The sequence below is a fragment of the Limosilactobacillus ingluviei str. Autruche 4 genome (genome assembly GCF_000312405.1).
GTDB classification, from domain to species: Bacteria; Bacillota; Bacilli; order Lactobacillales; family Lactobacillaceae; genus Limosilactobacillus; species Limosilactobacillus ingluviei.
Genome location: NZ_HE997173.1, coordinates 786,495 through 841,931 on the forward strand (window position 1 = coordinate 786,495; position 55,437 = coordinate 841,931).

Sequence of the window (55,437 nt, forward strand, 5' to 3'; positions counted from 1 at the left end):
GTTGCGCGGCCTGCTTGCGCACTTCCGTCAGTTGCTGGCCCAACTGCGTCAATTCACTGATGGTCGCTTGCAAACGAGCCTCTTGATCACTGTCGGAATCGGCCACTTGCTCCATTTCATCTAATTCCGCTTTAATTTGTTCGTAGTAAGCCAGCACATCTGGCAAGCGGTCACCGTACTTGTGCTCTAAATCCCCAATCAGCGTCAACCGATTTTCGATTTGTTCCAGGCGCCCCTGATCAAATTCTAACCCATCCAACGCCCGGCTAGCGGAGTCAGCAGCATCTTGCAGTGAGTAGTAGGCATCCGCTAACCCCTGGGCGAGATCTTTAAAGGCTGGGTCAAAGGCACTGATCGCTTCGACGTCATTCATCATTTCGGCGACCTGATCTAACACGGGGGCCCCATCCTCCCCATTCAAGCGGGCCGTGACCATCGCCAAGGCATTGTTAATCTGCTGGAAATGCACCAGCCGGTCCCGTTCCGCTTCCAAACTGGCTTCTTCATCGGGTTTGAGGGCCGCCGCTTCAATTTCTTCAACTTGGTACCGCAACATATCCAACCGTTGCGCCCATTGCTGTTCATTTTCTTTTTTGCGCTCCACGGCCGCCTTTAGTTGCTGATACTCCGCATAGGCGGTTTGGTACGCGCTTAACAATGGTTTAACCGGGGCCCCGGCAAACTGGTCGAGCATGGTTAAATGATTTTCGGGTTGCATTAAGAGCTGATGTTCATTTTGGCCTTGAATGTCAACCAGGCCCGCCCCAATCGCTTTGAGGATCGTGGTATTTACCAAGGTCCCGTTTATCCGGATCGTATTGCGCCCGCTTTGGTGAATTTCACGGGAAATAATCAGGGTCCCATCGGCATGGTCAATGCCATATTCATCCAAGCGCGCCAATGCCTGGGGGTTTTCCGGGACCGTAAATTGCCCTTGCAGGGTCAGTTTATCCGCGCCCCGGCGAATAAAATCAGTTGAGCCGCGGCTCCCGGCCAACAACCCCACCGCATCAATGATAATTGACTTGCCGGCCCCGGTTTCCCCCGTTAAGACCGTCATCTGGTCATCAAAGGCCAAGGTCAAATGATTAATAATCGCTAAGTTATCAATCGTCAGCTCTTGTAACATTGCTCTACCTCATTTGTTCCAACGTTGCCGCAAATTGATCCGCCGCTGTGGCTGATTGGCAAACCACCAACACCGTCATATCATCGCCAATCGCCGTAAAGACTTCCGGGAATTCCAACCGGTTAATTAGCATTGCCACCACCGGGCCATGTCCCGGGTGCATCGTCAAGGACAAGAACCGGTCGGACTTTTTTAAGACCTGTAAATAGGTCTGAATTGCCTTTTGCAGTTGGGCATCTTCATTTTCCGACTTCTTGGTTGGCATACTGTAACGATACCCACCGTCCGCCGTTGGCACCTTGATTAACTTTAACTCCTTAATATCGCGTGAAATGGTCGCCTGGGTAACGGTAATCCCGACTTCCCCCAACAAAGTCACCAAATCTTCTTGGCGTTCTACCGCGTGCTGTTCAATAATTTGCTTAATTTCCGCTTGCCGGTTAGTTTTCTTCATTTCAACACTCGCTCCTCTAATCGCTCGGCTTCCCCTACCGAATTTATTTTTTGGCGTTCAGCTCCGTCTGGGCGGCCGCCACTACCGCTGCAATATCAATCGTGGGCGCCACGTGGGCTTGAGCTGGCCCCACCAAGGCCAACTGGGCTAAAAATTCGATGTTGCCCTGGCCACCTTTAATCGGCGAAAAGTCCAGCTGTTCAACGGCAAAACCCGCTGCCGTAGCAAAAGCAAAGACGTGCTCAATTACTTCCTGGTGAACGGCCGGGTCCTTAATGATCCCATGCTTGCCCACCTTTTCTTTGCCCGCTTCAAACTGCGGTTTAATCAAGGCGACGACTTTGCCGGCGGGCTTTAAAATTTCCGCGAGCGGCGGCAAAATCAAACTCAAGGAGATAAAGGAAACGTCAATTGAAGCAAACTCTGGTTGGCCCCGGTGAAAATCCGCTAGTTTGGAGTAACGGAAATTCGTTTGCTCCATGACCTCGACCCGGGGATCATCGCGCAGTTGCCAGACCAATTGGTTCGTCCCCACGTCTAAGGCATAGCTTAACTTGGCCCCATTTTGCAACATCACATCGGTAAAGCCACCCGTCGAAGAGCCAATGTCTAAGACGGTTAAACCAGCCACCGAAAGCCCAAAGACTTGCAGCGCCTTTGCCAGTTTTAACCCCCCACGACTTACATACGGCATTTTCTTGCCCTTTAGGTGCAAAGTCGTGGTGACCGGAATTTTTTGACCCGCCTTATCCAAGCGTTCATTATTTTGTCCCAAGACTTCCCCGGCCATGACCGCCCGCTTGGCTTGTTCGCGGGAATCAAATAACCCTTGTTTTACCAGTAATACATCAACGCGCTCTTTTTCCATCCCTTACCTCTCAAAATAAGCTAAAAATTCATCTAAAATCTGTGGTTGCACCGCTAATTGGGCCCCGAGGGCGTCCCGCGCCTGCCGCGCCGTGGTCAGGGCTTGGGCTAAGGCCGCTTGGGCCCCGGCCAAGCCTAACAGACCCGGGTAGGTATTTTTGTGCGCGGCCGCATCCCGGTGAACTTCCTTGCCAACTTCCGCACTGGTTGCGGTCACATCCAACAAATCATCCTGGATTTGAAAGGCCAATCCATAGACCTTACCGAAGGCGAACAGGTCGCCAATTACCTGCGGGGTGGCTTGGGCAATCATCCCACCGGCCACGACCGCGTAAGCCAGTAAAGCCCCGGTCTTTTGGGCGTGAACCGTTTGTAACTGGCCCAAGGTCAGCTCTTCTTTTTCGCCCTCAATGTCCTTCGCTTGCCCCGCCACCATGCCAGCTGGTCCCGCGGCCCGCGCCAAACTCTTCACCAGTTGCACCTGCGTGGTCAGGGGCAGATCGTTTTCCGTCAACCAAGTAAAGGCCAACGTTAACAAACCATCCCCAGCTAAGGTCGCCATCCCAGCCCCAAATTTTTTGTGGTTCGTCGGCAATCCCCGCCGTAAATCATCGTTATCCATTGCCGGCAAATCATCATGGATCAAAGAATAAGTGTGTAATAATTCAACGGCACACGCGGCCTTGACCACCGCGGGGGTTAATTCCTGGCCCAACAGTTCAGCCACCCCCAAAGTCAGGGCGGGCCGCAACCGTTTGCCACCCGCCAGCAGGGAGTAGGCCATCGCCGCTTGCAATTGGGGTTGATCAACATCGGCCGCCAAATGCGCCGCTAAGTAGTCATTGATCAGGGTTTGTAATTCTGAAAGCTTATGCACAGTTTTCCTCCCTTAATCCGTTTCAGGCCGGGCAAACTCAGACCGGTAACCCTGGTTTTGCACGCCATTGTTGCTTAAATCGTCACCAGCTTGTTCGGCGGCTTGCATATTCCCATTTTCGTCCACTAATTGGGCTAACGTTGCTTGCGCGTGATCCAACTGCGTTTGCATCGCTTGCGCCAATTGCATCCCCGTCTGAAATTCCTTAATGGAATCGTCCAAACTTAATTGACCGTTCTGGAGGTGGCCCACAATCGTTTGTAATTGGGCCATTTGTTCTTCAAAAGTTGCATCTGCCTGTTTAGTTGCCATTTTCTGTTTCCTTTCGAACTTCTTCGACCGTTACCGTTGCTTGCCCATCGTAAAAATGCAATTCCAACTGATCACCCGGCGCCAAATTCTGCGCACTGACCACTTGCGCAGCCTTCGTAACGTAGCTGTACCCCCGGTGCAAGACCTTCAAGGGACTGAGGGCATCCAACTGGCCGGCGGCTTGGGCCAGTGCTTGTTGCGCGCTTTGCAGCCGCGCGTGCATCGCTTGGCGCAGGGCGGTTTGCTGGTGCGTTAACTCTAGCTGGTTGCGCTTTAAATTATTCTGTGGTGATACCAACTGAAGCTGGTTGAGCAGCCTGGTCAATTGCTGTTGCGCCCGTTGCAAGCGTTGGGCCTGGGCTTGCTGCAAGGCGGTTTGGGCGTCATCTAATTGCTGATTGGGGCGTTCCAACAGCCGTGCGGGCTGCGCCAACGGTGAGGTCTGCCTTAACGTTGTCAGTGCTTGCGTGGCCATTTGTAATTTGGTCTGCACACTCCAAACCAAACTGGCTTGCTGATTTTTTAACTCCGCTTTGACATCCGTCAATAACCAGGCTGACGCTTGCACCGCTGCCGCAGTTGGCGTCGCTGCGCGCTGATCAGCGGCCAAGTCGGCAATCGTCGTATCCGTTTCATGCCCCACGGATGAAATCACCGGAATTTGCGATTCCGCAATTGCGCGGCCAACTACTTCTTCATTAAACGCCCAGAGATCCCCCCGCGAGCCCCCACCACGGGCAACAATCAGGGTATCATAATCGCCATCCGCGTTGGCCCGCGCAATTTGGCGCGCAATCATTGGGGCCGCGTCGTCCCCTTGGACCTTCGTGGCATAAAAAACCAACTGGATCAAGGGATTGCGCCGGCGAAAGGTGGTGATCAAATCGTGCTTGACGGCCGCATCATTACTGGTTACGATCGCCACACGCCGGGGAAACGGCCGCACCGGCCGTTTCGGGCGCTCAAACAAGCCTTCCTGACTTAATTTTTGGTACATTTGCTCAAAGGCCACCTGCAAGCTCCCCACCCCGACCGGTTCGAGGTGATCCACGTAAAACTGGTACTCCCCGCGGTTGGGGTAAACGGCGACCCGGCCCCGAACCAAGACCTTCATTCCGTTTTCTAATTGGACATGAACCTTCGCAAACGCACTTTGAAACATGACGGCCTTGATCTTAAACTGATCCTTGGCAGCCAACGTTTCATCATCGTCTTTGAGGGCAAAGTACTGGTGGCGACTGGAGGGACGATAATCCGTTAATTCCCCCACCAACCACAAATGCCGGCTGTTCAAGTAGGGATCCGCCTCAAACTTCCGGTTAATGTAGCGGGTCAATTGGCCCACGGTTAATGGTTGATCCTTAGGCATTGGCCTGACTCCATTCCGCTAAATCGACCGTTTGGGTCATCAAACTGGCAATCGTCATCGGACCGACGCCACCCGGAACAGGGGTGATGGCTTGGGCGAGGGGTTCAACGGCCGCAAAGTCCACGTCGCCAACCAAATGGCCATCCGCCAAGCGGTTGATCCCGACATCAATCACGACGGCGCCGGGTTTAACCATCGCGGCCGTTACCAGTTGTGGTTGCCCCGCGGCGACGACTAACAGATCCGCCGTTTTCATTAAGGCCGCCGCTTCCTTGGTCCGGCGACCAATCATCGTTACTGTCGCATTACGGTTCACCAACAAGGCTTGCAAGGGCCGCCCGACTAAAATACTGCGTCCCACAATCACGGCCCGCGCGCCAGCGTATTCAAAATTCAACGCATCGAGCATCGTAATAATCCCCCGCGGGGTGCAGGCCACCGGATAATGCCCTGGCAAATGATTGTACAGCTTCCCCACATTCAAGGGATGAAAACCATCCACGTCCTTAGCCGGGTCGATCATGGCAACTAACGCTTGTTCATCCAAATGCGCCGGCAATGGCGATTGAACCAGGATGGAATGAATCCGCTCATCGTGGTTATAAGCATCAATAACGGCGGCTACTTCGGCTTGTTGCGCCGTGGCCGGTAAGGTGGTTTGTACCGAAAAAATCCCCAATTCACGCGCTTTTCGTTGCTTACTGCGTACATAAACCTGGCTGGCGGGATCGTCTCCCACCAAAATTACGGCTAAACCGGGAGTGAGCCCGCTTGCGCGCAAGGCGGCGACCCGCCGCGCCGTTTTATCATTTTCCAGCTGGGCAAGCCGTTTGCCATCAATTAAAGTTGCCATGTGTCCAATCCCCTTTCGCTAGCAAAAAGACGAGGTCTGCGTACTCTTCGCAAAAACCTCGTCACTAAACGCAATTTGTTAATCCTGGGGCATTTCCTTTTCCAAACTGCCCAGGACCCCATTGATAAACTTCCGCGACGGTTCATCACTGAAGTCCTTGGCTAATTGCAAGGCTTCATTGATCACAACTGCCGCTGGAACCGTTGAATTGTAGCGCAGTTCAAAGGTTGCTAACCGTAAAATTACCAGGTTGGGCCGGGCCAGCCGGGCCAGGCTCCACCCCGCTGCCAAGTGGGCTTCAATCAGCGCATCCAATTCCGCTTGGTGAGCCAGAACCCCCTCGACTAATTCGCTTAAAAAAGCGGGGGCACTTTCGCCTTCTTTCAAGGGCAAGACTTCTTGGTACAATTCACTCTTCTCTGCATCCGGGGTAGTTGCTAAAGCAAACAAGGCTTGAAAGGCTGCCACCCGAATCCGGTGCCGACTAAAACTCACTACTCTTCACCATTACTTTCTTCTTGTTCAAATAAGTTATCAGGGTCAAAGGCTTGGGCTTCCTTTTCCGTGATGATGCCTTGCACGTGGACATTGACTTCAGTTACGGTCAGGTCGGTCATCAGTGCAATCTGTTGCTTCACCCGGTCTTGAATCTGAGCCGCCACCTTGGGTACCGCGGCCCCGTAGGTTAAGTAAACGGCCACGTCCAAGGTCAATTGATCGTCTTTGACGGTCACTTTGACCCCCCGCCGGTGGTCCGAACGCCCTAACAATTCGCCAACGTTATTGGCAAAGGAGCCGTGCATCCGGGCAACGCCTTCAATTTGGCTGGCGGCAATCCCAGCGATGAATTCCAAGACACGGGGCGCAATTTGAATTTCGCCCAGGGCCTGGTCGTTCGCATTCAAGATAATGGTTGAATCTTCTGCCATGCTTAAATCCTCCATTTATTATCAATTCACTTTCCGTGAACGGCGAAGCTTTTGGAACAGCCAGAAGTTCGCACTATATCTATTTTATTGTGCACTAGATCCCACTAAAAATCAACTCATGCTTCGCTATTTGAGCACCAGCAATTCCGTGGGGGCATGGGTCAGCACTTCATGGCCACCATGCGTTACTAAGACGTCATCTTCAATCCGGACCCCAAACAAGCCCGGTAAATAAATGCCGGGTTCAACGGTAATGACTTGATTGTGCTTTAAGCGCACCTGCGTGGTTGCTGGACCATAGCTGGCCGGTAATTCATGCACCGTTAAGCCAATCCCGTGGCCCATGCCATGCTGAAATTCATCACCGTAACCCGCCGCTTCAATCAACTGCCGCCCGGCAGCATCCAGGGCGGCCCCGTTGACCCCCGCCGCGATTTTTTCAATCACTGCTTGGCGGGCTTGGTTTACCAATTCATAGACCGTTTTAAATTCAAAATCGGGTTCCCCCACGGCCACCGTCCGGGTCAAATCCGCGGTATAACCATCAACCCAATAGCCAAAATCAAGCGTCACCACATCCCCAGCGGCAATTTTGCGCGGCGAGACGGTCGCATGGGGTTTGGCCGCATTCAGCCCCGAAGCCACAATCGGCGGAAAGGAGGCGGCCGTGGCCCCATGTTCTTTCATCCAAAAGTCCAACCGGTTCGCCACCGCTTGTTCACTCAACCCGGGTTGCAAGATCCCAAGCAAATATTCGAAGGCCTGATCGTGCAGTTGCGCGGCCGCCCGTAGCTTGGCGACTTCATGACTGTCCTTTTCGGCCCGCGCTTGTTCAATCAGGCCCCGGCACGGCACCAAATCCGCCGTCATTAATTCATCCAACTGGTCGTAGACTTCATAACTCAGACTGGTTTCAAAGCCCAGGACCATTAAGTCCTGTTTTTCCAAAAGTTCATTAATGCTGCCGTAATAATCGCGGGTAATCAAGCCGGTCACTTCCGTCGTCGCAAACTCCCGCAGTGCTTGCGCATAGCGATCATCAGTCACTAAGATGGCCTGGGTCGCCGTAATCAGTAAGGCGCCATCCCCCGCCGTTAACGAAAAGCCGGTCAAATAAAAGATATTCGTCGCATCGGTAACTAACAAGGCGTCGAGGTACAGGGTCGGTAATTGTTGTTGTAAACGTTCAATTCGTGTCATATTTCCTCTCACTAAGCAACGATGAAAGCGGCCGCCCACGCTTTGGGGCCACCGCTTCTTGTTTCCGATATTAGGGGCGGGCGGTTATTTGCCTTCGACTTCTTCGTCGGTTTGCAAGACGGCCATGAAAGCCCTCTGAGGAATTTCGACCTTGCCGACGGCCTTCATCCGCTTCTTGCCCCGTTTTTGTTTGTCTAACAGCTTGGCCCGCCGGTCCGGGTCCCCCGTGTGGATCCGGGCCGTAACGTCCTTACGGTAAGCCTTGATCGTCGTCCGGGCAATAATCTTGGACCCAATTGCCGCTTGAATTGGAATTTCAAAGTTTTGCCGCGGAATAATCTTCTTTAACTTGGCCGCAATTTCACGGCCCCGTTCGGCCGCAAAGTCGCGGTGGGTAATGAAGCTCAAGGCATCGACCCGGTCCCCATTCAACAGAATATCGATTTTGACCAGGTCACTTTCCCGGTAATCATCCACTTCGTAATCCAGGGAGGCATACCCGTGGGTACTGGACTTCAATTTGTCAAAGAAATCATAGATAATTTCGGCCAGCGGAATATGGTAAATTACGTTGACCCGGGTATCACTCAGGTATTCCATCGTGTCAAATTGGCCCCGCTTGCGTTGGCACAATTCCATCACCGCCCCCACGTAATCATTGGGCACCATGATTGAGGCTTTGACATAGGGTTCTTTAATGTCCTTAATCGCTGACACATCGGGCATTTCCGCGGGGTTTTCCACCGCCTTGGTGGTCTGATCATGCAGGTCAACGTGGTAGGTTACCGAAGGCGCCGTCGTAATCAAATCCAAATCAAATTCCCGCTCCAGCCGTTCTTGGACCACATCCATGTGCAGTAAGCCCAAAAAGCCGCACCGGAACCCAAAGCCCAAGGCCTGCGAAGATTCGGGTTCAAAGGTCAGGGCCGCATCGTTTAATTGTAATTTTTCCAGGGCTTCCCGCAAGTCATTAAACTTGGCGTTATCCGTCGGGTACAGCCCGGCATAAACCATGGGCGTCATCTGGCGGTAACCAGCCAAAGCGTCACTGGTCGGCTGGGCGGCTGACGTCACGGTATCCCCAACTTGGGTGTCTTTAATGTCTTTAATCGCGGCCGTAATGTAACCGACGTCCCCTGCCATCAAGACATCCCGCGCCAGGGGCTTAGGGGAGTTGATCCCCACTTCCGCCACTTCGTATTCAGCCCCGCTGTTCATTAATTTGATCCGATCCCCCTTCTTAACGGTCCCTTCAAAGACCCGGATCGATAAGACCACCCCGCGGTAGTCATCATACTTCGAATCAAAAATCAAGGCCTTCAGCGGCGCGGCCAAATCACCCGTCGGCGCCGGAACGTCATGGACAATTTTTTCTAAGACTTCGGCGACCCCGACCCCGGTCTTCGCACTAATATCAACGGCTTCATCCGTTTCCAACCCGATTTCATCTTCAATTTGTTGCCGCGTCCCCGCCGGATCAGCGGAAGGCAAGTCTACCTTATTGATAATCGGCAAAATTGCCAGGTCATTATCAAGGGCCAAATATACATTGGCCAGGGTCTGGGCTTCGACCCCTTGTGTTGAGTCCACCACTAACAGGGCCCCCTCACAAGCGGCTAACGAACGTGATACCTCATACGAGAAGTCGACGTGCCCGGGGGTGTCAATCAAGTGGAAAATATAATCCTGGCCATCTTTGGCATGGTAAGTTAACGCCACCGCGTTTAACTTGATCGTAATCCCCCGTTCCCGCTCTAATGGCATGTCATCCAGGATCTGATTTTTCATTTCCCGTTTACTGATCGTATCCGTCATTTCCAAAATCCGGTCTGCTAAGGTCGATTTCCCATGATCAATGTGGGCGACAATCGAAAAATTGCGGATCCGTTTTTGGCGTTCCTTCATTGCTGCTAAATCCATTTCACCAGGCTCACTTTCTTATCGCATTTTCTAACTATTTAGTATACCAAAATTTAACGGACAAAGAAAAAGGGACCGGTTAAGTCCAGTCCCCAATTCAAGTTTAGTCATCAAAGGCATCGCGCAGCTTATCAAAGAAACCGCCTTTGTAACCCTTCACGTCTTCACCAGAAGCCGCCGCGAAGGCCAACAAGGCTTCTTTTTGCCGCTTGTTGAGGTTTTGCGGTGTCTTAACGTGGACGGTAACGTGTTCATCACCGACCCCTTTACCGTTGACAAATGGCACCCCTTTCCCCCGCAAGCGGAAGTTGGTTTCGGATTCCGTCCCGGCCGGAATCTTTAAATCAACATCACCGTGGACGGTCTTAACCTTGATCTTGTCACCAAGGGCCGCTTGGGTAAACGAAATGTCTTGGTCGACATAAATTGTCGTGCCATCCCGCCGGAAGTCCCGACTTGGCGTCACCCGAAAGACAATGTATAAGTCCCCGTACGGGCCACCGTTTTGGCCAACTTCCCCTTGGCCTTGCAAGCGCATTTGTTGGCCATCGTCAACCCCGGCTGGCACCTTCACCTTTAATTCATGCCGTTCACTCACGTGGCCTGCGCCATGACACTTGGTACATTGGTCCCCCGGTTGGACTTCCTGACCGGTCCCATGACAAGTCGGACAAACTTCTTGGGATTGCATCATCCCCATCATCGTTTGCCGTTGATGTAAGATGTAGCCTTGGCCGCCACATTGGTGACAAGTGACCGGACTTTTGCCCGGCTTGGCCCCAGTTCCGTGACAAACGTCGCATTGGGCATCGCGATTGTACTTGATCGTCGTTGCCTTCCCCTTGATCGCGTCCATAAATTCCAGGGTCATCGTGTATTGCAGATCACGTCCTTGTTGTGGCGCCCGCGGATCGCGCCGCCGGCCACCGCCAAAGAGGTCCCCAAAGAGATCAGAAAAATCACCAAACCCTTGCGCACCGCCAAAGCCTTGCCCAAAGCCCTGTCCGCCAAAGCCCCCTTGGGGGCCAGCGGAGCCAAACTGGTCATATTGGGACCGCTTTTGGGCATCACTCAGCGTTTCGTAAGCTTCATTAATGTCTTTAAACTTTTGTTCCGCCCCTGGTTCATGATTGACATCCGGGTGGTACTTCGCCGCTAATTTACGGTAGGCGCGCTTAATTTCAGCGTCCGAAGCATCCTTTTTGACGCCCAAAATGTCGTAGTAATCTTTCTCTGCCATGCTTTTTCCCCTTCAACTTTGCTGTGATCAATTCCGCTGGTCCTCGCACCACAACTTGATAACTCACAAAAGAGGTTGGGTAGCTACTCAACCTCTTTTACCTAGCCGGTCACCAGCTTACTTTTGGTCTGGGTTGACTTCTTCAAAATCACCATCAACCGTCTTGCCATCGTTGTTGCCTTGCCCATTGTCATTGCCAGAAGTTGGGTTGCCTTGCCCCGCTGCCCCGTTTTGTTCTTGGGCTTGTTGGTAAAGCTTAACCGTCAAGTCTTGGATAATCTTGTTTAATTCATCCTTCTTGGCCTTCATGGCTTCAATGTCGTTGGCATCCTTGGCCTTTTGTAATTCTTCCTTGGCGTCCTTGGCCTTTTGAATTTCGTCAGCGGAAACCTTGCCGTCCAATTCCTTTAAGGTCTTGTCGGTTTGGAAGAGCAGTTGATCCGTTTCGTTGCGAACATCGGCTTCTTCCTTCTTCTTCTTGTCGGCTTCGGCGTTGGCTTCGGCATCCTTCTTCATCCGTTCGATTTCTTCGTCGGATAAGCCGGAGTTGGACTTAATCGTAATGTTTTGCTTCTTGTGAGTCCCTTGGTCTTCGGCCGAAACATTTACAATCCCGTTCTTGTCGATATCAAAGGTCACCTTGATTTGTGGCACCCCACGTGGTGCAGGCGGAATATCCGTCAATTGGAAGTTCCCCAGCGTCTTGTTGTCCGCTGCCATCGGCCGTTCCCCTTGCAGAACATGGATATCAACGGCTGGTTGGTTATCAGCGGCCGTGGAGAAGATTTGACTCTTGGAAGTTGGAATCGTGGTGTTGCGGTCAATCAACTTCGTGAAGACCCCACCCATGGTTTCAATCCCCAGGGACAGTGGCGTAACGTCCAGCAGAACCACGTCTTTAACGTCCCCGGTCAGGACCCCACCTTGAACGGCAGCCCCTAAGGCCACGGCTTCGTCTGGGTTGATGGAGTGGTTTGGTTCCTTGCCCGTCAATTCCTTTACCATTTCTTGTACGGCTGGAATCCGCGTTGAACCACCGTTTAAGATCACTTCATCGATGTCAGCGAAGGTCAAGTCCGCATCCTTCATCGCGTTGAGGACTGGTTGCTTGGTCCGTTCCACCAGATCATTCGTCAGTTGGTTGAATTGGGCCCGGGTCAACGTCTTTTCCAAGTGCAGGGGGCCATTTTCACCAGACGTGATAAATGGCAGGCTGATTTGCGCTTCTTGTACCCCGGACAGATCCTTCTTTGCCTTTTCAGCGGCATCCTTCAGCCGTTGCAAGGCCATCTTGTCTTGGGACAGGTCAATCCCGTTTTCAGCCTTAAATTCAGCGACCAGCCAATCCATGATCTTTTGGTCAAAGTCGTCCCCACCAAGGTGCGTGTCCCCGTTCGTGGACAAGACTTGGAAGACCCCGTCCCCTAATTCAAGGATGGAAACGTCAAACGTCCCCCCACCAAGGTCGTAAACCAGGATCTTTTCATCTTTTTCTTGCTTGTCTAAGCCGTAAGCCAACGATGAAGCAGTTGGTTCGTTAATGATCCGCTTCACGTCCAAACCAGCAATCTTCCCGGCATCCTTCGTTGCTTGCCGTTGAGCATCGTTAAAGTAGGCTGGCACCGTGATGACAGCTTGCGTAACCGTGTCGCCAATGTAGTCTTCGGCATACTTCTTCAGGTATTGCAAAATCATCGCTGAAATTTCTTGCGGCGTGTATTGCTTCCCTTCGATGTCAACCGTGTAGCCGGCTTCACCCATGTGGCTCTTGATCGACTTAATCGTGTTCGGGTTGGTAATTGCTTGGCGCTTGGCCACTTCCCCAACTTGAACTTCCCCGTTCTTAAAGGAAACTACGGACGGGGTCGTCCGGCCCCCTTCAGGGTTGGTAATAATCTTTGGTTCGTTACCTTCCATTACGGCAACGGCAGAATTGGTCGTCCCGAGGTCAATCCCGATAATCTTGTTACTTGCCATTTTCTTACCTTCTTTTTTCTAAAATTATTGTGCAACAATCACCATGGCGGGCCGGAGTACCCGGTCCTTTAACACGTAGCCCGCTTGCAGGACTTGGACTACCGTGTCCGGTGTTTGACCATCCGCAACCGGTACTGTTTGAACCGCTTGGGAGGTTTGGGGATCAAACGGCTTGTTGAGCGCGTCGATTTCTGTTACCCCATGGTCCTGCAAAGCTTTTTCCAGGTGATCGTGAACCATTTGAATGCCCTTTTTCAATTGCTGACCGCTTTCGTCGGTCACTTCAATTTCCAAAGCCCGCTTCAAATTATCTAAGACCGGCAAAATCCCCTTAGCGAGGTCTTGCCCATCGTATTTTAACAGTCCTTCGCGTTCCTTGGCAAAACGCTTGGTCATGTTTTGAATTTCAGCTTGGGCCCGCAAGTACTGGTCGTCTTTTTCCGCGACTTGCGCTTGTAAGTCTGCCACTTGCTTGGCCAAGTCCGTTTGTTGCTCTTCTGCGGATGCGGCTTGCGCTTCGGTCGTTGCTTCCTCGGCTTGCGCCGCAGTCTCTGCTGCTTGAGCGGCGGATTGTTGTGCCGCTTGCTTTTCTTCTGCCATCTAACCCCTCCTAGGAATCATAGTAATGATGATAGTAGTTTAACAACCGTTTTGCAAGTTCATGGCGAAAGGCATCCACCAACCCAATCGTGCGGGCATATGACATTTGCGCCGGCCCTAAGACGGCAATGATGCCTTCCCCATATTGATCAACCTGATACTTCGCCGTGATCAGCGCATAGTCATCTAACAACTTATCCTTGGCGATTTCCGAACCAATCTTGACGGTTACCTCATCACCCGCGGTATCCAGATCAATCATTGACGACAAACGCTCACTTTGGTCCAGCAATTCATAAATCGCCTTCATCGCTTTGCCATCCTTATGCTCGTCCATTCCCAAGAGATTAAACCGGCCGCCAACGTAAAAGCGCTCGCCGGCAGCCCGGTTCACCACCGTATCAAAGATCCGCAAGAACCCTTCTGGCTGTGCCAAATACTGGGTCAGCTGCACCGGAATGTCTTGATTGAGGCGCTTGACCACTTCAGTCAGTGGCAAGCCCACCAACTGATCATTAATCAAGCGGATCACTGCTTCCAACGCTTCTGGATCAACGCGTTTGGGAATCGTAAAGGATTGGCTTTCAACTTCGCCACTATCCGTCACTAAAATCCCCAAGACGCGGGAATTCCCCAGGTCCACCAATCGAAACCCACTCAACCGCACATTTTGCTGTTCGGGCTTCAGAGTAAACGCGGTATAGGACGTCAAGTTGGATAAAATCTCTGCCGAATGGGAAACAATTTCATCAATCTTTTGGAATTCCGTCCCCAAGGAATTGTGAATCATTGCCGAATCCGTTGCGGAAATCGTCGCTGGATCCAAGAGGTGATCAACATAATAGCGATACCCCTGCTTGGAGGGCACCCGTCCCGAAGAAGAATGTTCCTTTTTCACCAGCCCTTCATGTTCGAGGACCACCATTTCATTACGAATCGTCGCCGAACTGACTTTAAAAGGCAATACCTCCGCCAAAAGCTTGGAGCCGACCGGTTGACCAGTGACGGTGAACTGACGTACAATCGCCTGGAGGATCAACTCTTGCCGTTGTGTTAGCATCTCATCACTTCCTTTTAGCACTCTTGGTTGCTAAGTGCTAAACACAATTAATAATATACCAACCTCACCGGTAAAAGTCAACAAAAGTCAAAGTATTTGGAGAAATTTTATGTCACAAGAAAAAGCGCGCTATATCAAGCCCCAAAGTGCCGTCGAGGCCATGGAGCTGATTCAAAAGCTCTTTAATCAATACCGTAATGCCCCCCTCACCCAAGAATTACTGACCTACCACCTGAATTTACTGACCCGGCTGCAAACCGACATCAAAACCGCCGCCGAACAAGCCGGCGATCCCAAACTGTTGACGGGCTTGCAAACGATGACGGCAGCGATGCAATCGTGGTCGGGGATTCGCTTTAGCGGGCGGCCCTTTCCCGGGAAGTTGCGCCACTTTAAATTAGACACCGATTCCCACCCGCACTTTAAAACCCAAGTGCACAAGATCAAAGGGACTGCCAGCCACCGTAGTAAGCGGCATTAATAGACTATAAACGCCCAGCCTTCACCACCATGAAAGCTGGGCGTTTGGTTTAAGCGGGTTTCACAATCGTCCAGGTGGCTTCGCCTTGGCGATTGACTAGTTGCAAGCGCAATGGCAAAGCCGCTTGCTGGGCAATACTCAGCGCTTGGGGATGGATTACCTGCGCCCCGGCCGAATGCGCCAATTGTTGATAGGTCAAAGTCGTCGTTAACGTCGGCCCCGTGACTTGCTTTAACCGCAGTGACTTCGCCGGACTCACATCGACAAAAAAATCCAACCGTTGGGCCCCAAAAGCTGCCGCTAAGACCGCCGCCGTAATGTCCGAGCCGCCCACTTCCAGGGTTGTTAATTGTCCCGCCGCATTTTGGCCTTGAAAACCGGCCACCACGACGACCTGCGCAGCGGCGGCAAAGGCCTGCTCAATTGGTTGCTTATCCAAGCGCGCAATTTGGGCTTTTTGATAATGCTCGTTAGTATAGATCCCCGCTTGCGGCCCGGTTAGCCCTACCACGTTTAAGCCTTGCTGACGCATTTCGTTGACCATCAAGGACATCGCAATCACTTCCCCCGTGCCGACCAACTGGGCTAATTCACGCGGTTGTAAAGCACTAAAGTCACCCCCTACCAACTTTTCCAGGCTAGCCGTTGCATACGGTTGGGCGGGTCCCTTAGGGGCCGAAACCACCGCAATTACCCGGTGGCCCGTCGCGAGGACTTCTTTTACCTGACGGATTGCCAATTGGCGGGTCGTCACGTCTTGCATGACCTTGCCACTAAACTTTTGGACAATTAAATTCTCCATCCTGTCATCCCCTTAACTGGTTTTATCCCCATTAAACCCTAAAATTCTAACCACTTTATGGTGCTTTACTTAAGATTCAATTAATCCCCTGAACGACAACCGGGAGGGCGCCACCACATTAGCGATTACGCCCTCCCGGTTAATAACTTTAAGCTAAAATTTGGCGGGCCGCGCGTTCATCCGCGTGCAATTGTGCCACCAGCCCGGCCACGTCAGCAAATTTCTCTTCACCGCGCAACCGTTGTACCCATTCGACTTTCACGTGCTCACCATAAATATTGGCCGCAAAGTCAAAGAGGTAGACCTCAATCGTCTTTTGATTATGCTCGCCAAAGGTCACGTTATAGCCCACGCTGGCCATTCCCGGGTACCAGTGGCCATCAACCCAAAAGCGGACCGCATACACCCCGACGCTTGGCAAGCGCTCCGCCGGATCCCAAGCCACGTTAGCGGTCGGAAAGCCTAAGGTCCGTCCACGGGCAAAGCCATGGACGACAATGCCCGTCGTTTGGTAATGATACCCCAGCAAAGCATTCGCTTCTTGCACTTGCCCTTCGTCAATCAAGTGGCGGATCCGGGTTGAGCTGATTTTTTCCGCCCCCGCACTTTGCTCGGTCACTTCAATTACTTTAAAGCGCCCTGCCGCATAAAAGGGCAGGCGGGCCATGGTCGCCACATCCTTGGGCCCATAAGTGTGATCAAAGCCCGCAACAACGACCACCGCCCCCATGGCCACCAAGTACTGATCCACAAAGGCCTGCGGGGAAAGGGCCCCAAACCGCGCCGTAAAATCGACTAGGTAGACCCGGTCAACCCCTTGTTGCGCCAGCAATTCTAATTTACGCTCCGGCGTGGTTAGATAATGGACGCCCGCCGGAAAAGCTGAGTAGACAATCCCCGGCAACTTGTCATAGGTCAAAACCGCCAGCGGCAAATTTCGTTGCCGCGCTTCAACTTGCGCACGTTGGATCACCGCCTGATGGCCCCGGTGAACCCCATCAAAAAAACCCATTGCCAAGACCACCGGTCCCGCTGGCAATTGATCAGTTTGTAAGGGATGATGAATTCGGTATACTTCCATTGCTTAATCCTCGTCTAAATCAATCATCTTCAATGGCTTGTAGACCGTCCCCTTTAGTTGGTACAAGGCCCGCAGCCGCTGTTGATAAAATAATGCCACTTGCGCGGGCCGTTGGTCAAGACTGGTCTGGGGCAACCAGCCCCCGTGTTTCACCGTTTGCCACTGTTCCGGCGTCAATTCGTGGGCAGGCCAGTCACGCACGGCGTAGGCTAGCGGATAGAGATTTAGTAATTGGGCACTCATCTGATCTTGGACATCGGCCAAGCTCAAGGTTTGGTCCAGTTCAAAGCCCCCGCTTTTTAACCGGGTTAAGCTGGCCATCGTTCCCGGGTAGCCCAAGGCTTTCGCCAGATCCACCACCAAGGTGCGGACGTAGGTCCCCTTGGAACAATCCACGATGAAGCGGACCCGTTGGGTTTGGGTGGCCGAATCATAACTTGTCGCCGTCAACTTAAAACTGGTAATCGTCACTTGCCGCTTGGGGCGCTCAACGGTTTCGCCCGCCCGGGCATATTCATACAGGCGCTTACCGTTCACTTTCACCGCCGAATACATCGGTGGAATTTGGGTCAGCGGCCCCACCATTTTTTGCATCGCCGCTTCAATCGTTGCGGCCGGAATCGGAGCGGCCACTGGGGTCGTAGCGATGACTTTACCAGTTAGATCCTCCGTCTCCGTCGCTTGCCCGATTAACAGCTCACCGGCGTATTGTTTTCCTGAGGCCATCAGCAGGTCAACCAGCTTCGTGGCTTTGCCCACACAAATTGGCAAGACCCCGGCCACCTCGGGATCCAAGGTCCCCGAATGGCCAATCTTTTTTTCATGTAAAATGCGGCGCAACCGACTTACGGCATCAAAGCTGGTCATGCCGCGTTCTTTATACAGTGGAATAATTCCGTCCATCTCATTCTTCCTTTCGCTTAAGCAAAAGGCGGTGCCAACCCGCGTCAGCACCGCCTGAATAAGTTAATTAGAGCTCGTTTTTCCGGTGCAGTTCCCGCAGCAACTCATCAATGCGATTGCCGTATGCAACGGAAGCATCTTTTTCAAACCGAATCTGGGGCACTTTAAAAATATTCAAACGTGGTCCCAATTCACTCCGGACTAAGCCGGTCGCCTTATCCAACCCGGCTTGCGCTTTTTCGTTTACGGAAGCCTTATCAGACAACAAGCTATAATAAATCGTCGCTTGTTGCAAATCACCGGTCACATCCACCCCGGTAATCGTGACGTCTTGGACCCGGGGATCCCGGACCCGCTTTAACAAAATATCGTCCACTTCACGCTGGATCAATTGCGCCAAGCGTTCTGCCCGGTAACGTTTGTTTGGCATAAGCTGTCTCCCTTCATTTCAAAGTGATTCACTGGTCAATTATTCAACCGGTACTTCTTTCATTTGGTAAGCTTCGATAACATCCATTTCCTTGATGTCGTTGTAGTTTTGAATCGTCAAACCACATTCGTAACCTTGCTTGACTTCCTTGACATCATCCTTGAAGCGCTTCAAGCTGCCCAGTTCGCCATCGTAGATCACGACCCCATCACGCACTAAGCGCACCTTGGCATCGCGCGTAATCTTCCCGGACGTGACCATCCCACCGGCAATCGTCCCGATCTTGGAAGCCTTGTAAATCTGCCGCACTTCAACTTGCCCGATTGTCTCTTCTTCGTAAACCGGTTCAAGCATCCCCTTCATGGCGTCTTCGACTTCTTCAATCGCCTTGTAGATCACCCGGTGCAACCGAATGTCGATTTGGTTGGCATCTGCTTCGCTCTTGGCATTTGGCGTTGGCCGAACATTAAAGCCAATGATAACGGCGTTGGAGGCTTCGGCCAGGGTCACATCAGATTCATTGATCGCCCCAACGGCCTTGTGAATAATGTCCACCCGGACCCCGTCAACCTTAATCTTTTGCAGACTTTGGGCCAAGGCTTCGACGGACCCTTGGACGTCAGCCTTGATAATGATCGGCAAGGACTTCATTTGGCCCTTTTGCATCGTGGCAAACAGGTTATCCAAGGTAACGTGGCTGGTCCGGGCCCGTTCTTCGTCTTGCGCCCGCTTAGCACGTTCTTCCCCGGCCGCCCGGGCCGTTTTTTCATCTTCAAAGACTACAAAGCGATCCCCGGCTTCTGGGACGGCGTTTAACCCGGTAATTTCCACCGGCGTCGATGGCGTGGCTTCCTTGATCCGCCGCCCATTTTCGTTGGTCATCGTCCGCACCCGGCCAAAGGTATTGCCGACCACGATTGGGTCCCCGACGTGCAACGTCCCTTGTTGAACCAAGAGGGTCGCCACGGGGCCGCGGCCTTGGTCCAATTGGGCTTCGACCACCGTCCCGACGGCCCGTTGGTCGGGGTTGGCCTTTAATTCCAACATTTCGGCTTGCAGCAGAATCATGTCCAACAGCTCATCAATGTTCTTCCCAAACTTCGCGGAAATTTGAACAAAGATCGTGTCACCACCCCAGTCTTCCGGAATCAAACCGTATTCCGTCAGTTGGGTCGTCACGTTGTCGGGGTTAGCGCCGGGCTTATCAACCTTGTTGACCGCCACAATAATTGGCGTTTCGGCTGCTTTGGCGTGGTTGATGGCTTCGATCGTTTGCGGCATTACCCCGTCGTCAGCTGCGACCACTAAGACCGTAATGTCGGTGATATTGGCCCCCCGGGCCCGCATTTCAGAGAAGGCCGCGTGCCCCGGCGTGTCCAAGAAGGTAATCACTTGGTCGTTGTAGTTAACTTGGTACGCCCCGATGGCCTGCGTAATCCCCCCGGCTTCTTGGGCCGTCACGTGGGAGTGACGAATGTTGTCCAACAAGGTCGTCTTCCCGTGGTCAACGTGCCCCATAACCGTTACAACCGGTGGCCGCGAAACTAATTTAGCTTCATCTTGATCCGCCACGTCAAAGAAACGATCCAAGTCAGCGATATCTTCTTGGACCTTTTCCTTTGCTTCAATTCCGTAATCGGCCGCCAGGATTTCAATCGTGTCCTTTTCCAGGGATTGGTTTTGGTTCACCATAACCCCCAGCATAAAGAGCTTCTTGACAATTTCTGCGGCTGGCCGGTGTAAGACTTTAGCCAAGTCTTGGGCGTTCATCCCATCCGTGTATTCTAATACGTCTGGCAGCGGCTTATCCTTGCGTTGGGTTGGTTGCTTAGGTTGAATATTTTTCATCCGTTGGTTTTGCCGGTTCTTCTTGCCCTTTTTGTTTTTCTTCCCGTTCTTGTTGCCAAACCAGTGAACCCCGTTGTTGCCACCGTTGTTGGCTTTCTTATCGTGACCACCCTTGGCCGCCCCATCATGTTTGGCCTTCTTTGGTTGCTCAGCCTTCGCCGCTGGCTTGGTTGAGGCTGGTTTTGGCGTTGGCTTGGGGGTTGGCTTAGCGGCTGGTTGCATCAAGCCGCGTAGTTGCTTGGCTTGATCCGGCGTCACAGAAGACATGTGGCTTTTCACCGCCATTCCGTGATCATTCGCCAGCTTGACCAGGTCCTTGCTTGGCATTTTGAGTTCCTTTGCCAATTCGTAAATTCGTTCCTTAGCCATAGGTTCACGCTCCCTTTTGATTATTGATTAAGTAGTTTTTGAAACTGGTTTGCAAACCCCACCTGCTTGATCCCAATTACCGTCCGGGCTTGACCAATTGCGCCGCTTAATTCTTGCTTGGTAAACAATTGGCAAACGGGGGCGCCATAGGTTTGCGCCTTGTCAGTGACCTTTTTAGTCGTGGCCGCGCCGGCGTCTTGCGCCAGAAAAACCAATTTGACTTGGTGGGCTCGTAAGCCCTTAATCACTGCGCCTTCGCCCGTGGTAATTTGGCCGGCCCGGCGAGCCAGGCCTAAGAGGTTGAGGATTTTTAGCTGATTATTCATTGCCAAACAGCTTTTGGCGGGCCGCTTGGTGATCAGCGTACTGAATTAATTCATCGTAAAAGTCAGGGTTTAGCGTGACCCCGAAAACCTTATCAAAGGTCTTTTCGCGCTTGGCCCGTTCAGCAATCGCCACATCGATGCCCACGTAGGCCCCACGGCCAGGCTTCTTACCAGTTGGATCCAGCGAAACCTCACCTTCCTTATTCTTTACGACCCGGATCAACTGCCGCTTGGGCATCATCTCACCAGTAACAATATCTTTGCGCATCGGTACTTTTTTCTTTTTCATTCTTTTCACCCCGCTGCTTGCTTGAATGGTTTGTTAATTGAGTAATTTATTCACCGTCAAAGGCAAATTCATCCGTTTGATCGGCAGGCATTTCCATTTCGGATAATGGCTTAATGTCTAATTTGTAACCCGTCAGTTGGGCCGCTAAGCGAACATTTTGCCCCCGCTTCCCAATTGCCAAGGAGAGCTGGTTGTCCGGCACAATCACCGTGCAACCATGGTGCACCCGTTGCCGCACTTCACCATCTTCTCCCATCGGTTCTAATTCTTCCACTTCGCCATTGTTTTCGTCAAATAATACCCCTTTAACTTCAGCGGGGTTGAGGGCATTGCGAATGAACATTTCCGGTTCGTCTTCGAACTTGACGATATCAATGTTTTCGCCCCCTAATTGGTTGACGATGGCTTGGACCCGCGCCCCCCGAGGTCCGACACACGTCCCAACCGGGTCAACATTGGCATCCCGGGAGAAGACGGCGACCTTTGCCCGGTCCCCGGCTTCACGAACAATCCCCTTGATTTCAACGATCCCTTGGCTGATTTCTGGGACTTCCTTTTCAAACAAGCGCTTCAACAGGTCGGGCGCCGTCCGGGAAACAAACACTTGTGGGCCGCGGGTTTCTTCCAAGACCCGGGTAACGTAAACTTGGACCCGGTCGTGAACCCGGTAGCGCTCGTTTGGCATTTGGTCGTGCTTGTTCATTGCCGCTTCGACCCCATCACCCAAGTCAACGTAGATGTAACGCTTGTCTTCACGCGCTACTTCACCGTCAACTAAGTCGTCTTGCAGGCGCTTGTACTTTTCGTAAACAATCCGCCGTTCTTCTTCCCGCAGCTTTTGCAGCACGACATTCTTCGCCGTTTGGGCCGCAATCCGCCCGAAGTCCCCGGGGGTAACTTCTTGACGCAAATCGTCCCCTAATTCGTAACCGTGACTGATTGCCATGGCATCCCGCAAACTGATTTCTTCAATTGGGTTGACCACTTCTTCGACCACCTTTTTGAACACGTAGACCTTAAAGGCCCCCGTCCGGTCGTCGATCACCGCTTCAACGCGGGCATTGTTGTCATCATAGTTCTTCTTGTAGGCGTTGGCTAAGGCATCCGTTAAAGCTTCAACGATCACTTCTTTTTTGATGCCCTTTTCTTTTTCCAACACATCCATCGCTGCCAACAATTCTTGATATTGATTGTTTTTCTTCTTGGCTGCCATTTTTATCTCCTAATTATTCTTCGCATTCCACGATTTGTCACTGCGTTAAAATTTAATTGCCAAGCGGGCCTTGGCGACTTTATCCCGGGGGATTACCACGGTCTTGTGCCGCGTCTTATCAAGGTAATCTAAGGTCAATTCCGTTGCCGTCAAAGCAATCAGCGTCCCTTCGTAGACCTTGTGGCCCTCAATTGCTTGGTAGAGCGAAACGTGGATGTAGTCATTCACGGCCCGTTCAAAATCCCGTTCGTTGCGCAATGGCCGCTCAGCGCCCGGGGAGGAAACTTCTAAGAAGTAAGCTTGCGGAATCGGATCAGGATCACATTCATCCAGGGCTGCGCTCAGCTGATCACTCACCATCGCACAGTCTTCTAACGTAATCCCGCCGTCCTTATCAATGTAGACCCGGAGGTACCAACTCGGCCCTTCCTTTTCAAATTCCACGTCGTAGAGTTCAAATTGGTGGTCAGCCAAAATGGGATTAACCAGTTCCGTAACGGTTTCGATTACACTACTCACAGTTTTTTCACCTCCAGTTTAATTGCAATAAAAAGAGCGAGCATCCCTGCTCACTCCCTTCCGAAGTTATTACCACTTAATAGTTTACCATCGTCCGCGCTGCTTGACAAGCATACGAGCCAGTCATTTCTTCCTTAGAACACAAAAAAGTCGGCAGCTCACGCTGTCGACTTTTTCACTATTCAGCATCAGCAACTGGGTAAACTGATACCTTCCGCTTGCTGCGGCCCCAGCGTTCAAACTTAACAACGCCGTCCACCTTGGCAAACAGAGTGTCGTCGCCACCACGACCCACGTTTTCACCTGGGTTGATGTGCGTCCCACGTTGACGGTAGATGATTGAACCTGCCGTTACCATGGAACCATCAGCGGCCTTAGTCCCTAAACGCCGACCAGCAGAGTTCCGGCCGTTCGCAGTGGAACCACCCCCCTTGTGGTGGGAGAAGAATTGAAGATCCATTTCCATAAGCATTACTTTCACCTCCAGCAGTGAATTTTAAATCTCAAACATTTTTACTTCAATGTATTGATCATAGCGTTCCGCAATGTCAATTATGCCATTTTGAAACGCCGCTAACAAGAGTTGCGATTTTTCGTCCATGCCAACTCCCGTGACCTCAAGATAGCCACCGTTGACATTGTCACTTTGCACTTGGGGAACTTGGGGCGTAAAGCGTTCCAAGCTATTAACGGTATTGATGGCCAAAGCCGAAACCCCAGCACACACAATATCTAACCCTTCCGTGGCAAAGTCCGCGTGTCCTGTCATTTTAAAACGGGTAATCTTTTGATCCTTAAGGTAGAACGCCGTCTTAATCATCGGAAATTCTACTCAACTTAGGCGTTGATTGCGTCAATCATAACCTTCGTGTAAGGTTGACGGTGACCCTTCTTGTTGTGGGTGTGCTTCTTAGGCTTGTACTTGAAAGTTACAACCTTCTTTTCCTTGCCTTGCTTTTCAACCGTCCCTTCAACAGCAGCGCCGTCAACGAATGGCTTCCCAACCTTAACGTCGTCACCGCCGACAAAAACAACCTTGTCAAAAGTTACCTTGTCACCTGCTTGGGCGTCCAGCTTTTCAACGTAGATCGCTTGACCAGCTTCTACCTTGTATTGCTTACCACCAGTAACAATAATTGCGTACATTTTGTGCACCTCCTTAATTCTTAGACTCGCCAGGATAAGCAGCGCAAAGCTTTAAAACTTACCACCGTGCGGTTGTAGTTGTCTGGTTCACAAATACAACATTGAAATTTTAGCAAGCTTGCTCGCCCCCGTCAACCCCTCCCAATAAAAAAACGCTGAAATTTTCAGCGTTAGCAGTTAGGCAGGTTGGATCCCTAATTCAACTTGCAGTTGGGCATCAAAGAAAGTCGTTACCGGGGCCGTCAAGCCTTCGGCCCCATTGAGCATTTTAGCCACGTTAAGCGTCATATACCGGGAAGTGTAGACCAATCCTTGGTCTAACCATCGTGAAATGACGCCTAAGACGGCCGAAACCACGAAATCAATTTGCAGTTCCAAAGGCACCGCACTATGGTCAACCGGGAGCCGGGTTTCGCGCACGTAGGCCATCATTTCCCCTTGCAGGCGCTCAAACAGCTGGTCATAGAACCGCTCGCCAACCGACTTGCCCAACAAGACGGTAAACACATCGGCATTCTGCTCAATGTAAGCAAAGGCACACTTGAGCGAAAAGACCCGGGAAGCACGCCGATCAGGCGGGGTAATCATCACATTGGCAAACAAATCATCAATAAAATCCTGCAGGGCCGTTTGAATAAAGTCCTGCTTGTCCTTATAGTGGAGATAAAAGGTCCCTCGGGTAATGTGCGCCGTCTCGGTAATCTTTTGCACACTGATACTCGACAAGGATTCGCGTTGCATCAAAGACACTAAGGCCCGGCGCAAGTTGTTCCGGGTTTTGATGACCCGGGGATCCATTTTTTTGGTTACCATTGGTTTCCCCTCCGTTCTGCTTGGTTTTCTGCTTGCAGGAGTTAATCAGCCAAGCTACTGGTCACCCCCGTCTTCCTCATCCGTTGTATAAATTGAATTACCGGTTTTATTTGACAATTGGCGGTTTTATAATATACTGATATAAGTTTGGGACGATAGCTCAACCGGATAGAGCATTGGTCTTCTAAACCAAAGGTTGTGGGTTCGATTCCCACTCGTCTCATTTAACCTCGCCCGCCACGTTGGCGTTTTTATTTTTCGATCCATTAAAAGCGCTTTCATCTAGTGATTATTGTAACATATAATTTTCGTAATTGCCATTTGTCATTGGACAATTTTTCCAAATCTGCCCTAACAACGGAGCATTCCTTTGACAATTCGGCGCAAATCTGTTTAAAAAACGGGAGTTGGCAAACTACTTAGTTTACCAGCTCCCGTTTTAGTTTAGCCTTGTTGAATAGCCGTTTCTAACGCAATCTTGATCATATCATTAAAAGTCCGTTCGCGTTCTTCCGCGCTGGCTTTTTCTTCCCCAAAGATCAAATCACTTACCGTCAGCACCGACAAAGCCTTAAAATGCAGTTTGGCGCCCAACAAATACAGGCCGGCGGATTCCATTTCCGTCCCCAAGATCCCGTAATCCGCCAACTTTTGCATGTCCAATTCGTCGTTGTAGAAGCGGTCCGCCGCAAAAATGTCGCCGACTTTGACCTGAATGCCTAACTTTTCGGCTACGTGGTACGCCGTGTCCAGCAATTCAAAGTTGGCCAGGGGCGCATAGTGCACGCCGGGGCCAAAGGTATTGGCGGTCACGGCTGAATCCGTCGTCGAACCAGACGCTAACAAGACATCCCGCACGTGCACATCCGGGGCCATCCCCCCGCATGAACCCACCCGAATAATGGTCTTGACACCATATTCGCGCACCAGCTCATTAATGTAAATCGACATTGAGGGAATCCCCATGCCGGACCCCTGCACAGAAATGCGGTGACCCTGATAAGTCCCCGTGTAACCAAAGGCATTCCGGACCCGGTTAACCTGCTTGACATCCGTCAAGAAAGTTTCGGCAATGTACTTGGCCCGGAGGGGGTCCCCCGGTAACAAAACTGTTTCAGCGTAGTCGCCCGCTTGGGCTTCAATATGCGTACTCATGCTAATTTCCCCCATTCTCAATTAATTCGTCAGCTGGGCTAAGAAACTAGTCCCGACTCCATTGCCGGCCACCCCGAAGTTCGCCAGAATGGTGGCCCCTAAGTCAGCGTAAGTTGCCCGCTGCCCCAGGTCAATGTCTCCATGCTTCATGGATGGAGAATAAGCCAACAATGGCACCACTTCACGGGTATGGTCCGTACCTTGGTAGCATGGATCATTACCATGGTCGGCCGTAATCAGCAATAAATCATCCGGCCGCAAGTTGGCCAAGACCGTCCCCAAGCGCCGGTCAAAGTCCATTAAAGCCTGCCCAAAACCGGCGGGATTTCGGCGGTGACCATACATGGCATCAAAATCGACCAAGTTGGTAAAGCAAAAACCGGTAAAATCGGTCTGCATCACTTCGTCCACGTGATCCATCCCGTCCATATTGCTTTCATTGTGGTAACCCTTGGTAATGCCATGACCCGAGAAGATATCATTGATCTTGCCAATCCCAATCACGGCGAGCCCCGCATCTTTTAGACGATCCAAATCAGTCGCCCCGGTTGGTTCTAATGAAAAGTCGCGCCGGTTGGCCGTCCGCGTGAAGTGATCCTTATCGGGCCCAACGTATGGCCGTGCAATGATGCGACCTACCGTGTATTCCGGCCCGTTGACCAGCGTCCGGGCGAATTCACAAATCCGGTAAAGTTCGGCTAACGGAATTACCTCCTCATGCGCCGCAATTTGCAACACGGAGTCCCCGGAAGTATAGACAATTAAGTCCCCCGTGGCCATTTGTTGTTCACCATAATCTTTGATGACTTCGGTCCCCGAATACGGTCGGTTCACGATTACCTTGCGCCCCGAAAAGGCCTCCAGTTGCTGAATAATGCTGGCCGGAAAGCCCTTGGGGAAGGTCGCTAACGGGCGTTCAACTGGCAGGCCCATCATTTCCCAGTGCCCATCCATGCTGTCCTTGCCCGCAGAAATTTCGACCATCCGCCCGTAGGCCCCCTTGGCCGGGTGGGCGACCGGGACCCCTTCAATTGGGGTCGCATGCAGATTACTCAAGCCCAGTGAAGCCAAATTCGGCAAGGCCAACTTGCCCGCAAAGTGGTGTCCAACGTGACCCAAAGTATCGGCCCCTTGATCCCCAAAGGCGGCGCCATCCGGGGCTGGCCCAGCCCCCACCGAATCCAACACAATTGCAAAAACGCGTTTGTAAGTCATCGTGTCCGCCTTCTTTCGCTACTTACCTGCTGCCAGTGATTCTTCCAAAATTGCTACGGAAGCTGAAACCCCTAACCGATCGGCCCCAGCGTCAATCATCGCTTCGGCTTCGGCCAGGTTGTGAATCCCCCCGGCAGCTTTAATCTTAAAGTCGGGACCAACGGTTTGCCGCATCAACTTAACGTCTTCGACCTTGGCGCCCCACTTCGAGAAGCCCGTCGAAGTCTTCACGAAATCAGCCCCAGCTTGGACCGTTAATTGGCAAGCGCGGACCTTTTCGTCATCAGTTAGCAGGCAATTTTCGATAATTACCTTCAGCAATGCCCCCTTGGCATGGGTTGCTTCAGCCACGGCTTGAATGTCAGCCGCCACCACTTCATCATGACCAGCCTTTAATTCACCGATGTTGATTACCATATCAACTTCCGTCGCCCCGTCATCGATCACTTGGTTGGTTTCAGCCACCTTGATGCTGGTGGCGTTGGCCCCCAGGGGGAAGCCGATTACCGCACATGGGTTTACCGTCGTTTCCGCTAAGGCCGCGCTGACTTTCTTCACCCAGTATGGGTTAACGCAAACCGACGCCGTATTGTACTTGATCGCCTCTTGAATCGTTTGATCAATCATTGCTTCCGTTGCGTCTGGCTTCAGCATCGTGTGATCCATGTATTTTGCTAATTGTGCCGTTGATAATTCCATTTTTTGAAACCCCTTTCAAGCTTGGTACCACTCTAGTATAACGAAATCATCGTTAATAATCTAGCAAATTTTGCAAACGATTTCACAAAATTGATCATTACGCAACAATTTGGGGCTTTTGACGGAGCAAATTCTTAACAATTGTTTAAAATCGCCCCCATTTTGGCCTTCTGAATTGCAAACTCGTCCTTTTCGATCGATAATTTATTTATAGCAATAATTTATTTGTGGGGTGATTATAATGTTGCCATTATTTATCATTGTTGCCATTTTAGCCGCCGCACTTGGTTGGCAGTTGCTTTTTGGCTCTTCCCAAGCAAACGAAAAAGAGCACGGGACCCACGGCCAGCAACGCCAGGCTTAATTAATAACAAAGAGGTCGGGAAAAACGCTGTTTTTCCCGACCTCTGTTGCTTTTATTTGACCGCGGTAAAAGTTTCTTGCCCGTCCTTGACGGTGTACATTGCTTGATCGCTATTAGGCGCCATCAAGCTCAAGGAGTACCCAGCCCCTAAAATCTTTTTGAGTTGAGCGGAGGTTTGCTGCAAGGATTTGGTCAGCTTCGGCCAGCCAATCTGCTCAGCCTGACTGGGATCATCCAGAACAGCTTGCAAGGCCTTTTGTTCATCGCCGGCCGCCGGCTTGATTTGGTAAGTCTTGCTGGCTTGATCAAACCCAACGGTCCCGAGCTTGCCATAGGCCTTTTGCAACTGGCCGAGGAGGGCGTTTTCCTTGCTGCTTTGATCGGCCCCCGCCGTCTTCATCGCCTGGTTGCCAACCGCTAATGAGGAAGTGGCCGTTTGGGCGGTTGCTTGACGACTAGTGGTCGGCGAAGAACTGGCCCGGTGATGACCGGTAAGTGCTCCCCAGGTCCCGACCCCCGTCAGAATCGCGCTGAGCAAGACCAAAAAGGTGGCCCACTTCCATTGTCCATACCGTTGCCATGAATTAAGCAGGTAGAAGATGCTCAACAGCAGCATCAATCCCCCAAAGATCGCTAATAAAATCATTTTTTCACCTTTTTTCTAAATTAACCTTCTTTTTTGCTAACTTCCCGGTACAATTAATAGTATCTTGAAATTGGAGGCATTTACGATGCGAATTTACTTAGCAGGACCCTTCTTCTCACCCGAACAAATTGCCCGGATCGAAAAAGTCGAAGCTGCCTTGCGCCAAAATCCCACGGTCGACAGCTTCTTCAGTCCCCGGCAATCCGACGAAAATGATGCGCCTAGCGCTGAAGTCGGCAGCCCCGCCTGGGCCAAGCAAATTTTTGCCAAGGACGTGGCTGAAATCGACCAAGCCGATGCCCTGGTGGTCGTGGCTGACTACGTGCATGCCAACGTTGATTCCGGCACGGCCTTTGAAGTCGGCTATGGCTACCATGCCCACAAACCGCTGATTATTCTCCAGGAATTAGCTGATGAACCCTTAAACCTAATGATTGGCCAGGCCGCGCACTACTACACCCAATCAATTGCCAGCTTGGCGACGTATGACTTTACGACCCTGCCAAGTAATGAATTCACGGGTAAAACCTTCTAGCCCAAGCCGAAAAAAGCATGTCACCAACTGGTTGACATGCTTTTTTGTTAGTATTCCATCAACGCTTTCACGTCGTAGTCTGCCAGCTTAGCGCGGCCGTTGAGGGCCTTTAATTCAATTAGGAAGGCCGTCCCAACAACGACCCCGCCCATTTTTTCAACCATTTCAATCGTGGCCCCGATCGTACCACCCGTCGCCAACAGGTCGTCGACCACCAGGACCCGTTGACCCGGCTTAATGGCGTCGGCTTCCATTTGCAGAGTCGCGGAACCATATTCCAAATCGTAGCTGGCGCTGACCGCTTCCCGCGGCAGCTTCCCCTTCTTGCGGGCCGGGGCAAACCCCACCCCTAATTCGTAAGCAACTGGGCACCCGACGATAAAGCCCCGGGCTTCCGGACCAACCACCATATCAACGTGCTTATCCCGTGCGTAGGCAACAATTTCATCCGTGGCTTGCTTAAAAGCTTGGCCATCCGCCATTAACGGCAAAATGTCCCGGAAGATAATCCCCTTTTCCGGATAATCCGGCACACTTGCGACATAATTGTGTAAATCTAAAGACATACAGATCTCCTCTAATTGGCTAACGCCTGCTGAACCCAGTGTTGCAACTGCGCCGTACTGCTCGTAAGCAAGACTTGCTCGACTTCTAAGCGGGCTGCCCGCTGGCGATAGCTCATAGTTTGTGTTAAATCCGCCCGTGTAATTTCGTCAACCGGTGCTAAAACACCACCCTTTATTGTAACAAATCTCAACTCTAAAAACACATGAATCATGAAAATTAACTGTTCATTATTCACCCGTAAGTAATTCGCCAGTTGGCTGCCCATTTGATTGAGGTTGACCGCCTGTTGGCGAATGGTCTGATATAAGGCCACAAACTGCTGGCGATTCGGCATCCCGGCCTGGTGAAGCGGCTCCCGTGAATAACACAGCCACCGTAATTTTGCGGCGGTCTTGGCATTTTGGATTATCGCCGTGACGGTTGCTAAATCCGGTGGACAATCCACGATGACCACGGTTTGGTCCGTTAAATCCATCGTTTGGGCTTGGTGCGCACTCACCACCTGCCCCGCCGCGTTGCCCGTCAAGTTTTCCCGTAACTGTTGATTAAACGTCACGTAAACCGCGGTTTCGGCAAACATCGGCGCAATCAAGCGGGACACGCGGGCATCTTCGATTACCGGCCCCATGGTGCGCTGGTCTTCCAGCAACAATTGCAGACTGATTTGCCCGCGCCACTGGTTCAAGTCCAACTTAACGGCCAGTTCTGGCACCGCCGCTTGCAAAGCCGGGGCCCAGTCCGCGTGGTTAAAGGCCACCACGGCCACTTCACCGGCGGGCGTGGGCAGGGTAAATTTGAGGTGCTGCTGCTGTTTGCCCATCGTCTGCACCGGCCCGATTTGTTGCGGCCGCACTAAAAAGACAGGCTGTTCATTCTCCGGACCAAAGGGCGCCAAGCGTTGCAATTGCCGATAAAAATCAACCGTCAGCTCCGGCGCCGTCAATTCGCCCGCTAAGGTCAAGGTGGGCTTGGTCTGACCATCAAACTGCTGTGCCGACGCCGCTGCTTGCAAAACCGTTTGTAAGGCGTCCGTTTGTTCAATATCAAATGAAAGCCCACACGCCAAGGGGTGCCCCCCAAAGGCGACCAGCAAGTCGCGGTGCGCATCCAAGGCGTCAAACAGGTTGAAGCCCGCCCGGCTGCGCCCGGAGGCCTTGGCAACCGTTTCCCCCTCATTTACGCTGGCAATGATCGTCGGCTTCCCCGTGGCTTGCAAGACGTGACTGGCCACAATCCCCAACACGCCCTGGTGCCAACCGTGCCCGACCAGCAGCAAGACTGGTTGGTCCTTTTGGGCGGGGCTTTGAGCCAGCGCTAAGGCCGCCGCCGTCACTTCTTGCACGAGGGCCTGCCGTTTTTGATTGCAGTCGTCAACCACTTGGGCTAACTGTTTGGCCCGGGCTTCGTCTAACGTCGTCAGCAGTTCGACCCCTTGGTTGGCATCTTGCAAACGCCCTAAGGCATTCAAACGGGGGGCCAACTGAAAGCCCACCTCCTGGTCTGTCAGGTGGGCTTCATCCGCATTGGTCAACGCCAGCAGCTCATGCAAGCCACTTCGCGCCCCCAGGCGTAATTGTTGCAAGCCCAAGGCAATCAACGCCCGGTTTTCCCCGGCTACCGACACAACGTCGGCGATTTCACCGATCGCCACTAAGTCTAACAGCTCAGTTGGAAACTCTTCCAACAGCGCCCAAGCGACCTTAAAGGCCACCCCGACCCCCGAGAGGTCGCCACCCGGGTATTCATCACCGGGATATTGGGGATGGACGATCGCCACGGCTTCCGGCAATTCAGCTGGCAAACTGTGGTGGTCAGTAATCACCACGTCCACCCCTTGGGCGTTGGCGTAGGCGATCGCTTCTTGACCCGAGACCCCATTGTCGACCGTTAAAATCAGCTGGGTGCCAGCTTCAATTAAGCGTTGGTACGCAGCTTGGTTGGGCCCATAGCCGTCCTTAAACCGGTCCGGCACGTAATAATTGACGTTGGCGCCCACCGTTTCTAAGGTTTCCACCATTAACGCCGTACTGGTGATCCCGTCGGCGTCATAATCCCCGTAGACCGTAATTAATTCCCCGGCTTCGATGGCCTGCATCAATCGGTCGACCGCAGGGGCCATATCATGCAAGGCGGTGGGTTCTTTAATCATTTGCAACTGGGGTTTTAAAAATTGCTGCGCTTCAGCTAAGGACGTACAGCCCCGGTGGACCAAAAGCTGCGCCAGTAGTGGCGGCAGATCACATTGCTCTGCAATCTGTGCGGCCAATGGCGTCTTGGTTAACGCTAATTGTTGCCATTCATAATTTGTCTGTGCCAATTCATCACCCCAATTGCTTAGTTACAGTTGCTGCCGATTTTGTTGATAATCAAAGACCTTCTTAATCGTCCAATCACCTAGCCCCGGAAAAACCTGGTAGAACCACGAAAGTTGCGCCGTGTAAGCCGGGACGTTGATTTCCCGGCGCTTATAGCCCACGCTGTCCCAAATCTGCTTCGCCAGTTTTTCGGGCGAAATAAACATCCAGGCCGGGAAATGGGCCGCAAAATGTCGGTCTGGATCCGCTTGGGTCAAGAAATTAGTATGCACCGGGCCGGGATTAACCGTTAAAACCTGGACCCCAAAGTCCGCCACTTCCATCCGTAAGATATTGCTGAAGTGGATTAAGGCCGCCTTGGTGGCCGAATAAACGGCGCTGCTTGGGACCGGAATTTTGCCGCTTAAGGCCCCGATATTGATAATCGCCCCAAACCCTTGGTCCATCATTTGCTTGGCCACGGAGCGACTTAGGTACATGGCGGCCAACAGGTTAACGTTGGTCATCTTGGCCATCGCCGCTTGGGACTGCTTGGTGACTTCCACCAATTCTCCCGTCCCTGCTGCGTTGATCAAGACGTCAATTTCACCAACTTCATGGCGCACTTTGGTCAAGACATCATCAATAGCATCGGGATCCGTTAAGTCCAAGGGAAACGAAAAGGCCGGCCGGCCCGATAAAATCATGCACCGGGTGGCCAATTGGCGCAAAACGGCTGCTTGGCGGGCACACACAATCACAATTGCCCCCCGCCGGGCCGCTTCCAGGGCAATCGCCTGGCCAATCCCCCCGGAACCACCAGTGATCAGTACAACCTTGTTTTTCAGTGAACGCAGTGCTTTTAACCGCCGCATCATGCCTCAGTCACTTCCTTTTACTTGAGTGGAATGTCAATTTCTTCAAAATCCTTGACCACCCGGGTCGCCGGGAAAATTTCCCGTACTTGATAGGCCAATTGGGTCGCCGCTTTGCCAACGTAACGGGCGGAAATATGATTAAGCAGTAATTGCCCCACCTGCGCTTGCTTGGCCACCTGGGCCGCCTGCGCACTGGTGGAATGATAATAGTTATGCGCTAAGCGCGCTTCATTCTTGGCAAAGGTGCTTTCATGAACCAAAACATCGGCGTGCGCGGCTAAGGCCAACGCCGCCTTAGTCTTGCGCGTGTCACCCAAGATCGTCACGATCCGGCCCTTTTGCGGCGCCCCAATAAAGTCGTGGCCATCCAAAGTCCGGCCATCGGGCAGGGTCACCGTTTGCCCGGCCTTTAATTGGCCGTAAACTGGTCCCGCCGGCACCCCCAGGGCCTGCAGTTTTTCAACTTGCAACTCCCCGGGGTGATCGTGCTCTTCAATCCGGTAGCCAAAGCAGGCAATTTTATGGTCCAAGCGCTTGGCCGAAACGGTAAAGGTCGCATCCCGGAAAATTTCCCCGTCATCCGTCAATTCCACAAACTTCAAGGGGTAAGACAAGCGCGACTCACTGACCCGCAACGCCACTTGGACGTATTCTTTAATCCCCTTGGGGCCGTAAATGGTTAACGGCTCATCGCCCCCCTGAAAGGAGCGCGAACTTAACAAGCCCGGCAACCCAAAGATGTGGTCCCCGTGCAAGTGGGTAATAAAAATCTTTTCAATTTTGCGCGGGCGAATCGTCGTCCGCAAAATTTGGTGCTGGGTCGCTTCGCCCACATCAAACAGCCAAATTGCCTTCCGTTCTTCTAACAGCTTCAACGCTAAACTGGAGACATTTCGTTGTTTGCTGGGCGACCCCGCGCCGGCACCTAAAAATTCAATCTGCATAGCCAACCCTCGTTACTGAATAAATTCAAATGCAAAGTCTTCGATCCGCACCAGATCCCCATCCTGGATTCCTTTGGCCCGTAAGGCTTCATCAACCCCCATGTGCCGCAATTGCCGTGCAAAACGGAGTTGACTTTCTTCGTGCGTCAAGTCGGTCATCTTAAAGAGCCGTTCCAATTTCGCCCCGCTTAAGACCCACGTGCCATCGGGATCGCGGTCGATCGTAAAGTCCGGTTCATTGGTTGTGGCTTCAAAGTTGTAGTTGACGCTTTCCGCTTCATCATGACGCAGGCTGTCAAAGGCCGGCGTTTGATCTAAGAGGTTCGCCGTCTTCTTCATTAATTCCTGAACCCCTTGGTGGGTAACCGCGGAAATTTCAAAAATTTCAGGTTGGTGCGCTTCTTGGGCTAAGGCAGCTTTAAACAATTCCAAGTTGGTTGCCGCTTCCGGCAGGTCCATCTTCGTAGCAACCACAATTTGCGGCCGCTTCAATAATTCGGGGTCATAATTGGCCAATTCATGGTTGATCGCATGGTAGCGTTCAATCACTTGGTCGGGATCTTGACTCCCCATGTCCACCAAGTGCAATAAGACCCGGGTCCGTTCAATGTGGCGCAGGAACTGCAAGCCTAATCCGACCCCCTTAGAGGCCCCATCAATCAACCCTGGCATATCGGCCATCGCAAAGTCGCGCCCGTCTGGCAGCATCACCATCCCGAGGTTCGGCACCAGGGTGGTAAATTCGTACGCCGCGATTTTCGGCTTCGCGCCGGTAACGACGGAGAGCAGGGTCGACTTCCCAACGGACGGGAAGCCCACTAAGCCCACGTCCGCCAGCATCTTGAGTTCTAATTCCAGATTCCGTTCTTCCCCTGGTTCCCCGTTTTCAGCGATTTCTGGCGCTGGGTTCTTCGCGGAAGCAAAGCGCATGTTCCCCCGGCCCCCGCGCCCACCTTTGGCGACGACCAAGGTTTGGCCTTGTTCCACCAAGTCACCTAAAATCCGGCCACTGTCCAGGTCGCGGACGGTGGTTCCTTGTGGTACGGCAATCACCGTATCTTCGGCCGCCGCCCCGGTCATTTGCTTACTCATCCCATTTTGCCCGTTTTGGGCCTTAAAAATACGGTGGTAACGAAAGTCCATTAACGTCCGTAAGCCTTCATCGACTTTGAGGATGATACTCCCCCCGCGACCACCATCGCCACCAGCGGGGCCTCCGTTCGGCACATACTTTTCGCGCCGAAATGCGACCATCCCATTGCCCCCCTTACCAGCGTGTACTTCAATTTTAATTTGATCCACAAAGGTTGCCATGTTTATTCTCCGTTCTTTTGTCATTGCTTTCAATTATATGGGAAAAGGCAGACCCCGTCAAAATCAGTCGTGACTGCTGCCCTTGTTGACGGCCGCCTTTTTTTGCAGGGAAACTTTAATTAATTGGGCGGTTTTGGCATTAATCCCCAGCTCCCGAATTTGCTCCACCGAAGCCGTCGCAATCTTATCAATCGAGCCGAATTCTTTCAAAAGTTTCGTACGGGTGCGCGGCCCCACCCCCTTGATCTCATCCAAGCGGGAACTCAAGGAGTGCTTGGTATGGACCCGCCGGTGGAAGGTAATCGCAAAGCGGTGGACCTCATCTTGAATCCGTTGGACCAAGTAAAAGCCCTGGCTGCGCGGATCTAAGTGGACTGGGGTCGCCGCTTTGCCAAACAGTAAGTCGGCCGTTTTGTGCTTATCATTTTTGACCATCCCCACCACCGGAATCGCCAAGTCCAATTCATTTTCCAAGACATCCTGCACCGCCGCCATCTGAATTGCCCCGCCATCCATAAAAATCAAATCCGGCAACGGTTGGCCTTCCTTCAATAACCGGCTGTAGCGGCGCCGGATCACTTCCTTGGTGCTGGCCGTTTCGTCCGCATGATCAATCACCGTGGTCAACTTATACTTCCGGTACAATTTTTTGGCCGGTTCCCCATCGACGAAGACAACCATCGCTGAGACCGGATCGGCCCCTTGGATATGCGAATGGTCAAAAGCTTCAATCGTATGTGCCGCTGGCAAGCCCAGGGCATCGGTAATTTCTTTCATTGCCCCGGTCGTCTTTTGCTTGTCCATCGCAAGCAAGCGGAATTTTTCCTGGAGGGCCAACGCCGCGTTCTTTTCGCCCATGGCCAACAGGTCCCGCTTTTCCCCCCGCTGGGGCGTCCGCACCGGAATCCCTAAAATCCCAGCGATTTCCGCATTTGGCAAACCCTTGGGCACAAGGAGTTCTTTGGGCAAAATGTTATTCTTCCGTTGGTAGAATTGCAAAATGAAACTGGTCATTTCTTCGGCAGCACTATCGACCACCGGAAAGAGCCGTTTTTCCCGCTTCATTAAGCGGGCTTGGCGAATGAAAAAGATTTGCAACGACAACCAGCCCTTGTCAAAGTAGTAACTGATGACGTCGCGCGGGGTCTTATCGTTTGAAATGATTTTTTGCTTTTCAACCGTCACTTCAATGTAGTGCAACTGGTCGCGCAACTCCGCTGCCCGCTCAAATTCCAGGGCGGTAGCCGCCGCTTCCATGCGCTGGGTTAGTTCGGCCTTGATTTGCTTGGTATTCCCGTTTAAAAAGGACTTCAGCCGTTTGATCTGCGCCGCGTATTCGGCTTCCGGGACCGGCTTAAAGCAGGCCCCCAAGCATTGGCCCAGGTGGTAGTACAGACACGGCCGTCCCTGGTAGCCACTGCAGCGGCGCAAGGGGTACACTTTTTGGAGCAAATGGACCGTTTCTTCAGCCGCATAGACATTAGGATAGGGGCCAAAGTAAGCGGCCCCATCGTTTTTGATCTGACCGGTAATCTGTAGCTGCGGGTCCCGTTCGTTGGTAATTTTAATGTACGGATACCCGGTCCCCCGCTTTAATTTAATGTTAAAGTAGGGCTGGTGCTTTTGGATCAGGGTGATTTCTAACAGAAAGGATTCCTTATTCGTCGAAGTGACAATCGTTTCAAAGTCAGCCACCGTGGCCACCATTTTAGCGACCTTACCGGTATGAGAGCTCTTAAAATAGGAGCGGACCCGGTTTTTTAAATTTTTCGCCTTGCCGACGTAGATAATTTCCCCGTGGGCATCCTTCATCAGGTAACAGCCGGGGGCGTCGGGCAGCAAAGCCAGTTTGTGTTCTAAGTATTCACTTGCCATCGTTTTCCTCGCTTCCCCATAATCTTACTGCCTTTATTGTAACGACTTGCCCGCCACAGGGCAAAAGCCGGGCTTGTCCCACCCAAAAATTAGCCGGAAGGCCGACCGGCATGATAGAATAGGACCTGGTCAAATGTAATCAGTACTTAAAAAAGGAGGGGACTACATGGGCTTAGTAACACGCCGGCAGGACACTTTGGATCGCTTGTTTGAAAACTTCGCCATCGACCCGAAGCATCCTGATAAAACCGCACCCAAGCAACCAGACCAACCAGCTAAGGACGCTAAAAAAACAGAACCAGCTGAGCACAAACAAGCTTAACCGACCATGAAAAGGGACTGGGAGAAAACACCGTTTTCTCACCAGTCCCTTTCTATTTCCGTCCGTCCCTCCGTTGGCGTGGACAAACGCCCCTATTTACGGCGATCAAACCCATGCGGGTAGCGCTTGTTTAAGGTGGCAATATTGGCCTGCGCGACTTCATCAAACGGAATGTCGGCCCACTCGGCTACTTGCGAAAGGTACCATAAGACATCCCCCATTTCGTGAATCAGCTGCTGCTTATCGAGGGGCTTACCCTTGAAGGTGTAGCTCTTCACCAAATCGACGACCTGACCACTTTCCCCCGCCAAGCCCAGGGCACAGTTGGTGAGGACCTGTTCATTGCCGTACAAGGTCCGCTTGGCGGCTTCTTGATACTCATTAAATTCCATTGCTACTTAACCCCCGTTTGTTGACTAATCCAATCCCAAACCTGCTCCTTACCCAAACGGGTTTGGGCCGAAAAGAGGATCAGTGGCGCGCCAGCTTGCATCCTCAAGGCTTGCCGCACCTGCTTTTCAATGCGGTTGTACTGACTGGGCTTGAGCTTATCAACCTTGGTGGCCACCACTAAGGTTGGGACCTGGTAATAGGTCAGCCACTGGTACATAGCAATGTCGTCATCCGTCGGCACATGCCGCCCGTCGACTAATTCAATGACCCCCTTGAGTTGGTCCCGGTTGGTCAAGTAGTGTTCGATCATCTTACCAAACTTTTCCCGCTGCTTTTTGGAAACCTTGGCATAACCGTATCCTGGCACGTCGACAAAGTACAAGGCTTCTTCCACGTGGTAAAAGTTCAGGGTTTGGGTCTTGCCGGGTTGACTGGAAGTGTGGGCAAAGTTCTTTCGGTTGATCAAGACATTCGTCAACGAAGACTTCCCCACGTTAGACCGCCCCACCAGGGCAATTTCCGGCTGTTGGTCGGTAGGGTATTGGTCTTCTTGGACCGCGCTAATGGTAAGTTCGACTTGATTTACGTCCATCCTGGTCCCCCTATGATGCTTGCTGATCGTCCATCACATATTCCGGCGCTGCATGCTCTACCACGCTGGCCTTGGTGATCACCACTTTCTTGACATCTTGGCGGCTTGGTAAATCAAACATGACATCGCGCATGACGTCTTCAATGATCGACCGCAACCCCCGGGCCCCGGTATTCCGAGCAATCGCCAATTTGGCCATTTCTTGCAAGGCTTCTGGGGTAAATTCCAGCTGGCTGCCGTCTAAGCGAATCAGTTCTTGGTACTGCTTAACCAGCGCATTCTTTGGTTCGGTCAAAATCCGGATCAGGTCGGCTTCATCCAACTTTTCCAACGCCGTCATGACGGGCAGCCGCCCAATAAATTCCGGAATCAGCCCAAACTTCAACAGGTCCTCTGGAATCACGTGTTGCAAGATGTTTTTGTCCGTAACATCATTGATTTCCCGCGAATCAGTCCCAAAGCCAATTGTCTTATCACCGAGCCGTTCCTTGACGATGCTTTCAATCCCGTCAAAGGCGCCCCCGACAATAAAGAGGATGTTTTTCGTGTCGACTTGGATAAATTCTTGTTGCGGGTGCTTGCGACCGCCCTGCGGTGGCACGTTAGCAACGGTCCCTTCCAAGATCTTCAGCAGGGCTTGTTGGACCCCTTCCCCTGAAACATCCCGGGTAATGGAGACATTCTCGCTCTTCTTGGCAATCTTATCAATTTCGTCGATGTAAATAATCCCTTTTTCGGCCCGTTCCACATCGTAGTCGGCGGCTTGGACCAACTTCAGAATAATGTTTTCCACGTCTTCACCGACGTAGCCGGCTTCCGTTAAGGTCGTGGCATCCGCAATCGCAAAGGGAACATTTAAAATTCGCGCTAAAGATTGGGCCAAGTAGGTCTTCCCGGACCCGGTCGGCCCGATCACCGCGATATTGGATTTTTGTAGTTCCGTGTCGTTATTATCACCGGTCGTCATGGCATTAACCCGCTTGTAGTGGTTGTACACCGCTACGGCCAAGGTCTTCTTGGCATCCTTTTGACCGATTACGTAATCATCTAATTGCGCCATAATTTCGGCTGGCGTTGGCACTTTGAACGTACCCTTTTGGCTGGCATCATCGGCTAGCTCTTGGGCAATAATTTGTTGGCAAAGTTCGACACATTCGTCACAAATGTAGACCCCCGGGCCGGCGACAATTTTTCTGACTTCGTCTTGTGATTTGCCACAAAAGGAGCAATGCACATTTTGTTCCGTGTTTGTATCTTCAAACATTCACTTTTCACCTTCCTAATTTCGCGCTGATCCTTGTAAACTGGCCGGCTGTAGCCCGGGCCAATTTAAGGCGCTTGATCATGCTTTCTATCTTAGCAAACCCGCCGTTGAAATACTAATAAAGTGGTTTGCAGCTAACATAGAAAAAAGGCTACGACAAGCAGGCTTGCCGTAACCCTTTTTGTTAATCAACCCTAACGATTCACTAGTCTTCGTCTGCTGGCAAGTCTTGCTTTGCAGAGTCGGCAATCAGGTCAACTGCCTTCTTGATTTCAACGTCGTGGGCCAACATGTCCTTGGACAAGGCCTTTTCAACCGCATCCTTTTCCATGTTGTATTCTTCAGCCAAGTCACTTAATTCTTGGTCGATTTCTTCGTCCGTCGCCTTCAGGTTGGCATCTTCAACAACGGCTTCCAGTACCAAGTGGGTCTTAACCCGCTTTTCGGCCCCATCTTCAAATTGCTTCTTCAAATCATCTTCGGTCGTGCCCGTGATTTGGAAGTACATTTGTGGGTTGATCCCTTGTTGTTGCATCCCAGCCAGGTATTGTTGCATTTGGTTGTTAACATCACTGTCCAACATTGCTTGTGGAATGTCTTGGATCGTGGCGTTAGCAACAGCTGCATCAATTGCTGCGTCTTCGATGGCCGACTTCGCCGCAACTTCCTTTTGTTCTTGCAGTTGCTTCTTAGTCTTTTCCTTCAATTCAGCCAGCGTATCAACGTCTTCATCCACGTCCTTGGCAAATTCATCGTCCATTTCTGGCAATTGCTTTTCCTTGACTTCGTGGATCGTAACGGCAAAGTTAGCTTCCTTGCCCGCTAATTCCTTAGCGTGGTAATCTTCAGGGAAGGTTACCTTTACGTCAACTTCTTCTTCAGCCTTGTGGCCAACCAGTTGGTCTTCAAAGCCTGGGATAAAGCTGCCGGAGCCTAATTCCAGGGAGTAGTTGTCAGCGGAACCGCCGTCAAACTTTTCCCCGTCGATCGTCCCAACGTAGTCAATTACGACCGTGTCGCCGTTTGCAGCGGCTTCTTCCTTGAGGACCAATTCAGCTTGTTGTTGACGCTTCTTTTCTAATTCGCTGTCAACATCAGCATCGCTGACCGCCGTGTCTTGCTTTGGCACGGACATGCCCTTGTATTCACCCAGGGTAACTTCTGGCTTCACAAAGATCGTGGCCGAAATCTTCCATGGTTGACCCTTTTCCATACTGTCAATGCTGATTTCTGGTTGGGCAACAGGTTCGATTTCCGTTTCCTTGATTGCTGCTTCGTAAGCGTCTGGCAAGACAGCGTTCAAAGCATCTTGGTACAGGGCTTCTTCACCGTACATTTGGTTGAAGATCGTCCGTGGCACGTGGCCCTTCCGGAAACCAGGCACCGTAATCCGCTTTTGCGTTTGCTTAAAGGCCTTGTCGATTCCCTTTTGAACCGTTTCAGTATCAATTTCGAACGTTAATGTCCCTTTGCTGGCATCGCTTTCGCGTTCCCATTTTGCTGACATTTCATTTCCTCCAATTACAATTCAGTTTTGGCTGGACTGGCCAACCTTACATACTTATTAAGTTTACCGTAGCTACCTTTAGATTTCAACTATTTCAGTGGGATTCTGCGGAATCCGCGGCGAAAAAAAGAAAAAGGACCAGGAACTAAATCCTGATCCTTTTCGCCTTGAAAAAAGGTTGATCAACTAATTTAAATTAGTCCAACACTTCGGATACCACACCGGCACCAACAGTGTGCCCACCTTCACGGATGGTGAACTTCAGACCCTTTTCAATGGCAACTGGCTTTTGCAGGGCAACAGTAAAGGTAACGTTGTCCCCTGGCATAACCATTTCAACACCTTCTGGCAATTCGATCGTCCCAGTAACGTCAGTCGTGTGGAAGTAGAATTGTGGACGGTAGTTGGAGAAGAATGGCGTGTGACGGCCCCCTTCTTCCTTGGTCATAACGTAGACTTCACCCTTGAATTCCTTGTGAGTTTGGATGGAACCTGGGGCAGCCAATACTTGACCACGTTCGATTTGGTCGTGGGCAACACCACGGAGCAGAACCCCAACGTTGTCCCCGGCTTCACCAAGGTCAAGGGTCTTGTGGAACATTTCAACCCCAGTAACAGTGGACTTGAGAACGTCTTCCTTCAGACCAACGATTTCAACTTCGTCACCGACCTTAACAGTCCCACGGTCAATCCGACCAGAAGCAACCGTCCCACGACCAGTGATCGTGAAGACGTCTTCAACTGGCATCATGAATGGCTTGTCAGTAGGACGTTGTGGAGTTGGGATGTATTCATCAACCACATCCAGCAAGTGTAAGATAACCTTTTCTTGTTCTGGGTCACCTTCAAGCGCCTTCAAAGCAGACCCACGAATAACCGGAATGTCATCGCCAGGGAAGTCGTATTCGGACAAGAGGTCACGAACTTCCATTTCAACCAGGTCAACCAGTTCGTCATCGTCAACAAGGTCAGTCTTGTTTAAGAAGACAACGATGTATTGAACCCCAACCTGACGAGCTAACAGGATGTGTTCACGGGTTTGTGGCATAGGACCGTCAGTTGCGGCAACAACCAGGATAGCACCGTCCATTTGAGCGGCACCAGTGATCATGTTCTTAACGTAGTCCGCGTGCCCTGGGGCGTCGATGTGAGCGTAGTGACGCTTTTCCGTTTCGTATTCAACGTGGGCAGTGTTGATAGTGATACCACGTTCCTTTTCTTCTGGAGCAGCGTCGATGTCAGCGTAGTCAGCTGCGTTGGCAAGGCCCTTTTCGGACAATACCTTCGTGATAGCTGCGGTCAAAGTAGTCTTACCGTGGTCAACGTGGCCGATAGTACCAATGTTAACGTGCGGCTTAGTACGTTCATAATGTTCTTTTTCTGCCATTAATGAAACCCTCCTAGTAAATTACAAGTATCATGCCTGGCCTACCAATGGCTGACCAGACACACCCTTATATCTTATTGTACTACTTCTGATTGCTAATTCATAGTCCTAAATTAACTGATCAGAATTCTTAACCATAATATCAGTTCACCCTTGATTTGTAAACGGATTTGCCCAACTTTTTCGCGGGGAAACCATTTAGAGGCCCAACTGTGCCAATTGGGCATTTAACCGCCGCTGCCAGCACCTAATCATCTGCTCAGTTGACGTCGCAGCTGGTCCTTGATGTGGCTGGCTCATCTCATCAATCCAGCGGCTCGGATCAATCATCGCCTTATCCACAAAGGGATACAACAAGGCCAGGTGCAAATTGAAGGTCTGCAGCCGCGCCTGGTAAGTTAACGGATCTGAATTAGCGAAGCGCTTGGCCAATTCAGCATAACCGACCTGGACGACCGGCATTGCTTCTAAAGGCAAACACGCGGCGGGCGTAAAGGGGTATTCGTGGTCGTCGAGCCACAGCATGGTCAATTCTTGGTCGACTTTTAATTGCACCAGGCTTTGTACCACGGTACTCTTTACCAGGGGTTTGACAAAGGGATCGCGCAAGACAAAGCGGCTGCCCTGAATGAATTCGGCCAGCGGCAACCGCAAGGCTTCAGCGAAGCGGCGCTGTTGGGTCAGCAAGCCGCCATCCCCCAGGTGATAGAAATGTTGCAGGCGCGTGTGCAGGGTTTGCGGGGCTCGGGTCTTGAGCGTAGCCTCGGCAGCCGCAATCTGGGCTTGGGCCGCCCCTTGCCGCGGGGTCGGCAGTTGCCAAGCCAATTGGCGGGCCCGGATAAAGCCGTGGTTGGCAAGTTCGATCGTCAGCAATTGTTCCTGCAAATCAGCCGAAGTCAAATAGGCGGCGCGCTGCTCGTTGGCAATTGTCAGAGCCGTGCCATACTGCTCCACGGCCAGCAGCGCCCGGGTCAGTTCTCGATTGACCGAAAAATCATCCGTTTGTTCATACAAAATTTGCAGTTCTTGAACCGCCGCTTGATTGGCGCCTTGGGCCAATAAACGGCCGGCATGGTGTAATTGGGCGAGTTGGGTTGGCGTCATGCTCATTCCTCCATTTTAATAAAGAGGCTGGGAGAAAACTGTGTTTTCCCCCAGCCTCTGTTGGTTTTTCGAATATTACACAGATCACGTGGGAAATAACCGTAAGCCTAGTGGATAAGTACGAACGAAGAACGACGCGTCCCGCGCCAACCTTCGTCCTAGCTTATCCATCCGGCTTGCCGAGCAGGTTATTTCCCACCCTCTTTTGACGTTCAAACGTGATCAGTTAGTTTTTGGTTGCCTTGGCATTCGTGGCTTTCGCCCGCTTCTTGCCCCGTCCCCGGGAAGGCCGGTTGCTTTGCCGCTTGGCTTTGCCACCTTCTTTGGGCTTCGCTGGGGCTGCGGTTGCCTTCGATTTGTTCTTGCGCTTGGAGTGTTGATTAATTTCCATAATCACCGGCAAAATAACCGGGTGGCGCTTGGTTTGGTTAAATAAGAAGCGGTTTAATTTGTCGCGCACGTTTTGCTTTAAGTGGCTCCAATCAAATTCCTTTTGGTCCAGGTCTTCTTGGATTACTTCTTCCACTAATTCGGCACTTTGTTTCATTAACTGCCGGTTAGTCTTGACAAAGACAAAGCCCCGGGACGTGATTTGCGGCTTGGTGACGATCTTTTTCTTCTTGCGGTCAATCGTGGCCACTACAACAAAGATCCCGTCTTCTGATAAGACCCGCCGGTCCCGCAGGACAATATTGCCAATGTCGCCAACGCCAATCCCGTCAATCATCGTATTACCGACTTCTACCCGGTCACCTAAGTGGAAGCGGCCGTCTTGGTAGGTTAAGACGTCCCCCTTGCTGGTCAAGAAGATGTTTTCCGCTGGGATCCCCACTTCTTCGGCTAAAATCGCGTGTTGATCCAGCAGGCGGTATTCCCCTTGGATCGGCATGAAGAAGGTTGGCTGCATGAAGTTGAGCATCAGTTGCTCGTCATTTTGGTTCCCGTGACCGGAGGGATTCAAATCTTCAGCGATAAACTTAACTTCTGCTCCCGTCCGGTACAGCATATCGGTCACCTTTTGGACCACGGCTTCCATTGCATATGATGGGGTCGTCGCCACAAAGACCAGGTCGCCTTCCCCGAGGGTCACTTCCGGATCGTCACCATTGGCGATTTCTTGCAGGGCCTTGATCGGCGCCCCCATCTTGCCCGTTTCTAAGATCACGATTTCTTCCGGCGCCAAGTCGGCGGTGTCCGCCATCGTCACCAGCAAGCTCGGATCAAAGTGCAGTTTACCCAGGTTCATCGCCGTGCTGACGATTTGTTCCAAATCTTGGCCCCCGGATAAGACGACCTTGCGGCCACTGGCAGCCGCCGCATCAAAAATCTGTTGGACCCGCATGATGTTGGAAGCCACGCTGCCGACCACGATCCGGCCGTTATGATTTTCAAAGACGTCCAAAATGTAGGCCGCGATGTCTTTTTCCCGGGTCGAGGCCGCCGTTAACGCCGCCCCAGCCGAATCACTCAACAGCAACAAGACCCCTTCTTGGCCGACTTGAGCCAGCTTAGCCAAATCGGTCCGGTAGCCATCGCGGGCGGTTTGGTCAAACTTGAAGTCCCCGGTGTAGACAATCGCCCCTTCATCGGTGTGCAAGACGATTCCCAGCGTGTTGGGCAGGGTATGGGTCGTCGCAAAGAAGCTGACCGTCACATTTTGAAAGTCAATTTCCGTGGCGGGGTCAACTTCATGGAAGTCATTGAACTTCTTGACCTGCTTGTGTTGCTTCACAGCCAGCTTGGCCAATTCAATCGTCAAGCGGCTCCCAAAGACCGGCACCTGAAAGTCCATCAAAAAGTACGGCAAGGCCCCGATCGCGTCGGCGTGACCGTGGGTTAAAAAGACCCCGGCAATCTTGTCGGCGTGTTCTTTTAAGTAGGCCCAGTCGGGAATTACCACGTCGATGCCCATCAATTCATTTTCGGGGTACTTCAGGCCGCAGTCCAAAATAAAAATCTGGTCGTTCACTTCCACGGCATACATGTTCTTACCGTTTTCGCGCACGCCCCCAAAGGGAATTACATTGATTTTTGTCACAAATCTGTCTCCTTTTACCTTTAATTCAACTGTCAATTGGCAACTGGGTAATGGTTGGGTCCCGTTGCCATTATTTTTCCAGAGTTATGATATTCCTATCTTACCACACCCCCGCCGCGCAATTCAAAAGCTCGCCCCGCCTTTTTGACCTATATATAAAAAAGACCCCAGCCAGCGCTGAGGTCGAAAGGATTTAAGCTGATTACCGCCGCAAACCAAGGCTCTTGATCAGTTCCCGGTAAGCAGGCAGGTCCGTGCGCCGGAGGTAAGCCAACAGGTTCCGCCGGTGACCGATCTTCTTCATCAAACCACGTTGGGAGTGGTAGTCGTGCTTGTGCGTGCGGATATGTTCGTTCAATTCGTTAATGTCCGCCGTCAAAACTGCCACTTGCACTTGCGTGGAACCAGTGTCCCCTTCGTGCGTTGCGTATTGCTTGATGATTTCGTTCTTCTTTTCCTTTGAAATAGCCATAACTATTTTCCCACCTTTCAATTTTTTAACCCCCGCTGCTAAGTAAGACGTCGGTGAGGATCGTCAAACTGAGGAGCGGGCTGACCGCTTTTGCGACCTTAGCTAATATACTAAACTTCCCTGGCAATTGCAAGTTTTCTTTTTCCATTCGAGAATCCCTATTGCATTGCATGGCATGATTCGGTATAATGACAAATGTTGAAAATTCTGGTCAACCGATACCAAGAGGTACGGAGGTGAAATTGAAATGCCAATTATTAAGTCAGCAATCGAACGCGTCCGCGTTAACGAAAAGGCAGCAGCACGCAACGCTTCCCAAATGAGCGCTATGCGGACTGCCATCAAGAAGTTTGACAAGGCAAAGTTAGCCGGTGCAGACAACGTTGAAGATCTGTACAAGCAAGCAATCTCTGCCATTGACCGCGCCCACTCCAAGGGCTTGATCAAGGCTAACAAGGCTGCCCGTGACAAGTCACGTCTGGCTGCCCGCCTTGCAAAGTAATGAAATAAAAGCGTCGGGAATTCACCCGGCGTTTTTTTATTACCCTAATAACAAGCGCGCTGAGCGAGGAATTCCTCACCCAGCGCGCTTGTTTAGTTTAATTAACTAACCTTTTGGCTGTATTGTAATAAGAACAATTGAAAGAGCAATTCCGGCGTCCGGTTGGTCGTCTTGAGCGCTTTTTCAATCCGGACCAAACCGAGATAAGCTTGGCTCAAGGCCGGTAAGGTAAAGCGCTGGACCGTTTGGGCGGCCAACTTGACCCGGTAGGGGTGGACCTTGAGTTGCTTAGCCAGGGTCGCCTGACTCAGCCCGCGGGCCGTCAAAATTTTCACCTGCAATAACAAGCGGAACTGACTGACCAGGACCGCGTTGATCTGCAGGGGCTGTTGTTGGGCAGCCAATAATTCCCGGTATAAACCCAGCGCCTGCTCTTGATGCCGCTGCAAGACCGCCGTCACCAGATCAAAGACATTTTCATCCAACGATTGCGCGACCAGCCCTTGCACGCTGGCTGAATCGATTTCCTTGCTCTGGTAAGCCAAGAGCTGCAACTGCGGCAAATGGGCCATCATCAGGCCATAATCGGCGTTCGTGCGCCGCACCAGTTCATCCAAGGCTCCGCTGCCAAAGTGAAAGCCGGCTTGCTGCACCCGGGCCTGGATCAACCGCCGGGCATCCTGTTCACTCAATGGCGCGGCGCTGACCTGCACGGCCTGCTTTTTTAACGCCTTGACGACGGCCTTGCGCCCATCGAGCTTCTCGTAGGGTGCTAAAATCACCAACACCGTCGATGGTTGCGGGGCCTTCAGATAGTTTAACAGCAGCTCTGGATCCTGCTTGACCTTCCCCCGGCCGCCATTCCCGGTTAAAAAGGACGGCTTGTTTAACAAGACTAACCGCCGCTCCCCAAAAAAGGGCGCCGACTGGGCATCGTCTAAAGCCGTCGCCAAGTCCGTCTCTTCCAAATCATAACTGCCGACGTTCATGACCCGCTCTGCTTCTGGCACTAGGGCCAGAAAAGCGGCCCGGGCTTGATCCAATAAGACCTGCTGGGTCCCTAAGACCAAGTATAGCGGGGCCGGGTGGGCATTTTTTAGTTGCGTGCGTAAGGTGGCAACATCCACGTCAGTTCACTTCCTTTCAATTTCGTCATCCAGGTACCGTGATTGCCCCAATAACGATAGGTAATCACCCCCCGCTGTTGGGTAGACCAAAAGGGAATCTGCTGGCGCTTTAAGGTCTGGATGGTGGATTGGTGGGGATGCCCGTAGCGATTCTTGCGGCCCGCGGAAATAATCGCCAACTGCGGGCGCAACTGGCGCAAAACCGTGGGATCACTCGCCGTTTGGCTACCATGGTGCCCCAATTTTAGAACCTCCACTTGCAGCTGGGGATACCGGTGAAGGACGGCCCGCTCTCCCGCCCGGTCTAAATCCCCGGTAAACAAGAAGCGCTGGGCCCCAAATTTCCCCCACAAGACCATTGAATCTTCATTCTTCCCCTGGCCGGAGCCAAAGGGATGCAAGACCGTCAAGCGCAAGCCCGCCGGCTGGGAGTGATCCGTGACCGGGACCACCGGGATCGTTGCCGGCAATCGGCGAGTCAACTCTGGCAGCTTTTCCATCCCCTGGGGCACCAGGATCGCCTTGACTTGCAGCTGTTGGACGACCGTGGTTAAGTAACCAATGTGGTCGGCATCACGGTGGCTGAGGCACAAATAGTCCAGCCGGTGAATGCCCTGACTCTTCAGATAGTTGACGCTGGTCGTCAGGGCCCGGTCCCGCTGAGCCGGTTGGCGCTTTGCCCAGCCGGGGGACCGAAATTGCAGCTGGCCGCCGGTATCAATCATGATTACTTGGCGGTTCAACGGGGTGCGAATCAAGGCACAATCCCCCTGGCCGATGTCGACAAAGGTGATCTCGCCGCTAAGCGGACAGTGAATCACCCCAAAGCACAGCAGGTAGGCCCCCAGCAGCCACGGCCAGCGGCGGCGAAAGCGGGCTTCCTCCTCGATCAAGAGCAGGGTGGCCAGCAGCAAACCGACCACCACCACCGCAGCCGGTTTACCGAAGTAACAGTTGCCCGGCAAGGCCGCAAGACCCGTCAAAACAGCTTGCAACCCCTGCAAACCACCATTTGCCAGGCTTACCACCCCACTAAAGCCCGGCCCCAGCACAGCAATGACCAAAAGGCCCGGTAAAATCACACTGGCAAACAAAGGCACCAGCAACCAGTTGGCCAGCAAGCTCAAAAAGTAGAATTGGTAGGCCGCATACAACAAGGGCGGCAGACCAATTAATTGGATCGCCACCAAGCGGCGCCAGGCCGCCTGAAACTGGCAACGGCTGATTCCCAAGGCCAGCAAGTACGACAGCTGACCACCCAGCGACAGCAGCACCCCGGGCTGCAAGAGCGAATGAAGAATCAAACTCACCTGCCAGCTGACCCGACTGGAGCAACCGGCCTGCCGGGCCAGCAATTGGAATTCTAACATCAAAATCGCCCGGGTCAGGCTGGTGGCACCCCCGCCCAGCACCCACAAGAGGGGCAGGGCGATAATTTCCAGCCAGGTGGTGGTCTCCCTGGTCACATGCAAGGCCAAGAGTCCCCCACGCAGCAAAGCCACAAAAACAAAGGCATGCAGCCCTGACAAACAGAAGAGATGAATCACCCCGAGGGTCTGGGCCGCCGTAATGGTGGGACCCAAGGCCGGATCATTTTGGCCTAACAACAAGCGCTGACAATAGCTGGCCAAGGGCTGGGGAAAGCGCGCCAAACGATGCGTCAGCCGGGCGCGCCAGCCGTGAACTACCGCTAAGGGGCTGGCCGGGGCCAGCGGGGTCAACACCCCCCGACCGCGCACCTGGTTGGCCACCCCTTGAGCGTTTTCATATTTTTGATAATCGAATTGGTTGACGTTGGTGGCGGGCAACAAAGGCCCCTTTTGCCCGGTGATCGTGGCGACCACCGGCGTCGTCAATTGCTTTATTTGCTTAACTTGGGCTGGCGTGGTCAATTGCAAACTGACCCGTACTGGCTCCTTGCCCAGCCGCCCGGTCGCTAACGCCAGCTGGCCATTGACCTGCCACGCGTCCGGCTGGACCACGACTTGGTAGGTCCCGGTCCGGGCCGCCGGCAGGGTCCGCTGCTGAATGACGGTCTGATGCAGCAGGCAACGCCCGACCATCGCCAGGGCCAGCAGCCCCACCCACCGCCGACCCCGGGGGCAGCGCCACGTCGTCAATCGCCAGGCCAAGTAGACCAGGGCTACCCCGGCCCAGAGCTGGTGCCCCAACAGCAAGGCGGCCACCAAGGCGACCGCCACCGCCGCAAAGAAACTGCCAATTTGAAGCGTACGCTTAGTCCTTTAAGTGGATGTATTGGTCTAAATTGACCTCATCCAGGATATTGGCATCAAGTTTAATCTGGTGAAGTTTGACCCCTTTTAAGGTAATCAAGCGCATCGCGTAGTCATCATTGTGGTAATTGCGCAGGTAATTGATCTGGGTAATGCCGGCCTGCAGCAGACTCTTGGTACATTGCAGGCACGGAAAATCGGTCACGTACACGCTCGCGCCATCCGTTGAGGTCCCAAAACGGGCACATTGTAAGAGGGCGTTCATTTCCGCATGAATCGTGCGGACACAGTGACCATCGCGCAAGCAGCAATCTTCATCGATGCAGTGCACGTCGCCGGCCACCGACCCATTATAGCCGCTGCCGATAATCCGCTTATCGCGGACCAGCACCGCCCCGACGGAGAGGCGCTTGCACGTCGAGCGCGACGCCAGCAGGGCCGCTTGGATCATAAAATACTGATCCCAATCAATTCGTTTCTTCATCGTTCTCCCCCCTTTAACTGGCTTGAGTAAACATCAATAGTACCAGTATAGCAAAGTTTTGGGGTCACACCAGGTTAAACCGCAAGTTGGTCCTTTAATTTTGCGACGGTCTTTTCACCAAAGCCATCTACGTTTTGCAGTTCCTCAATCGTTTTGAACTGGCCGTGGCTTTGGCGGTAGGCCAGGATTTTATCGGCCTTTTTGTCACCGATCCCGCTGATTTTCATTAAATCTTCCTTCGTGGCCTGGTTCAGGTTGATCTTTTCCTGATCAGCGGCCGTTCCCCCGCTAGCCCCCGCCGAATCGAGCGGGGTTGCGACCTGTTCACCTTGGCTCGGGACGTAGACGACTTGTTGGTCGACCAATTGCTTGGCTAAATTGACCTGGCGCATGTCAGCCGCCGGCGTCTGACCCCCGGCGGCTTTGATCGCCTCTTGGACCCGTTGGCTCTTGGCCAGGGTGTAGACCCCCGGGTGGTTGACCGCCCCTTTGACGTCCACGACCACCTTGCCGGTATTCGCCGGCGCCGCTGATCCCGGCGCGGATTTGACCGGGGCCGACTGACGCTGCGGCAACACCGGTGGCGCACTCGTCGTCTGGTGGTACCAATAGCCACCCCCACCAAGGACGAGGGCCAAGCCAATCAACCAGGCTGTTTTATGCATCTCCCAGCTTTCCTTGAGCTGGGTTAAGAGTTGTTCCATATTTTTCACCCCCTTATCTTATATATACGTCAAAGCGGCCGATTTTTAACTTTTTAATTTGGAATTAGGGGGATTTTTTTCTGCCCTCCCCCAAAAGAAAAAGCACCACGGTGTTTTCACCATGGTGCACAAAACTTAATATGGCGCCGTGTCCTTGAACAGCATCCCGGTCGCGTGGAGCAAGATCTGGCTGGCCTGCCCGTTTTGGTACACGATCTGCGGGGTGAACTGCAAGCCCATGACCCCGTCGGCCAATTCAATCTGGGCGCGGGAGCTCAATTTGTCCTTGGCAGTTTCGTACAGTTCCTCATAGACTTGGGCGTCTAATTTTGTCAGCGTCAAGTCCCGTTCGACAACGACCGTGAGCAACTCCTGCCGTTCGTAGCGTTGCGGGTCAAGGATGTTAGTCGTCAACATTAACCGCATTGGGTCCCCCTCCTTGTTAGCGATGAGTTTGTAAGTACTTAACCGCGTCATTGAACGTTTTAACTGGTACGACCTTCATCTTCGGCGCGTATTTTTGCGCCGTTGTCTTCGCCAACTGGTAGTTGGTTTGGTGGCCTTCTTCGTATTTTAAGACCACCTTGGTCGGCTTGACGTAGGGCGCAAAGAAGACCGTTGCCCCTGCCTTGTGGGCGGCAATCACCTTTTTGTCGATCCCGCCGATTTCACCGACCTGACCCTTGGCATTGATCGTCCCGGTCCCGGCGATCTTGCGGCCGTGACGCAGGTCCTGTTGGGTCAGTTGCTCGTATACTTGCAGGGCAAACATCAGCCCGCCCGATGGACCCCCGATCTGACCAGGATCAATCTTAGTCTTGATCTTGGTCGTGACCTTGACGTTGTCAGTCAGGATAATCCCGATCCCGGGCTTGCCGGTCGCGATTTTGACCAACTTTTGGGTCGCCTGCTTGGTGCGACCGTTATGCAGGTAGGTAACCGTCAGGCGGCTGCCGACCGGGCGGTGGGCGATGTATTGCTGGTAGCCGGCCGCGTTGTCAAAATGATGGCCGTTGACCGCCGTGATCGTATCGCCAACCTTGATTTGGTGCTTGAAGCGCGAATTCTTTTGTACCGACAGGACGTAAATGCCCAGGTACTCCTTATGGTATTCCTGGTGGGCCGCCTTAAAGGCCACCGCGATCGCTTCATTGATCGCGCTTTGCATGTAGAAGTCCTGCACTTTATTGTAGGTCCGACTCGACTGGCCGCCCGTGACCGCCGCGGCTGATTCAATCGTCGTGTGCGGGGTCAATTTGGCCCAGACCCAAGTCGCCGGCCGGGCCTGCTGCAAGTAGACCGAGGTAATCATAAAACTCCCCTTGCCCCGATCGGGGTGATCTTTGACCTTAACGTAGGACTTGAGGTCGTCGGCGGTGCCGGGACTCTCAATGTAGCTGTTTAAAGGCCAAAAAAGGGCCCAGGCCACAAATAAAATGGCAAGCAGGCCCCCCAAGATCCGGCGGAGAATCCGCTTATCTTGTTTCGTGTTCATTTACTTTTCCTCCGTGGCTTGCCCCTGGTTGCGGGCGCTGATCCGGGCCTCTTCGCGTTCGTGCATCCGCTTGGCCAGGTCCGCCGAAATATTGGACGGCAAGAGGGCATCGATGTCGCCGTCAAAGCGGGCCACTTCCTTGAGCAGGCTCGAGGAGAGGTGTTGGTACTTCGGGTCGGCCAACAAGAAGACCGTTTCAACTTGATCATCCAAGAATTGGTTCATCGCCGCAATATCGCGTTCGTACTGGAAGTCATTGGTATTGCGCAACCCCCGCAAGAGGTAGTCCGCCCCAATTTTGTTCATTAAATCCACCGTCAAGCCCTGGGTGGTAATCACCGTCACGTTGTCAAAGCCACTGGTGGCCCGCTTGACTTGTTCCACCCGCTCTTCGACGGTAAAGAGCGGTTCCTTGGCGGTATTGGTCATGACCGCGACCGCTAACTGGTCAAATAAGACACTCCCCCGCTTGATCAAATCGAGGTGGCCCAAGGTTAGGGGATCAAAGGTCCCCGGAAAAATTGCTACTTTCATGTTTATCCTTCTTTCCCGTTAAAATGATAAATCGTCAGCACCGTAATCCCGTAATCGTGGCGCCGCACCAGTTCAAAGCCCGGCAAATCCGCTGGCAAATTGGCTTCCTGATTGGTTTCCGCCACAATTACCGCCCCCGGATTAAGCAGGTCTAAGGCCACCATCGTCGTCAGGTTGGCGACAATTTTTTGCTTGGCGTAGGGCGGATCGAGGTAGACCAGGTCAAAATGCTCGTCGTGGGCGGCTAACAGCTTCAGTGCCTTTTCCGCATCCTGCTTAAACACGTCAAATTTTTCCGGGTGCTTGGTCGCGGCGATATTTTTTTGGATCGTCTTGATCGCCGCGTACTGGCGGTCAATCAAGACCGCCCGGTCGATCCCACGGCTGACCCCTTCAATACTGAGACCGCCACTACCGGCAAACAGATCTAAGCTGACCCCGCCATCAAAGTAGGGGCCGATGATATTAAACAGGGACTCTTTGACCTTGTCCGTGGTCGGACGGGTCGCCATCCCCGGGACCGCACTTAACTTACGGCCGCGAAATTCTCCTGCAACTACTCGCATCGTTTATTCATCCTCATCTTGTGATTTATACAGGCCGGTCGATTTCAGATCCACCACGTCAGGATCCAGCGTTTGCCAGGGCGACAGTTCCACCCGTTTGACGTTGCGCAACTGTTTGATTTCTGGCAGTACCTTGGCCACTTGGGCATGATTCACGTACATCATGACGTAGTGAAAGTGTTTGGACACGTATTGGATCCGGCCATAATGGCGCAGGACCCGGACCACGCGGCGGCTAGTGATGTAGACGACGAGCCCTTGGCGCTCAGTCAATTCAAACATGGGCCATCTCCCCTTCCAATTTTGCCAGGGCCGCCCGCTCCTTTTGGCGACGACTGACATTTAAAATCAGGCCGATCGAGGCGCTTAAGACCAGCATACTGGACCCCCCGTAGGAAATAAAGGGCAAGGTCACCCCGGTAATCGGCAAGAGCCCGGAGACCCCACCGACGTTAAAGGCGGTTTCGACCGCTAAAAAGGTCGCCACCCCGTAGCAGAGCAAGCCTTCGTACATCTCATTGGTCCGCGCTCCTAAAATAATAATCCGGCAGACTAAGATCGCCAGCAAGACTAAAATCAAAGCGACAGCCACAAAGCCGAGTTCTTCGGCAATCACCGCCAGGATAAAGTCGGTGTTGGGTTCGGGCAGATAACCCATCTTTTGAATACTATTGCCCAGCCCAGCCCCGGTCAGCCCACCGTTGCTGATCGCGTAGTAGGAATTGACCAGCTGGGCCCCGGCCCCATTCTTGGTCCCAAAGGGATTCATGTAGGCAACAAAGCGGGCGGCCTTATAGCTGCCAGACCAGTGGTCAATAACCCAATTTGACGCCAGGGGCAGGCCGATCATTATGACCGCCAGGGCCGATGATAAAATCAGCGAGCCGATTTTCCAGGCCGTTGCACCGGCCAAAAAGATCACAAAGGCAATCGCGGCATTGATCGCCATCCCCCCGGTATCGGGCTGAATCACAATCAAGAACAGCAAAGTCCCCGTTAGGAGCGCCGGGCGCGTGTACATGTGCTGGTGACTGGCCTCTGGGTGTTCATCGTAATTGGCAAAGTGGTTGGCCAGGTAAATGACCAGGTAAAACTTGACCACTTCGGCCGGCTGGATGCTGATGATCCCCAGGTTGATCCACCCCTGGGCCCCATTAACGGCCGCCCCAAAGCCCTTCACAAATATCAAACTCCCTAACAGGCCCAGGGCCGAGTAACC

The 55,437-nt window shown here is 52.5% G+C and carries 62 protein-coding genes, 1 tRNA gene and 1 other annotated feature (2 of these 64 running past the window's edge); of the genes, 6 read left to right on the forward strand and 57 right to left on the reverse strand.

The window, feature by feature from the left end; all coding sequences use genetic code 11:
- The 15 genes from recN to hrcA form a co-directional block, all read right to left on the reverse strand.
- Positions 1–1,129: the 5' portion of a DNA repair protein RecN gene (gene recN, locus BN54_RS03850; protein WP_019205831.1), read on the reverse strand. It extends 557 nt beyond the left edge of the window; the window shows 1,129 of its 1,686 coding nt (coding positions 1–1,129); it begins with the start codon at positions 1,127–1,129; its stop codon lies off the left edge, out of view.
- A gap of 4 nt (positions 1,130–1,133) precedes the next feature.
- Positions 1,134–1,583, reverse strand: a complete 450-nt coding sequence (locus BN54_RS03855; protein WP_019205832.1) for an arginine repressor — start codon at positions 1,581–1,583, stop codon at positions 1,134–1,136.
- A gap of 43 nt (positions 1,584–1,626) precedes the next feature.
- Positions 1,627–2,451 (reverse strand): TlyA family RNA methyltransferase, encoded by an 825-nt coding sequence (locus tag BN54_RS03860; protein WP_019205833.1) that lies wholly within the window; start codon positions 2,449–2,451, stop codon positions 1,627–1,629.
- 3 nt (positions 2,452–2,454) lie between these two features.
- Positions 2,455–3,327, reverse strand: coding sequence for a polyprenyl synthetase family protein (locus BN54_RS03865; RefSeq protein WP_019205834.1), 873 nt, complete (start codon positions 3,325–3,327; stop codon positions 2,455–2,457).
- 12 nt (positions 3,328–3,339) lie between these two features.
- A complete protein-coding gene (locus tag BN54_RS03870) occupies positions 3,340–3,639 on the reverse strand; it encodes an exodeoxyribonuclease VII small subunit (protein ID WP_019205835.1) in 300 nt (99 codons plus the stop codon).
- Complete coding sequence (gene xseA / locus BN54_RS03875; RefSeq protein ID WP_019205836.1) at positions 3,629–5,008, reverse strand: exodeoxyribonuclease VII large subunit; 1,380 nt, start codon at positions 5,006–5,008, stop codon at positions 3,629–3,631. Before xseA ends, BN54_RS03870 begins: the two co-directional genes overlap by 11 nt.
- The gene (locus BN54_RS03880) at positions 5,001–5,861 is read right to left on the reverse strand and encodes a bifunctional 5,10-methylenetetrahydrofolate dehydrogenase/5,10-methenyltetrahydrofolate cyclohydrolase (RefSeq protein WP_019205837.1); all 861 of its coding nucleotides are present in this window, start codon (positions 5,859–5,861) and stop codon (positions 5,001–5,003) included. The genes xseA and BN54_RS03880 overlap by 8 nt, the downstream gene beginning before the upstream one ends.
- Before the next feature lie 78 nt (positions 5,862–5,939).
- On the reverse strand, positions 5,940–6,356 hold the full coding sequence (gene nusB / locus BN54_RS03885; protein WP_019205838.1) for a transcription antitermination factor NusB: 417 nt from the start codon (positions 6,354–6,356) through the stop codon (positions 5,940–5,942).
- The gene (locus tag BN54_RS03890) at positions 6,356–6,790 is read right to left on the reverse strand and encodes an Asp23/Gls24 family envelope stress response protein (protein WP_019205839.1); all 435 of its coding nucleotides are present in this window, start codon (positions 6,788–6,790) and stop codon (positions 6,356–6,358) included. Before BN54_RS03890 ends, nusB begins: the two co-directional genes overlap by 1 nt.
- A gap of 126 nt (positions 6,791–6,916) precedes the next feature.
- Positions 6,917–7,990 carry a M24 family metallopeptidase gene (locus tag BN54_RS03895; RefSeq protein WP_019205840.1) on the reverse strand — a complete coding sequence of 358 codons (1,074 nt, stop codon included), beginning with the start codon at positions 7,988–7,990 and terminating at the stop codon, positions 6,917–6,919.
- A gap of 84 nt (positions 7,991–8,074) precedes the next feature.
- The gene (gene lepA, locus BN54_RS03900; protein WP_040469721.1) at positions 8,075–9,910 is read right to left on the reverse strand and encodes a translation elongation factor 4; all 1,836 of its coding nucleotides are present in this window, start codon (positions 9,908–9,910) and stop codon (positions 8,075–8,077) included.
- A gap of 103 nt (positions 9,911–10,013) precedes the next feature.
- Positions 10,014–11,150 carry a molecular chaperone DnaJ gene (dnaJ, locus tag BN54_RS03905; protein WP_019205842.1) on the reverse strand — a complete coding sequence of 379 codons (1,137 nt, stop codon included), beginning with the start codon at positions 11,148–11,150 and terminating at the stop codon, positions 10,014–10,016.
- 117 nt (positions 11,151–11,267) lie between these two features.
- Positions 11,268–13,127, reverse strand: coding sequence for a molecular chaperone DnaK (gene dnaK, locus BN54_RS03910; protein WP_019205843.1), 1,860 nt, complete (start codon positions 13,125–13,127; stop codon positions 11,268–11,270).
- 24 nt (positions 13,128–13,151) lie between these two features.
- On the reverse strand, positions 13,152–13,727 hold the full coding sequence (gene grpE / locus BN54_RS03915) for a nucleotide exchange factor GrpE (protein WP_019205844.1): 576 nt from the start codon (positions 13,725–13,727) through the stop codon (positions 13,152–13,154).
- A gap of 10 nt (positions 13,728–13,737) precedes the next feature.
- Positions 13,738–14,787, reverse strand: coding sequence for a heat-inducible transcriptional repressor HrcA (hrcA, locus tag BN54_RS03920; RefSeq protein WP_019205845.1), 1,050 nt, complete (start codon positions 14,785–14,787; stop codon positions 13,738–13,740).
- Positions 14,788–14,896: 109 nt separating this feature from the next.
- On the opposite strand from hrcA, the gene BN54_RS03925 reads away from it, so the two are divergent.
- Positions 14,897–15,268 carry a hypothetical protein gene (locus tag BN54_RS03925; RefSeq protein WP_019205846.1) on the forward strand — a complete coding sequence of 124 codons (372 nt, stop codon included), beginning with the start codon at positions 14,897–14,899 and terminating at the stop codon, positions 15,266–15,268.
- A gap of 49 nt (positions 15,269–15,317) precedes the next feature.
- Here BN54_RS03925 and BN54_RS03930 read toward each other — a convergent pair whose 3' ends face one another.
- The 13 genes from BN54_RS03930 to BN54_RS03990 all read right to left on the reverse strand — a co-directional run bounded on the left by BN54_RS03930 (position 15,318) and on the right by BN54_RS03990 (position 25,007).
- Positions 15,318–16,070: an amino acid kinase family protein gene (locus tag BN54_RS03930; RefSeq protein WP_019205847.1), complete on the reverse strand. Its 753-nt coding sequence runs from the start codon at positions 16,068–16,070 to the stop codon at positions 15,318–15,320.
- 148 nt (positions 16,071–16,218) lie between these two features.
- Positions 16,219–17,151, reverse strand: a complete 933-nt coding sequence (gene ribF, locus BN54_RS03935; RefSeq protein WP_019205848.1) for a riboflavin biosynthesis protein RibF — start codon at positions 17,149–17,151, stop codon at positions 16,219–16,221.
- A 3-nt stretch (positions 17,152–17,154) separates the two neighbouring features.
- Positions 17,155–18,054: a tRNA pseudouridine(55) synthase TruB gene (truB, locus tag BN54_RS03940; RefSeq protein WP_019205849.1), complete on the reverse strand. Its 900-nt coding sequence runs from the start codon at positions 18,052–18,054 to the stop codon at positions 17,155–17,157.
- 67 nt (positions 18,055–18,121) lie between these two features.
- The gene (gene rbfA, locus BN54_RS03945; protein ID WP_019205850.1) at positions 18,122–18,484 is read right to left on the reverse strand and encodes a 30S ribosome-binding factor RbfA; all 363 of its coding nucleotides are present in this window, start codon (positions 18,482–18,484) and stop codon (positions 18,122–18,124) included.
- Positions 18,485–18,523: 39 nt separating this feature from the next.
- On the reverse strand, positions 18,524–20,701 hold the full coding sequence (infB, locus tag BN54_RS03950; RefSeq protein WP_019205851.1) for a translation initiation factor IF-2: 2,178 nt from the start codon (positions 20,699–20,701) through the stop codon (positions 18,524–18,526).
- Between the two features lie 20 nt (positions 20,702–20,721).
- Positions 20,722–21,027, reverse strand: coding sequence for a L7Ae/L30e/S12e/Gadd45 family ribosomal protein (locus BN54_RS03955; protein ID WP_019205852.1), 306 nt, complete (start codon positions 21,025–21,027; stop codon positions 20,722–20,724).
- Complete coding sequence (rnpM, locus tag BN54_RS03960) at positions 21,020–21,316, reverse strand: RNase P modulator RnpM (RefSeq protein ID WP_040469722.1); 297 nt, start codon at positions 21,314–21,316, stop codon at positions 21,020–21,022. Before rnpM ends, BN54_RS03955 begins: the two co-directional genes overlap by 8 nt.
- A 46-nt stretch (positions 21,317–21,362) precedes the next feature.
- On the reverse strand, positions 21,363–22,529 hold the full coding sequence (gene nusA, locus BN54_RS03965) for a transcription termination factor NusA (protein ID WP_019205854.1): 1,167 nt from the start codon (positions 22,527–22,529) through the stop codon (positions 21,363–21,365).
- A 45-nt stretch (positions 22,530–22,574) separates the two neighbouring features.
- On the reverse strand, positions 22,575–23,048 hold the full coding sequence (rimP, locus tag BN54_RS03970; RefSeq protein WP_019205855.1) for a ribosome maturation factor RimP: 474 nt from the start codon (positions 23,046–23,048) through the stop codon (positions 22,575–22,577).
- A gap of 178 nt (positions 23,049–23,226) precedes the next feature.
- Positions 23,227–23,514: a 50S ribosomal protein L27 gene (gene rpmA / locus BN54_RS03975; RefSeq protein ID WP_040469917.1), complete on the reverse strand. Its 288-nt coding sequence runs from the start codon at positions 23,512–23,514 to the stop codon at positions 23,227–23,229.
- Between the two features lie 30 nt (positions 23,515–23,544).
- Complete coding sequence (locus BN54_RS03980; protein ID WP_019205857.1) at positions 23,545–23,868, reverse strand: ribosomal-processing cysteine protease Prp; 324 nt, start codon at positions 23,866–23,868, stop codon at positions 23,545–23,547.
- Positions 23,869–23,885: 17 nt separating this feature from the next.
- Complete coding sequence (rplU, locus tag BN54_RS03985; protein WP_019205858.1) at positions 23,886–24,194, reverse strand: 50S ribosomal protein L21; 309 nt, start codon at positions 24,192–24,194, stop codon at positions 23,886–23,888.
- A gap of 12 nt (positions 24,195–24,206) precedes the next feature.
- Positions 24,207–24,278 (reverse strand) — a sequence feature (ribosomal protein L21 leader region).
- Positions 24,279–24,371: 93 nt separating this feature from the next.
- The gene (locus BN54_RS03990) at positions 24,372–25,007 is read right to left on the reverse strand and encodes a TetR/AcrR family transcriptional regulator (RefSeq protein ID WP_019205859.1); all 636 of its coding nucleotides are present in this window, start codon (positions 25,005–25,007) and stop codon (positions 24,372–24,374) included.
- Between the two features lie 149 nt (positions 25,008–25,156).
- On the opposite strand from BN54_RS03990, the gene BN54_RS03995 reads away from it, so the two are divergent.
- Positions 25,157–25,230: transfer RNA gene (locus BN54_RS03995), tRNA-Arg, on the forward strand.
- A 221-nt stretch (positions 25,231–25,451) separates the two neighbouring features.
- On the opposite strand, the gene deoD is transcribed toward BN54_RS03995, so the two are convergent.
- Genes deoD through deoC form a run of 3 tightly spaced genes read right to left on the reverse strand, consistent with a single transcriptional unit; the run spans position 25,452 to position 28,076 of the window.
- A complete protein-coding gene (gene deoD / locus BN54_RS04000) occupies positions 25,452–26,162 on the reverse strand; it encodes a purine-nucleoside phosphorylase (RefSeq protein ID WP_019205860.1) in 711 nt (236 codons plus the stop codon).
- A 21-nt stretch (positions 26,163–26,183) separates the two neighbouring features.
- Positions 26,184–27,377, reverse strand: coding sequence for a phosphopentomutase (locus BN54_RS04005; RefSeq protein WP_019205861.1), 1,194 nt, complete (start codon positions 27,375–27,377; stop codon positions 26,184–26,186).
- Positions 27,378–27,395: 18 nt separating this feature from the next.
- On the reverse strand, positions 27,396–28,076 hold the full coding sequence (gene deoC, locus BN54_RS04010) for a deoxyribose-phosphate aldolase (protein ID WP_019205862.1): 681 nt from the start codon (positions 28,074–28,076) through the stop codon (positions 27,396–27,398).
- A 241-nt stretch (positions 28,077–28,317) separates the two neighbouring features.
- Here deoC and BN54_RS10465 point away from each other — a divergent pair, with 241 nt between their 5' ends.
- Positions 28,318–28,440, forward strand: coding sequence for a hypothetical protein (locus BN54_RS10465; RefSeq protein ID WP_019205863.1), 123 nt, complete (start codon positions 28,318–28,320; stop codon positions 28,438–28,440).
- Between the two features lie 52 nt (positions 28,441–28,492).
- Here the strand turns inward: BN54_RS10465 and BN54_RS04015 are convergent, their stop codons facing one another.
- Positions 28,493–29,086: a hypothetical protein gene (locus BN54_RS04015; protein ID WP_019205864.1), complete on the reverse strand. Its 594-nt coding sequence runs from the start codon at positions 29,084–29,086 to the stop codon at positions 28,493–28,495.
- A gap of 85 nt (positions 29,087–29,171) precedes the next feature.
- On the opposite strand from BN54_RS04015, the gene BN54_RS04020 reads away from it, so the two are divergent.
- Positions 29,172–29,621 (forward strand): nucleoside 2-deoxyribosyltransferase, encoded by a 450-nt coding sequence (locus BN54_RS04020; RefSeq protein ID WP_019205865.1) that lies wholly within the window; start codon positions 29,172–29,174, stop codon positions 29,619–29,621.
- Between the two features lie 47 nt (positions 29,622–29,668).
- Here BN54_RS04020 and BN54_RS04025 read toward each other — a convergent pair whose 3' ends face one another.
- The 6 genes from BN54_RS04025 to uvrC all read right to left on the reverse strand — a co-directional run bounded on the left by BN54_RS04025 (position 29,669) and on the right by uvrC (position 37,493).
- Positions 29,669–30,187, reverse strand: a complete 519-nt coding sequence (locus tag BN54_RS04025; RefSeq protein WP_019205866.1) for an adenine phosphoribosyltransferase — start codon at positions 30,185–30,187, stop codon at positions 29,669–29,671.
- 11 nt (positions 30,188–30,198) lie between these two features.
- Positions 30,199–32,505 (reverse strand): single-stranded-DNA-specific exonuclease RecJ, encoded by a 2,307-nt coding sequence (gene recJ, locus BN54_RS04030; RefSeq protein ID WP_019205867.1) that lies wholly within the window; start codon positions 32,503–32,505, stop codon positions 30,199–30,201.
- A 21-nt stretch (positions 32,506–32,526) separates the two neighbouring features.
- The gene (locus BN54_RS04035; protein ID WP_019205868.1) at positions 32,527–33,360 is read right to left on the reverse strand and encodes an SDR family NAD(P)-dependent oxidoreductase; all 834 of its coding nucleotides are present in this window, start codon (positions 33,358–33,360) and stop codon (positions 32,527–32,529) included.
- 17 nt (positions 33,361–33,377) lie between these two features.
- Positions 33,378–34,304, reverse strand: coding sequence for a ribonuclease Z (gene rnz, locus BN54_RS04040; protein ID WP_019205869.1), 927 nt, complete (start codon positions 34,302–34,304; stop codon positions 33,378–33,380).
- 12 nt (positions 34,305–34,316) lie between these two features.
- On the reverse strand, positions 34,317–35,618 hold the full coding sequence (gene obgE / locus BN54_RS04045) for a GTPase ObgE (protein WP_019205870.1): 1,302 nt from the start codon (positions 35,616–35,618) through the stop codon (positions 34,317–34,319).
- A 63-nt stretch (positions 35,619–35,681) separates the two neighbouring features.
- Positions 35,682–37,493, reverse strand: coding sequence for an excinuclease ABC subunit UvrC (gene uvrC, locus BN54_RS04050; RefSeq protein ID WP_019205871.1), 1,812 nt, complete (start codon positions 37,491–37,493; stop codon positions 35,682–35,684).
- A 166-nt stretch (positions 37,494–37,659) separates the two neighbouring features.
- On the opposite strand from uvrC, the gene BN54_RS10300 reads away from it, so the two are divergent.
- Positions 37,660–37,815 (forward strand): SPJ_0845 family protein, encoded by a 156-nt coding sequence (locus BN54_RS10300; RefSeq protein ID WP_019205872.1) that lies wholly within the window; start codon positions 37,660–37,662, stop codon positions 37,813–37,815.
- A 92-nt stretch (positions 37,816–37,907) separates the two neighbouring features.
- Here the strand turns inward: BN54_RS10300 and BN54_RS04055 are convergent, their stop codons facing one another.
- The 9 genes from BN54_RS04055 to BN54_RS10470 form a co-directional block, all read right to left on the reverse strand.
- A complete protein-coding gene (locus BN54_RS04055; RefSeq protein WP_019205873.1) occupies positions 37,908–38,207 on the reverse strand; it encodes a nucleoside triphosphate pyrophosphohydrolase family protein in 300 nt (99 codons plus the stop codon).
- A gap of 2 nt (positions 38,208–38,209) precedes the next feature.
- On the reverse strand, positions 38,210–38,800 hold the full coding sequence (yihA, locus tag BN54_RS04060; protein WP_019205874.1) for a ribosome biogenesis GTP-binding protein YihA/YsxC: 591 nt from the start codon (positions 38,798–38,800) through the stop codon (positions 38,210–38,212).
- A gap of 10 nt (positions 38,801–38,810) precedes the next feature.
- Entirely contained in the window at positions 38,811–40,064 is a 1,254-nt protein-coding gene (gene clpX / locus BN54_RS04065; RefSeq protein WP_019205875.1) for an ATP-dependent Clp protease ATP-binding subunit ClpX, read from the reverse strand.
- A 205-nt stretch (positions 40,065–40,269) separates the two neighbouring features.
- The gene (tig, locus tag BN54_RS04070; RefSeq protein WP_019205876.1) at positions 40,270–41,571 is read right to left on the reverse strand and encodes a trigger factor; all 1,302 of its coding nucleotides are present in this window, start codon (positions 41,569–41,571) and stop codon (positions 40,270–40,272) included.
- A 196-nt stretch (positions 41,572–41,767) separates the two neighbouring features.
- Positions 41,768–42,958, reverse strand: coding sequence for an elongation factor Tu (gene tuf / locus BN54_RS04075; protein WP_019205877.1), 1,191 nt, complete (start codon positions 42,956–42,958; stop codon positions 41,768–41,770).
- A 198-nt stretch (positions 42,959–43,156) separates the two neighbouring features.
- A complete protein-coding gene (locus tag BN54_RS09810) occupies positions 43,157–44,062 on the reverse strand; it encodes a hypothetical protein (protein WP_019205878.1) in 906 nt (301 codons plus the stop codon).
- A gap of 226 nt (positions 44,063–44,288) precedes the next feature.
- A complete protein-coding gene (locus BN54_RS04085) occupies positions 44,289–46,100 on the reverse strand; it encodes a ribonuclease J (RefSeq protein ID WP_019205879.1) in 1,812 nt (603 codons plus the stop codon).
- A gap of 202 nt (positions 46,101–46,302) precedes the next feature.
- Positions 46,303–46,572, reverse strand: a complete 270-nt coding sequence (rpsO, locus tag BN54_RS04090) for a 30S ribosomal protein S15 (protein ID WP_019205880.1) — start codon at positions 46,570–46,572, stop codon at positions 46,303–46,305.
- Positions 46,573–46,597: 25 nt separating this feature from the next.
- Positions 46,598–46,720: a hypothetical protein gene (locus BN54_RS10470; protein ID WP_019205881.1), complete on the reverse strand. Its 123-nt coding sequence runs from the start codon at positions 46,718–46,720 to the stop codon at positions 46,598–46,600.
- 99 nt (positions 46,721–46,819) lie between these two features.
- Between BN54_RS10470 and rpsT the strand changes: the two genes are divergently transcribed.
- Complete coding sequence (gene rpsT / locus BN54_RS04095) at positions 46,820–47,074, forward strand: 30S ribosomal protein S20 (protein ID WP_019205882.1); 255 nt, start codon at positions 46,820–46,822, stop codon at positions 47,072–47,074.
- Between the two features lie 101 nt (positions 47,075–47,175).
- Here rpsT and holA read toward each other — a convergent pair whose 3' ends face one another.
- From holA to BN54_RS04145, 10 genes are all read right to left on the reverse strand, one after another.
- Entirely contained in the window at positions 47,176–48,201 is a 1,026-nt protein-coding gene (gene holA, locus BN54_RS04100) for a DNA polymerase III subunit delta (protein ID WP_019205883.1), read from the reverse strand.
- Positions 48,171–50,402, reverse strand: coding sequence for a DNA internalization-related competence protein ComEC/Rec2 (locus tag BN54_RS04105; protein ID WP_019205884.1), 2,232 nt, complete (start codon positions 50,400–50,402; stop codon positions 48,171–48,173). Before BN54_RS04105 ends, holA begins: the two co-directional genes overlap by 31 nt.
- 34 nt (positions 50,403–50,436) lie before the next feature.
- Positions 50,437–50,919: a ComE operon protein 2 gene (locus BN54_RS04110; RefSeq protein WP_019205885.1), complete on the reverse strand. Its 483-nt coding sequence runs from the start codon at positions 50,917–50,919 to the stop codon at positions 50,437–50,439.
- 74 nt (positions 50,920–50,993) lie between these two features.
- Positions 50,994–51,623 (reverse strand): helix-hairpin-helix domain-containing protein, encoded by a 630-nt coding sequence (locus BN54_RS04115; protein ID WP_019205886.1) that lies wholly within the window; start codon positions 51,621–51,623, stop codon positions 50,994–50,996.
- A 135-nt stretch (positions 51,624–51,758) separates the two neighbouring features.
- Positions 51,759–52,049 carry a hypothetical protein gene (locus BN54_RS04120; protein ID WP_019205887.1) on the reverse strand — a complete coding sequence of 97 codons (291 nt, stop codon included), beginning with the start codon at positions 52,047–52,049 and terminating at the stop codon, positions 51,759–51,761.
- A gap of 16 nt (positions 52,050–52,065) precedes the next feature.
- Positions 52,066–53,118, reverse strand: a complete 1,053-nt coding sequence (locus BN54_RS04125) for a SepM family pheromone-processing serine protease (RefSeq protein WP_019205888.1) — start codon at positions 53,116–53,118, stop codon at positions 52,066–52,068.
- Positions 53,119–53,652: a pantetheine-phosphate adenylyltransferase gene (gene coaD / locus BN54_RS04130; RefSeq protein ID WP_019205889.1), complete on the reverse strand. Its 534-nt coding sequence runs from the start codon at positions 53,650–53,652 to the stop codon at positions 53,119–53,121.
- 2 nt (positions 53,653–53,654) lie between these two features.
- A complete protein-coding gene (gene rsmD / locus BN54_RS04135) occupies positions 53,655–54,218 on the reverse strand; it encodes a 16S rRNA (guanine(966)-N(2))-methyltransferase RsmD (RefSeq protein WP_019205890.1) in 564 nt (187 codons plus the stop codon).
- 3 nt (positions 54,219–54,221) lie between these two features.
- Positions 54,222–54,500 (reverse strand): DUF2129 domain-containing protein, encoded by a 279-nt coding sequence (locus BN54_RS04140; RefSeq protein WP_019205891.1) that lies wholly within the window; start codon positions 54,498–54,500, stop codon positions 54,222–54,224.
- Positions 54,493–55,437: the 3' portion of an FtsW/RodA/SpoVE family cell cycle protein gene (locus tag BN54_RS04145; protein ID WP_235720473.1), read on the reverse strand. The gene runs 240 nt beyond the window's last position; 945 of the gene's 1,185 nt are visible here — the last part of the coding sequence; its start codon lies beyond the right edge, outside the window; it ends in the stop codon at positions 54,493–54,495. The genes BN54_RS04140 and BN54_RS04145 overlap by 8 nt, the downstream gene beginning before the upstream one ends.

What these genes read in the sequence shown, in the direction of transcription:
- BN54_RS04015 (WP_019205864.1), bottom strand. Translation starts at nt 29,086, where the DNA reads ATGATTTTATTAGCGATCTTTGGGGGATTGATGCTGCTGTTGAGCATC.
- obgE (WP_019205870.1), bottom strand. Translation starts at nt 35,618, where the DNA reads ATGGCAACCTTTGTGGATCAAATTAAAATTGAAGTACACGCTGGTAAG.
- BN54_RS04005 (WP_019205861.1), bottom strand. Translation starts at nt 27,377, where the DNA reads ATGACTTACAAACGCGTTTTTGCAATTGTGTTGGATTCGGTGGGGGCT.
- xseA (WP_019205836.1), bottom strand. Translation starts at nt 5,008, where the DNA reads ATGCCTAAGGATCAACCATTAACCGTGGGCCAATTGACCCGCTACATT.
- BN54_RS04110 (WP_019205885.1), bottom strand. Translation starts at nt 50,919, where the DNA reads ATGAAGAAACGAATTGATTGGGATCAGTATTTTATGATCCAAGCGGCC.
- BN54_RS04020 (WP_019205865.1), top strand. Translation starts at nt 29,172, where the DNA reads ATGCGAATTTACTTAGCAGGACCCTTCTTCTCACCCGAACAAATTGCC.
- infB (WP_019205851.1), bottom strand. Translation starts at nt 20,701, where the DNA reads ATGGCTAAGGAACGAATTTACGAATTGGCAAAGGAACTCAAAATGCCA.
- truB (WP_019205849.1), bottom strand. Translation starts at nt 18,054, where the DNA reads ATGGACGGAATTATTCCACTGTATAAAGAACGCGGCATGACCAGCTTT.
- coaD (WP_019205889.1), bottom strand. Translation starts at nt 53,652, where the DNA reads ATGAAAGTAGCAATTTTTCCGGGGACCTTTGATCCCCTAACCTTGGGC.
- deoC (WP_019205862.1), bottom strand. Translation starts at nt 28,076, where the DNA reads ATGGAATTATCAACGGCACAATTAGCAAAATACATGGATCACACGATG.
- BN54_RS03880 (WP_019205837.1), bottom strand. Translation starts at nt 5,861, where the DNA reads ATGGCAACTTTAATTGATGGCAAACGGCTTGCCCAGCTGGAAAATGAT.
- tig (WP_019205876.1), bottom strand. Translation starts at nt 41,571, where the DNA reads ATGTCAGCAAAATGGGAACGCGAAAGCGATGCCAGCAAAGGGACATTA.
- BN54_RS03855 (WP_019205832.1), bottom strand. Translation starts at nt 1,583, where the DNA reads ATGAAGAAAACTAACCGGCAAGCGGAAATTAAGCAAATTATTGAACAG.
- deoD (WP_019205860.1), bottom strand. Translation starts at nt 26,162, where the DNA reads ATGAGTACGCATATTGAAGCCCAAGCGGGCGACTACGCTGAAACAGTT.
- rnz (WP_019205869.1), bottom strand. Translation starts at nt 34,304, where the DNA reads ATGCAGATTGAATTTTTAGGTGCCGGCGCGGGGTCGCCCAGCAAACAA.
- rsmD (WP_019205890.1), bottom strand. Translation starts at nt 54,218, where the DNA reads ATGCGAGTAGTTGCAGGAGAATTTCGCGGCCGTAAGTTAAGTGCGGTC.
- nusA (WP_019205854.1), bottom strand. Translation starts at nt 22,529, where the DNA reads ATGGCAGCCAAGAAGAAAAACAATCAATATCAAGAATTGTTGGCAGCG.
- BN54_RS09810 (WP_019205878.1), bottom strand. Translation starts at nt 44,062, where the DNA reads ATGACGCCAACCCAACTCGCCCAATTACACCATGCCGGCCGTTTATTG.
- BN54_RS10465 (WP_019205863.1), top strand. Translation starts at nt 28,318, where the DNA reads ATGTTGCCATTATTTATCATTGTTGCCATTTTAGCCGCCGCACTTGGT.
- BN54_RS04125 (WP_019205888.1), bottom strand. Translation starts at nt 53,118, where the DNA reads ATGAACACGAAACAAGATAAGCGGATTCTCCGCCGGATCTTGGGGGGC.
- BN54_RS03990 (WP_019205859.1), bottom strand. Translation starts at nt 25,007, where the DNA reads ATGGTAACCAAAAAAATGGATCCCCGGGTCATCAAAACCCGGAACAAC.
- BN54_RS03860 (WP_019205833.1), bottom strand. Translation starts at nt 2,451, where the DNA reads ATGGAAAAAGAGCGCGTTGATGTATTACTGGTAAAACAAGGGTTATTT.
- BN54_RS03930 (WP_019205847.1), bottom strand. Translation starts at nt 16,070, where the DNA reads ATGGAGAATTTAATTGTCCAAAAGTTTAGTGGCAAGGTCATGCAAGAC.
- BN54_RS04035 (WP_019205868.1), bottom strand. Translation starts at nt 33,360, where the DNA reads ATGATGCGGCGGTTAAAAGCACTGCGTTCACTGAAAAACAAGGTTGTA.
- dnaK (WP_019205843.1), bottom strand. Translation starts at nt 13,127, where the DNA reads ATGGCAAGTAACAAGATTATCGGGATTGACCTCGGGACGACCAATTCT.
- ribF (WP_019205848.1), bottom strand. Translation starts at nt 17,151, where the DNA reads ATGGAAGTATACCGAATTCATCATCCCTTACAAACTGATCAATTGCCA.
- rbfA (WP_019205850.1), bottom strand. Translation starts at nt 18,484, where the DNA reads ATGCCAAACAAACGTTACCGGGCAGAACGCTTGGCGCAATTGATCCAG.
- BN54_RS03980 (WP_019205857.1), bottom strand. Translation starts at nt 23,868, where the DNA reads ATGATTAAGACGGCGTTCTACCTTAAGGATCAAAAGATTACCCGTTTT.
- BN54_RS03890 (WP_019205839.1), bottom strand. Translation starts at nt 6,790, where the DNA reads ATGGCAGAAGATTCAACCATTATCTTGAATGCGAACGACCAGGCCCTG.
- rpsO (WP_019205880.1), bottom strand. Translation starts at nt 46,572, where the DNA reads ATGGCTATTTCAAAGGAAAAGAAGAACGAAATCATCAAGCAATACGCA.
- dnaJ (WP_019205842.1), bottom strand. Translation starts at nt 11,150, where the DNA reads ATGGCAGAGAAAGATTACTACGACATTTTGGGCGTCAAAAAGGATGCT.
- yihA (WP_019205874.1), bottom strand. Translation starts at nt 38,800, where the DNA reads ATGGACGTAAATCAAGTCGAACTTACCATTAGCGCGGTCCAAGAAGAC.
- BN54_RS04055 (WP_019205873.1), bottom strand. Translation starts at nt 38,207, where the DNA reads ATGGAATTTAATGAGTATCAAGAAGCCGCCAAGCGGACCTTGTACGGC.
- BN54_RS10300 (WP_019205872.1), top strand. Translation starts at nt 37,660, where the DNA reads ATGGGCTTAGTAACACGCCGGCAGGACACTTTGGATCGCTTGTTTGAA.
- hrcA (WP_019205845.1), bottom strand. Translation starts at nt 14,787, where the DNA reads ATGCTAACACAACGGCAAGAGTTGATCCTCCAGGCGATTGTACGTCAG.
- BN54_RS04115 (WP_019205886.1), bottom strand. Translation starts at nt 51,623, where the DNA reads ATGGAACAACTCTTAACCCAGCTCAAGGAAAGCTGGGAGATGCATAAA.
- rplU (WP_019205858.1), bottom strand. Translation starts at nt 24,194, where the DNA reads ATGTACGCAATTATTGTTACTGGTGGTAAGCAATACAAGGTAGAAGCT.
- uvrC (WP_019205871.1), bottom strand. Translation starts at nt 37,493, where the DNA reads ATGGCAAGTGAATACTTAGAACACAAACTGGCTTTGCTGCCCGACGCC.
- BN54_RS04140 (WP_019205891.1), bottom strand. Translation starts at nt 54,500, where the DNA reads ATGTTTGAATTGACTGAGCGCCAAGGGCTCGTCGTCTACATCACTAGC.
- BN54_RS04025 (WP_019205866.1), bottom strand. Translation starts at nt 30,187, where the DNA reads ATGTCTTTAGATTTACACAATTATGTCGCAAGTGTGCCGGATTATCCG.
- lepA (WP_040469721.1), bottom strand. Translation starts at nt 9,910, where the DNA reads ATGGATTTAGCAGCAATGAAGGAACGCCAAAAACGGATCCGCAATTTT.
- rpsT (WP_019205882.1), top strand. Translation starts at nt 46,820, where the DNA reads ATGCCAATTATTAAGTCAGCAATCGAACGCGTCCGCGTTAACGAAAAG.
- rpmA (WP_040469917.1), bottom strand. Translation starts at nt 23,514, where the DNA reads ATGGAAATGGATCTTCAATTCTTCTCCCACCACAAGGGGGGTGGTTCC.
- BN54_RS03955 (WP_019205852.1), bottom strand. Translation starts at nt 21,027, where the DNA reads ATGAATAATCAGCTAAAAATCCTCAACCTCTTAGGCCTGGCTCGCCGG.
- BN54_RS03870 (WP_019205835.1), bottom strand. Translation starts at nt 3,639, where the DNA reads ATGGCAACTAAACAGGCAGATGCAACTTTTGAAGAACAAATGGCCCAA.
- BN54_RS04120 (WP_019205887.1), bottom strand. Translation starts at nt 52,049, where the DNA reads ATGCGGTTAATGTTGACGACTAACATCCTTGACCCGCAACGCTACGAA.
- BN54_RS10470 (WP_019205881.1), bottom strand. Translation starts at nt 46,720, where the DNA reads ATGGAAAAAGAAAACTTGCAATTGCCAGGGAAGTTTAGTATATTAGCT.
- BN54_RS03925 (WP_019205846.1), top strand. Translation starts at nt 14,897, where the DNA reads ATGTCACAAGAAAAAGCGCGCTATATCAAGCCCCAAAGTGCCGTCGAG.
- grpE (WP_019205844.1), bottom strand. Translation starts at nt 13,727, where the DNA reads ATGGCAGAAGAAAAGCAAGCGGCACAACAATCCGCCGCTCAAGCAGCA.
- BN54_RS03895 (WP_019205840.1), bottom strand. Translation starts at nt 7,990, where the DNA reads ATGACACGAATTGAACGTTTACAACAACAATTACCGACCCTGTACCTC.
- clpX (WP_019205875.1), bottom strand. Translation starts at nt 40,064, where the DNA reads ATGTTTGAAGATACAAACACGGAACAAAATGTGCATTGCTCCTTTTGT.
- tuf (WP_019205877.1), bottom strand. Translation starts at nt 42,958, where the DNA reads ATGGCAGAAAAAGAACATTATGAACGTACTAAGCCGCACGTTAACATT.
- rnpM (WP_040469722.1), bottom strand. Translation starts at nt 21,316, where the DNA reads ATGAAAAAGAAAAAAGTACCGATGCGCAAAGATATTGTTACTGGTGAG.